Source organism: Streptomyces sp. NPDC127038, assembly GCF_042725875.1.
Lineage (GTDB): Bacteria > Actinomycetota > Actinomycetes > Streptomycetales > Streptomycetaceae > Streptomyces.
Genome location: NZ_JBHXDQ010000052.1, coordinates 1 through 56995 on the forward strand (window position 1 = coordinate 1; position 56995 = coordinate 56995).

Sequence of the window (56995 nt, forward strand, 5' to 3'; positions counted from 1 at the left end):
CCCCCTTCGTCGTACAACGGCGCGGACACCGTTCCCGTCGGCGGTGGTGCTGCCGACGGGAGGGAACGGCTACTTCGTGGTGCTCGGGTCGCGGCGCACCGACAGCAGTTCCTCGAGCTGTTCCTCGCGGGCCTGGGCGGCCACGAACAGGAGCTCGTCGCCCGCCTCCAGGGAGTCGTCCCGGGAAGGGGTCAGGACGCGGGTGCCGCGGATGATGGTCACCAGCGAGGTGTCCTCCGGCCAGGCGACGTCACCGACCGTGGTGCCGGCCAGGGCGGACTCCGGCGGCAGGGTCAGCTCGACGAGGTTGGCGTCGCCGTGGCTGAAGCGCAGCAGCCGCACCAGGTCGCCGACGCTCACGGCCTCCTCCACGAGCGCCGACATCAGGCGCGGGGTGGAGACGGCGACGTCCACGCCCCAGGACTCGTTGAACAGCCACTCGTTCTTCGGGTTGTTCACGCGGGCGACGACGCGCGGGACCCCGTACTCGGTCTTCGCGAGGAGCGAGACCACGAGGTTGACCTTGTCGTCACCGGTGGCCGCGATGACCACGTTGCAGCGCTGGAGCGCCGCCTCGTCCAGGGAGGTGATCTCACAGGCGTCGGCGAGCAGCCACTCCGCCTGGGGGACGCGCTCGACCGAGATGGCCGTCGGCGCCTTGTCGATCAGCAGGATCTCGTGGCCGTTCTCCAGCAGTTCGCCCGCGATCGAGCGGCCCACGGCACCGGCACCGGCAATGGCGACTCTCATCAGTGCCCCGCCCCTTCTTCAGGACCCTTGGCGAACGCCGCCTCGACCTTGTCCACCTCGTCGGTGCGCATCATCACGTGCACCAGGTCGCCCTCTTGCAGCACCGTCTGCGAGGTGGGCAGAACCGCCTCACCCAGCCGGGTGAGGAAGGCGACGCGTACGCCCGTCTCGTCCTGGAGGCGGCTGATCTTGTGGCCCACCCATGCGACGGAGGTGTGCACCTCGGCGAGCTGCACACCGCCCGTGGGGTCGCGCCACAGCGGCTCGGCGCCCGAGGGCAGCAGCCGGCGGAGCATCTGGTCGGCCGTCCAGCGGACGGTGGCGACGGTCGGGATGCCGAGTCGCTGGTAGACCTCGGCTCGGCGCGGGTCGTAGATGCGGGCGGCGACGTTCTCGATGCCGAACATCTCGCGGGCCACGCGGGCGGCGATGATGTTCGAGTTGTCACCGCTGGAGACCGCCGCGAACGCGCCGGCCTCCTCGATGCCCGCCTCGCGCAGGGTGTCCTGGTCGAAGCCGACTCCGGTGACACGGCGGCCGCCGAACCCGGAGCCCAGCCGCCTAAAGGCGGTGGGGTCCTGGTCGATCACGGCGACCGTGTGCCCCTGTTGCTCCAGGTTCTGGGCAAGAGCGGAACCCACTCTTCCGCAGCCCATGATGACGATGTGCACGACCGTCCTTCCGCATGAATGGTTACGGCTCAGGCTAAACAGGGTCTCAGACCGCCGCCCAAGCTACACACGCACGGTCGGCCGGGGGCATCGTTGCGCGGGTTCGCCTGTGCCTTTTTCGCGGAGCGTTCGGGGAACGGCGGTGAACGGCGCCCGGCGCGGGGGCGGCTCAGCGCCGTGTGATGCTGCGAACACTCGCGAGGGTCAGGATTCCGAGGCCGGCCAGGGTGACGGCCGCGCCGATGATCTCGGGGGTCAGGTGCATGGGTCCTCCAGGGCGGGCGGCGGGCGCGGTTTTGTCATATAGACACGCCGATCCCCGGGGCTGCGGAATCCGCAGCCGGAGCCCGCCCGGTTTTCACCCGGAGAGCAGATGACGGACCGAAGAGGGACCGCGGGTGGGCGACAGCCAGTTCGAACCCTTACGATTCCCTGTTGTGTCCAAACTGACCGACGTGCCCAAGCGGATCCTCATCGGGCGTGCACTGCGCAGCGACCGGCTGGGGGAAACGCTTCTGCCGAAGCGCATCGCCCTCCCCGTCTTCGCATCCGACCCGCTCTCCTCCGTGGCGTACGCGCCCGGAGAAGTACTGCTGGTTCTTTCCATCGCGGGCGTGTCGGCCTACCACTTCAGCCCCTGGATCGCGGTCGCGGTCGTCGTGCTGATGTTCACGGTGGTCGCCTCCTACCGCCAGAACGTGCACGCCTACCCGAGCGGCGGCGGCGACTACGAGGTCGCCACCACCAACCTCGGTCCGCGGGCCGGACTCACCGTCGCCAGCGCCCTGCTCGTCGACTACGTCCTCACCGTCGCCGTCTCCATCGCCTCCGGCATCGAGAACCTCGGTTCGGCGGTGCCCTTCGTGGTGGAGCACAAGGTCTTCTGCGCGGTGGCCGTCATCGTGCTGCTCACGCTGATGAACCTGCGCGGGGTCAAGGAGTCCGGAAAGCTCTTCGCGATCCCGACGTACGTGTTCGTCGCGGGCGTCTTCATCATGATCGCCTGGGGTGCGTTCCGCGGCCTCGTGCTCGGCGACACCATGCACGCGCCGACCGCCGACTACCACATCAAGGCCGAGCACCAGGGACTCGCGGGCTTCGCCCTCGTCTTCCTGCTGCTGCGCGCCTTCTCCTCCGGCTGTGCGGCGCTCACCGGCGTCGAGGCGATCTCCAACGGCGTCCCCGCGTTCCGCAAGCCGAAGTCGAAGAACGCCGCGACCACGCTGGCGGCCATGGGCCTGCTCGCCGTCACCATGTTCTGCGGCATCATCGCCCTGGCCATGAGCACCAAGGTCCGCATGGCGGAGAACCCCGCCACGGACCTGATCCACAACGGTGTGCCGATCGGCCCCGACTACGTCCAGAACCCGGTGATCTCCCAGGTCGCCGAGGCCGTGTTCGGCAAGGGCAGCTTCCTGTTCATCCTGCTGGCCGCCGCCACCGCCCTCGTCCTGTTCCTGGCCGCGAACACCGCGTACAACGGCTTCCCGCTGCTCGGCTCGATCCTCGCCCAGGACCGCTACCTGCCGCGCCAGCTCCACACCCGCGGCGACCGCCTCGCCTTCTCGAACGGCATCGTCCTCCTGGCCGGCGCCGCGAGCCTGCTCGTCATCATCTACGGGGCCGACTCGACCCGCCTGATCCAGCTCTACATCGTCGGCGTCTTCGTCTCCTTCACTCTCAGCCAGACCGGCATGGTCCGCCACTGGAACCGCCACCTCGCGAGCGAGACCGACCCGGCCAAGCGCACCCACATGATCCGCTCCCGCGCGATCAACGCCTTCGGTGCCTTCTTCACCGGCCTGGTCCTGGTCGTCGTCCTGGTCACCAAGTTCACCCACGGCGCCTGGGTCGCCCTGCTCGGCATGGTGATCTTCTACGCGACGATGACCGCGATCCGTAAGCACTACGACCGCGTCGCGGAAGAGCTCGCCGCGCCCGAGGGACCGACCGACGACAGCGTCCGCCCCTCACGCGTCCACTCCGTCGTCCTGGTCTCCAAGATCCACCGGCCGGCGCTGCGCGCCCTCGCCTACGCCAAGCTGCTGCGCTCCGACACCCTCGAAGCCCTCAGCGTCAACGTGGACCCGGCCGAGACCAAGACCCTGCGCGACGAGTGGGAGCGCCGCGGCATCGACGTACCGCTGAAGGTCCTCGACTCGCCCTACCGCGAGATCACCCGGCCGGTCATCGAGTACGTCAAGGGCCTGCGCAAGGAGTCGCCGCGCGACGCGGTCTCCGTGATCATCCCCGAGTACGTCGTCGGCCACTGGTACGAGCACCTGCTGCACAACCAGAGCGCCCTGCGCCTCAAGGGCCGCCTGCTGTTCACCCCGGGCGTCATGGTCACCTCCGTGCCGTACCAGCTCGAGTCGTCCGAGGCCGCCAAGCTGCGCGCCCGCAAGCGGCAGGACTGGAACGCCCCGGGCGCGGTGCGCCGCGGACCGGCCCACGAGCGGCCCAAGGAGCCCAGCGAGAAGAGCTGACGGGACGGGAGGCGCGCTCCGCGAGCGCGCCGACCCGACGGGGGGCGGGAAGCGGCGCCGTGAGCACGTAGACTGGACGGCTGTTGTCCGGCCGTGCAGTCCGGCCGTTTCCCCCCTCTCAACTGGAGTCACCCCACCATGCAGGCAGAACCGAAGAAGTCGCTGGTGGGGGACGAGTACGAGGTCGAGATCGGCCCCGTCGCGCACGGCGGGCACTGCATCGCCCGTACCGACGAGGGCCAGGTCCTCTTCGTCCGGCACGCCCTGCCCGGCGAGCGGGTCGTCGCCCGGGTGACCGAGGGCGAGGAGGGCGCGCGGTTCCTGCGCGCCGACGCCGTGCGGATCATCGACGCCTCCAAGGACCGCGTCGAGGCGCCCTGCCCGTACGCCGGCCCCGGCCGCTGCGGAGGCTGCGACTGGCAGCACGCCAAGCCCGGCGCCCAGCGCCGCCTCAAGGGCGAGGTCATCGCCGAGCAGCTGCTGCGCCTCGCGGGCCTCACCCCCGAGGAGGCCGGCTGGGACGGCACGGTGATGCCCGCCGAGGGCGACAAGCTGCCCGCGGGCGAGGTGCCGCAGTGGCGCACCCGCGTCCAGTACGCCGTCGACCCGGACGGCAACGCCGGACTGCGCCGCCACCGCTCGCACGAGGTCGAGCCCATCGAGCGCTGCATGATCGCCGCCCCGGGTGTCACCGAGCTCGGCATCGAGGAGCGCGACTGGTCCGGCATGGAGGCCGTCGAGGCGATCGCCGCGACCGGCTCCCAGGACCGCATGGTGATCCTGGAGCCCCGCCCCGGCGCCCGCCTCCCGCTGGTCGAGCTCGACAAGCCGGTCTCCGTGATGCGGGTCGCCGAACAGGACGGCGGCATCCACCGCGTCCACGGCCGCGCGTTCGTGCGCGAGCGCGCCGACGGCCGCACCCACCGGGTCGGCAGCGGCGGCTTCTGGCAGGTCCACCCGATGGCCGCCGACACCCTCGTCAAGGCGGTCATGCAGGGCCTGCTGCCCCGCAAGGGCGACATGGCCCTGGACCTCTACTGCGGCGTCGGTCTCTTCGCCGGCGCCCTCGCGGACCGCCTCGGCGACCAGGGCGCGGTCCTCGGCATCGAGTCCGGCAAGCGCGCGGTGGAGGACGCCCGCCACAACCTCGCCGGCTTCGACCGCGTCCGCATCGAACAGGGCAAGGTCGAGGCGGTCCTCCCGCGCACCGGCATCACCGAGGTCGACATCATCGTCCTCGACCCGCCCCGCGCGGGAGCCGGCAAGAAGACGGTCGAGCACCTGTCGTCCCTGGGCGCGCGAAAGATCGCCTACGTGGCCTGCGACCCGGCGGCCCTCGCCCGCGACCTGGCGTACTTCCGCGACGGCGGCTACAAGGTGCGGACCCTGCGGGCGTTCGACCTGTTCCCGATGACGCATCACGTGGAGTGCGTGGCGATTCTGGAGCCGCTGAAGAAGGACGCCTGACCTGCGGGTCCGCTCGTGCGGGTGAGGTGCGGGGCGGTGAGGTGCGGGCGTTGGGGGCGGTGCGGGCGACATCCCTGGGCTGGGACGACGACCGTGACGCCCGTCCGGCGAGCGACCGTCGGGGTGTGTGGCCATCGGGTCGGCGTGCCCGTCGGGTCGGCGTGCCCGTCGGGCTGGGGCCCCGCGGCGGGCCCGGGTGCCGGCCGGGTCGCCCGTGCGGTGGGAGAGCGGGCGGGGGCCGGCTCGTCCTGTGGCGCCGAACGGGGTGGCCCGCGCATCCTCGGGGCGTCGGTGATCGTTGGTGCGCTGTCCGCGTCGGCTCTCAAGCCCGGAGCTGCAGTGCCCGATCCCGCTCTGCCGTCACCTCCCCCTGAACTGCTCGCCGCGCGGGTGCAGGACCCGTACCCCTACTTCGCCTGGCTGCGCCGGTACGCGCCCGCTCACGCGGACCGCCGCCCGGGACGGCCGACGGTGTGGCAGATCTCCCGTTACGACGATGTCCGGGCGCTGCTGACCGACCGTCGGCTGAGCAAGGACCCCGGCCGGGTGCCCGGCTATGTCCCGGGCCCCGCCGGACTCAACCGGCACGTGGTCCATGCCGACCCCCCGGACCACACCCGGCTGCGTGCCCTGGTGAACGCGGCGTTCGTGCCCCGCCGGATCGCGCGACTGGAACCCGTGATCGCGGACACCGCGAACCGGCTGCTCGACGGGGTCGAGGAGCACGCCCACGTGGACGTGATCGCGGACTTCGCGGCTCCGCTGACGTTCCGGATGATCTGCACGATCCTCGGGGTCCCCCGGGAACTGGACGACCAGGCGACCCGCGACACCCTCATGGCGACCATCAGCCCCGCTCCGGGACGGGACCCGGCGCGGGTGGAGGGCGACCTGCACGTTCTGCTGGACACCCTGATCGCCCGCAAACGCAGCGGGGGCGCCGACAGCGCGGCGGACCTGCTGGGCGCGCTCGTGCGCGCCGGCGACGACAGCGGGGCGATGAGCGAGGCGGAACTGCGCTCCACCGCCTATCTGCTGCTCCTGGTCGGCCACGACACCAGCATGAACCTCATCGGCAACGGCATGCTGGCCCTGCTCCGCGACCCCGTCCAGGCCGCCCGGCTCACCGCACCGGGCGCCGGCCCCGGGACGGTGGCCACCGCGGTCGAGGAACTGCTGCGCTACGACTCCCCGGTGCGGGACGCGACCTTCCGGTGCGCCGCGGAGCCGATCGTGCTGCACGGGCGGCGGATCCGTGAGGGGGACATCGTCAGCCTCCTGATCGGCTCCGCCAACCGGGACGAGACCCGTTTCCCGGACGCGGACCGGCTCGACGTGACCCGGACGCCCAACGACCACCTCGCCTTCGGCCACGGCCCCCACTTCTGCATCGGCGCCGCCTTGGCCCGCCTCGAAGGCGCCATCGCCTTCCCCCTGCTGCTGCGGCGCCTGGGCGCCGTGCGGCTGGCGAAGCCCGCCGAGGAACTCGCCTGGCGGCCGGCCAGGGTCATGCGCGGCCTGACGGCACTGCCCGTCGTACGTGCCTGATCGCACTCCGTGGTGCGAGGCCAAGCGCCCGCACCCCCCCCCGTCATGCGCGGCCATGCGCCCGCACCGAGCGCGTCAGAGCACCGCCCCACCGACCAGGAGCATCTCGTTCAGCGGCTGCGCGTGCGGGCGGCGCCGTAGTCCTCGGCGGTGACGTGTTCGAGCCAGGTGGTCTCGGGGCGGTCGTCGTCGGGTCCTGTGCCCTCCCAGAGGGCGAGGTGCTGCATGAAGGTGTCCTCGGCGGCGCCGTGCCAGTGCTCCTCTCCCGGAGCGCAGGTCACGGTCTCGCCGGGGCGGGCCTCGTGGACGGTGCCGTCGCGGGTGCCGATCAGGGCGACGCCGGAGACGACGTGAAGGGTCTGGCCGACGGCATGGTGATGCCAGGCCGTGCGAGCGCCGGGCGCGAAGCGGACCATGTTGGCGCGCAGACGGGAGGGCTCCTGGCCGGCGTGGATCACGTCGAACCAGACCTCTCCGTGGAACCACTGCTCGGGGCCTTTGCCGGTGGGCTGCGGTTCGACGAATTCCACGGGTGCTCCTTGTGCTCGTTCGTACGGGTGCTGGGGGCCGGTCGGCGCTCCGGGACAGGGGGAGGCGGGGACCGGCGCGGGTGTTCAGGGCGTGGCGGGGGTGCGTGGGCCGGGAGTCCGCGGCGGGTCAGGGGCGGACGAGGACCTTGAGGGCTTCGCGGTCGTTCATGGCCCGGTATCCCTCGCCGATCTCCTCCAGGCCGAGAGTGCGGTCGAAGACCAGGCCGGGACGGATCGAGCCGTCGAGGATGTGCGGCATGAGTTCCTCGATGTAGGCGCGGGCGGGGGCGACACCGCCGGTGAGGGTGATGTTCCGCAGGAAGTCGCCGAATCCGAACGGCACCTCGGGGTACTGCGGTGCGCCGACCCTGCTGATCGTTCCGCCGTCGCGGACGACGCCGAAGCTCTGGACGAGGGCGTCCTTCAGGCCGACGCATTCGAGCACCCTGCGGGTGCCCTCGCCGCCGGTCAGCTCGCGGACCCGGGCGATGCCCTCCTCGCCGCGCTCGGCGACCACGTCGGTGGCGCCGAACGCGCGGCCGAGATCGGTTCGTGCCTCGTGGCGGCCCATGAGGACGATCCGCTCGGCGCCCAGCAGCCGGGCCGAGATCACGGCGGAAAGTCCGACCGCGCCGTCCCCGATGACGGTGACGGTGTCGCCGGAGCGGACACCGGCGGTGCGGGCGGCGTGGTAGCCGGTGCAGAGCACGTCGGACAGGGTCAACAGGTCCGGCAGCAGTTCGGAGTCCTCCTCGACCGGCACCTTCACCAGGGTCCCGTCCGCCCAGGGGACACGAGCGGCCTGCCCCTGGCCGCCGTCGACACCGTTCACGCCCCACTGGCCGCCGTGCGGGCAGGAGGTCTGGAGTCCCTCACGGCAGTACGCGCAGGTGTTGTCGGACCACACGAACGGGGCGACGACCACGTCTCCGGGCTTGAGGGTGCGTACCTCGGAACCGGTCTCCTCGACGACGCCGAGGAACTCGTGGCCCATGTGACGTGGGGTGTCGGTGGGCGCGAGGGACTTGTAGGGCCACAGGTCGCTGCCGCACACGCAGGACAGGACGATACGGACCACCGCGTCGATGGGCCGCTGGATCTTCGGGTCGGCGACGTCCTCGACGCGTACGTCCTCGGCCCCGTACATCAGGGTGGCTCGCATGGTCGGTGCTCCTCGCAGGGGGATCAGGGAGATGAGGGGGATCAGGGGGCTGGTGGGGATGGTGGGGGCGGACGTCGCCGGGGCCGGGGTGGGCTGCGGGCGTCTCAGGCCTCGGGGATGGTGCGGCCGAAGTCCGCGAGGGTGACCTTCTCCGGCTCGGGACCGCCGCGGCGGCCGGTCTCCAGGGCGTCGAGGGCCGCCAGCTCGTCCGCGGTCAGCTCGAAGTCGAAGACGTCGATGTTCTCGGCGATGCGGTGGCGCCTGGTCGACTTGGGGATCACCGAGCGGCCGTGCTGGAGGCCCCAGCGCAGCAGTACCTGGGCCGGGCTCTTGCCGTGCGCCTCGGCGACGCCGGTGACGACGGGGTCCTCCAGGACGCTCCTGCGGTGTTCGCCGTACCCCGGGTAGAAGGTGATGCCGCCGATCGGGGACCACGCCTGGTTGAGGATGCCGTGCTCGTCGTCGAAGTCGAGGACCGCGCGCTGCTGGAAGTAGGGGTGGATCTCCAGCTGGTTGACGGCGGGGACGACGCCGGTCGAGTCCAGCAGCGCGGTCAGGTGGCCGACCATGAAGTTGCTGACGCCGATGGCCCGTACCCTGCCGTCGGCCAGCAGCCGCTCCAGGGCGCGGTAGGCGGCGAGGGTCCTGTCGAACTCCGACGGGAGGGCCTGGTGCAGGATCAGCAGGTCGATCCGGTCCACGCCGAGCTTGGCGGCGCTCTTGTCGAAGCCGTGCAGGGTCTCGTCGTAGCCGTAGTCGCTGATCCAGATCTTCGTCTCGACGAAGATCTCGTCGCGGGGTACGGGGGAGCCGGCGATGGCCTGTCCGACCTCGCGCTCGTTGCCGTAGGCGGCGGCCGTGTCGAGGTGCCGGTAGCCGAGGTCCAGCGCGGCCGTGACGGCGGCCCGGGTCTCGTCCGGCGGGGTCTGGAAGACACCCAGTCCGAGCGCGGGCATCTCGACGCCGTTGTTGAGGGTGAGGGTGTGCATCGGGTGGGCCTTTCGGTACGGGGTTCCGGGGCGACGGGCACGATGAGGGTCACGACGGCCGGAACGTCCGGGGCCCGGGGCGCCGAGCGTTGGACCGCCGAGTGCCGGAGTGCCGAGCGCCGGAACGAGCAGGATCGCGGCCCCCGTCGTGGCCGGCCGGGGCTTCTGTCCTCCCAGACAACCGCGTCGCGGCGCCCGGGTGGGAGTCACTGCTCTTCCAGGTAATGGCAGTACCTCGCAGGCACCCGCCGACGGATCTACGGTGAGGGGACCGGCCCCGGAATCAGGACGATCAGGAGGATCCATCGTATGTCCGCCTTTGTTCCCACAGTGGAAGCTCCCGGGTCCGAGCATGGCCGACAGTGACAGGAAGGCCCTGGCCGCCGAGGTCCGCGAGTTCCTGAGCACGCGGCGGGCCCGGATCACGCCGCAGCAGGCGGGACTGCCCGTCTACGGAGGCAACCGCCGCGTCGCCGGGCTGCGCCGCGAGGAGGTCGCCCTGCTCGCCGGCGTGAGCGTGGACTACTACATCCGGCTGGAGCGCGGGAACCTGGCCGGCGCCTCGGACTCGGTGCTCGAAGCCCTCGCGCACGCGCTGCAGCTCGACGAGGCCGAACGCACCCACCTCTACGACCTGGCCCGCGCGGCGACACCGTCGGGACGGCGTGCCACGGTGACCGCGTCGCGGGTGCGGCCCACCATCCTGCGGCTGCTCGACTCGATGACCGAGGTGCCGGCCTACGTACGCAACGCCCGCTTCGACATCCTGGCCGCCAACGCGCTGGGACGCGCGCTGTACTCACCCGTCTTCGACTCGCCCCTGTTCGCCCGGCGCGGCCCGGTCAACACCGCCCGCTTCATGTTCCTCGACCCCGCCGGCCAGGAGTTCTGGACCGACTGGGACAAGGGCGCGAACGACTCGGTCGCCTTCCTCCGTACCGAGACGGGCCGGGCGCCCCACGACCGGGCGCTCACCGATCTGGTCGGCGAACTGACCACCAAGAGCGAGGAGTTCGCCCGCCGCTGGGCCCGTCACGACGTCAAGTTCCACCGCTCCGGCGTCAAGAAGCTGCGCCATCCGCTGGTCGGTGATCTCGCGTTGCCCTACGAGGCGATGGACCTGCCGGCCGACCCCGGGCTGCGCCTCAACTTCTACACACCCGAACCCGATTCGCGGGAACGGGAGGCCCTGGTCCTGCTCGCCGGCTGGGCCGGCACCGGCACGGTCGTCCCCGCCGCACACGACCTGCCCCCGTCCTGACCACCGCACCGACCGTCTCACGCCGGACCGAGGCCCGGCGGACCGCCACACGACCGAGGAGAACACCTTCATGCAGTACCGACCGCTTGGCCGCACCGGCGTCCAGGTCAGCCCGCTCTGCCTGGGCGCGATGATGTTCGGCCCCTGGGGCAACGAGGACGAGACCGACTCGGTCCGGATCATCCACCGCGCCCTCGACGCGGGCATCAACTTCGTCGACACCGCGGACGTGTACTCCGCGGGCGTCTCGGAGGAGATCGTGGGCAAGGCGCTGAAGGGCCGCCGCGACGACGTGTTCCTGGCGACCAAGTTCTTCATGCCGATGGACCAGGACGACCCCAACCAGCGCGGCGGCTCCCGGCGTTGGGTCATCCGCGAAGTCGAGAACTCCCTGCGCCGCCTGGGCACCGACCACATCGACCTCTACCAGGTCCACCGGCCGAGCCCGGACACGGACGTCGCCGAGACCCTCGGCGCCCTCTCCGACCTCGTGCACCAGGGCAAGATCCGCTACCTCGGGTCCTCGTCCTACTCAGGTTCCCAGATCGTCGAGGCCCAGTGGGTCTCTCGGGAGCGCCACCTCGAACGCTTCGTCACCGAGCAGCCGCCGTACTCGATCCTGGTCCGCGGCATCGAGGAGGACGTGCTCCCCACCGCGCGCCGCCACGGCATGGGCACCCTGACCTACAGCCCGCTCTCCGGCGGCTGGCTCTCCGGCCGTTACCGGAAGAGCGCCTTCGAGGGCCCCGCCTCGGCCGCCCGCCCGCGGGCCAGGTTCGACATGAGCACCCCGGCCAACCAGCGCAAGCTCGACGCGGTCGAACAACTCGCGGTCCTGGCCGAGAAGTCGAGCCTCACGCTCATCGAGCTGGCCGTCGCCTTCGTCGTCAACCACCCCGGCGTCACCTCGGCGATCATCGGCCCGCGCACCATGGAACAACTGGAGGCGTTCCTGCCCGCCGCCGAGGTCACGCTGTCGCCCGAAGTACTGGACGCCATCGACGAGATCGTCGCCCCCGGCGTCACGGTCAACCCGGTCGACAACAGCTACGGCGACTTCGAACTGAGCCCGGCCCGGCGGCGTCGCTGAGGCAGGGGGATCCGCGCCGTCCCCGGCCGGTCCGCCACCTGTGGCCCACTCCTGCCGACGTGGGACGCTCCCGCCGCGCAGCCAGGCACGACCCGGCCGGGTCTCTCATCGTGCGGCTCACTTCCCCTGCCCGGCTGTTCCGTCCCTCTTGGCGCCGCCGTTCCAGGCGTTCTCGAATGCGACGAGCGGATTGCCGCCCGAGGGTTAGTGGCTCATGGCTTCTCGGATGCCGGCTCAGTCGTGCGGGACTTCCTCGATCACGGTCTCCTTGAAGCGCCACGAACCCCGGTTGCCCATGGCCTCCGCACGGAGGCCCATCTCCCAGGCGATCCGCGCGGCCCGTTGCTGCGGCAGGTCGGGGTAGTCCTCGGGCTGGACCTTGACGTAACCACGGCGGTCGGCGGGGTACGTGCGGAGGGCTTCGCGGAGTTTCTCCTCCTGCTCCTCCCTCGTGGTGTGGTTGCCGGTGACGGCCTTGTACGCCTTGCGCATGCCGGCCGATGGCTTTCCACGGTCTCGCCGTCTCGCGGCGTCGGAGCCCCGCCAGGTCATCCAGCCGACGGCGCCGAGTGCGGCAAGCGCGAGTGCCCCCGATCCGAGCGACTCGCCCGTGGCATTCGCCTGGCCCGGTGTCTGCGGGCGGAGTTCGCCCAGGGGGTCCTCAAGCACGGTGACTTTCTGGCCGATGCCGTAGCGGTCGGACGGTGTCTTCATGGCCGGTCCCGGCACCTTGGTGCCGTCCTGATGTTCCAACGTGTAGTTGTAGTCGCGGTTCTTGCGCCCTTGGGCCGGGTCGAGCCATTTCTTCACGACGGTGGCCGTGACCTTCTCCCCGCGCTGCTGCAGCGTGAGATTGTCGCGTGCCATGGTGGCGACGTACACGGACATCAGCGAGGTGACCACGATGAACAAGGCCGCGTACGTGCTGGACTCCGTGGCGCCCAGCTTCCGGATCAGCAGGATGAGCAGCACGCCGTGCACGATCCACAGGGGCACCAACAGGGCAGGACCGAAGTCGTCCGCCAGGAGGAACAGCCCCGCGATCGCCGCGAGCACGTAGCAGCCGATGCCGACCGCGAGCGGGACGGGTAACACGTACGCCTCTTCCCGCGGCTCGTCATCGATAGCACCGCTCATGCCCGTTTCTCCGTTGCCAAGTTCATTCCACACCTCGTTGACCCTTGGAGAGGCGCTGCTGCTTTTGTGTCGCCCCCATGGCCTCTACGCGCCGGCCGACTGCTCCGCAGCGTTCGCGGACTTCGCGAACGGGATGATCTCGGTGCCCGCGCCGGGCTGACCGTCCTCGGTGAACCGGAGGCTTCGCAGCGGCGACGACCGATACGGCGAGCGAGCCCAAGGAGACCTCACCCTCGAAAGAGTGCAGGCAGTTGGCGGCGTACACCACTCCGCTGTCGCCGAGGAACCGCGAGATCCGCTGCAGTGCCCGCGCCATCTCCGTCAGCGGCTGTTCGTCCGTCCCGGCTCTCGAAGAGCCGTACGCGCAGCGGGCGTTGACCTCGGCGCAGGCTGCGTCGAAGTCCATCCCCAACGGCACTTCCTCGAACTCGGCGGGTACGGAGAAGTCGATCCGCATCACCGTCAGCGCCCTTCGCCGGGGTGGCGGGGGCCGGGCGGCGGGGGCCCGATCCGGCCGGCCCGCTGCTGGTCGTACAGATCCACCAGCCGCCGGTTCTTCTCGTACCAGCGCTTCATCCACCGGGGGATCAACGTGGCGATCGCCGCCAGAGGGACGGCGAAGACCACCAGCACGGCGAGCGCCGCGCCCGGCCGGTCACGCAGTACCCCCGCGACGACGAAGCACCCGAGGCTGAGCAGCGCGACGAAGAAGGCAAAACGCTTTGCGCCGTTCGTTTCGTAGGCGGTGACACCCCGGCGAGCCGAGGCCATCTCTTCGGCCGTGACGGGCCGGGTCGTGCCCGGCCGCGCGGCGGGAGCGTCCCACGTCGGCAGGAGTGGGCCTCCCGCGCGCAGCCGTTCCTGAGTCTGCTGAGCACGTTGCCGAGCCGGCGGGGAGTCGTTTCGGACGAAGACCAGCCGGATGGTGCTGTTGCTCGGCATCTCAGTCGCCTGGAGGTCGTAGCCGGACTCGAAGCCGATCGCCGTGATCCTGTCGGAGTGTCTGCCTTCGAGACCGCCGAGAAGGAACTCGGCCCGGCCTCGCCCGTCGAAGCGGGACAGTATCTCTGGGTCTTTCATCGTGCGGCTCGCTTCCCCTGCCTGGCTGCTCTGTCCTTCTCACTGCCGGTCTCTCAGGCGTTCTCGAACGCCACGAGCAGATCGCCGCCCGGCAGTGCGGCCTCGATGGTCTGCCGGTCGTTCTTGGGAGCGAAGTATCCCAGTGCGGTCGGGTCCGCGATGAAGGCGGCGACCGTGTCCACCAGGCCGAAGTTGGCGGCCGCGTCCGCGGCGCGGCTGGCGGCGACGACCCTCGAGACGCCCCTGAAGGCGCCGCCGAACGGCAGCACGCCCAGGGCGTCCTGGGCCAGTGTCCGGTTGGAGACCACGGAGTCGCCGAGGGCCGCGATGGAGTTGGCGTGCTCCGCGAGCCACTTGACGGCGTCGGCGACCACCGCGTCGACGGCCTGGGCGACGATCTCGTCGAGCCCGTTCAGCGCCTTGCCGATGTCGAGGAGGGCATCCCCCAGTCTGTGGAGCGGGCCGGGCTCGTTCGGTGCGATGTTCATCGCCTTGTCGAGGCGCCTCGCGACGGCTCGGCCGTCCACGTCGTAGTCGTCGGCGAGTTTGCGCGCCTGGGCCCGTATTCGATCGAGGTCCGACTCGGCCGTGCTCGCCGCCAACTCCGCCGCGGATCTGTCCTTCTCGGCCCTCTCCTGCTTGCGCGCCTCGGCGTCGTCCGCCGGCGGCAGGCCGAGCGGAGGTCGGGGCGGCAGCCCGGCGAGCTTCTTCTTCGCCGCGTGCAGTGCGTCCTGGGCGTCCTGCGCCTGCGTCTCCAGGACCTCCGCATCGCGCTGCCACTCCGGCATCGCGTCGGCCCAGTCCTTCAGTGCCGTCGCGGCCTTGCCGAACGACCTTTTCGCCTTGTCGACCTTGGGCAGGAAGTCGTCGTCGAACTGCTCCCGGAACGCTTCGGCGTGGCGGCCCTTCCAGTCCCCCTCGCCCGTGCCGTGCAGTACATCGGATATCTCGGTCAACGCCTTGGCGGTGCGCTGCACGATGCCCGCCACGTGCCCGGCCGCGTGGGGCTCACCCGGGCAGGGCACGAATCCCACCGCGGGGAAACAGTCTTTCAGCGGTGAGGTCTGCGTGGGAGAGGGCCAGGCGAACAGGTCGCTCACGCGCAGTTCTCCCGTGACTTCCGCAGCTCCGCCTCGAGCTTGTCATCGAGATGCTCGAATGCCCGCTTCATCGTGTCGAGCTCTTTGACCGCCGCACCGGAGAACTTCTTGATCTGCTTGATCCCGTACGACCACTCGTCACCGAAGTCTTCCCCCCGTGCAGTTGGTCTAGCGGTTGACGGACTGGATCTCCTGGACGTCCATGTCCTGGGTGGTCTCGAACGTGCCGTCCGGCAGGTCCCCCTTCGCGCCGCCGCTGCCCTGCCAGGAGATCCGCCAGGTGATGGACGCGCTCAGCCGGTAAGGCTTCCCGTCCGTGGCGCGCCGGTAGGTGATGCCGCACTGCGGGGCCTTGCCGGCGTCACCCTTGGCGTACGGGGTACCGATGGAGCCGTCGTCGTCGATCGTGCAGTCACCGGATGCGGGGTACGTCTCGGCGTCGCCCGTGCCCGGGTTCAGGTGGAGGGCGACCGGCTTCGCCGTCGTCTCCGCCCACACTCCCGCGGCCGCGAGTTCGGCGCGGACCTTGACCTCTTTGAAGGTGCCCCTGTCCAGCCACACCCAGGTCGGCAGGTTCACCGTGGACCTGGTGGCCGGCTTCGCCTCGATCTCCGTCTTCGGAACCTTGATCCTGTTGTAGGCGTAGGCGGCGAGAACGTCAGGGGTAGGGGCGTGCTTGTTGGCGGGGAGCGTCCTGGCGTTCTGCCAGAACAGGGTGTCCTCGCAGTCGTACGACGCGGGGTCGTCGGCCCTGTCTCGTAGCCGTCCCCGCTGCCGGACTCCGCCTTGCCCTTCTCGTAGTGGTCCACCATCAGGTCCTCGCCCCAACTGAGGGTCGGTGTGACGGGCACCAGGTCCGTGTCGGGGTTCTTCTTGAGGCGGTCCACCGCCGCCTTGAGCGCCTGCGGCGTGGCCACCGGTTCGTACCAGCAAGCCGGGGGCTTCCAGTTGGGGTCCACGGGAGCGAGGGCCTTGGGCGTGGTGCCTGAGGCGCCGCTGACCTGCGTGACCTTGATCTGGGTGGCGGTGGCTTTGGCATTCAGCGTGTTGCCGGATGCGCCGCCGGAAGGTGTCGAGGAAGGGGGCTTGTTGTCCTGATCCCCGATGGCGCCGTAAGCCGCTGTTGAGGAGAGGACCACCGCGTAGACCGACGTGGCCAGCAACGTGCACGTCTTGGCTGCGAAGCTCATCAGCCGCAGGCTCCCGGAACCACCGTCGAGGACGTGGTCTTCCAGACGCCTTGGGGGTTCTTGTCCAGTCGGTTGCGGTACTGGATCACGTTCTCGGGCTTGTCGGCGGTGGTGGTGATCTTCGCGGTCCTGCGGTTCTTCGTGGACGCCTTGCGTTCGTCGACGCAATAGAAGAGCACGCCCGAGCCGGTGTCGTTGATGTGGACCCGGGGGTCGAAGGCTCTGACGCTGCCGATCAGACTCTCGTCGTCGTCGACGAACTGCTTGATCCACTTGTGGGCTGTGGCCAAGGTCGCATCCGAGTTGTAGAACGCCACGGCGTCGGAATTCAGATCCCCCTCGATGACCGCGGCGTACTCCGACCTCAGTTCCTCCCGGCCGTCGTTCAGGATCGCCTGGAGCTTCGGATCGCTGTTCGTCCAGCCTTCGAAGTTCGCCTGGAACTCCTTGGAGAGCGTGATCTTCGGCCGCCCGGCGACGTCCTGCCCCGCCGGAGCGGAAGCGCTCGCGCTCGCTGAGGCCTTCTCTTGGCCGGCGTCCGCGCCCTTGATCTTGTCCGAGGACGATTCGTCGCCCCCTCCGGAGCCGCAGGCGGTCAGCAGCAGGGCCGTGGATGCGGTGAGCGCGACTACGACGAGCCGGGCAGGGCGGTTCACTTGGGACTCCTGTTGAGGTGGGGGTTGCGCGAGTAAACCAACGCTATCCGTGGGACATGCGGTGACACCACCTGAGATCCCGTCAGGAAGGGACAACAGGCTCTTGACGTATGGCGGTTTGGCCGTCCATGCCCACGCGTCCTGTGCCTGGTTGCCACGCTTCAGGTGGCCGACTGAGCTCCGGAGGGTGCGGGTCCCGCGACAGGGGCATCGGGGTCGTCGTCGCGGACTTACCCGATAGCAACCAGGACGGTGACGCGCGTGTCGGGGTCTCTGCGATCAAGGATGGGCGGGCCGCCGTCCGGGGCACACCCGGGGCGCGTGACGATCCTGACCTCCGGCGTGGAGGACGTCGCGAAGCTCACCGCTGAACATCCTCGGGTGGCGGCCGAAAAGGTCTGAACCGAGCGGTTGGAGTCCCTGATCGGTCGCCGGGCCGTGCACGTCGTTCGCGCGCCCCGAACGTGCCGTATACGCATCTCGGGCCACTCCACTGCACGGCCGATTTGGCCTCGGCTCTTGCCGGCCACCGCGGGAGCGCTGTGACGTTTTATTGACGTGATGTCAAAATGTGTTCTGTCGCTGTGAGTTGTCTCACCGGTAAAGGTGCCTGCCGGGTGCGGAGCGCCGTGAAGCGCCGCGTACCTTGGGCGGGCAGAACTCTCTCGGGGGTTTCCGCTGTGCGGAGATCTCCGGAATTCCCTGATTTCCCTGTCGAAGTGTCAATGGTTCCGGCGTACGGCCGGACATTGATTTCTTCCCATTCGCCCGGGAGTAGCGAAACACGTGAAGACGAAGAGAACGGCGGGCCGTGTGGTCCGGAGGCGGCTGGTCGGGTTAGCTGCTGCGGGTGCGCTGGCCGCGGGGGGTCTGGCCGTGCTGGTGCCGGCCGCCGCTCAGGCCGACAGTGCCGTGCGGGCGGGAACCGGCGCCGCGGCGGGGGCCGGTGCGCGGCAGCACGCGTTCGCCGTTGCCGCCGCCAAGTACCACGTACCCGTACGGGTGTTGCTGGCCCTGGCGTATCAGGAGTCGGCGTGGGACGCCCACTCCGGGCAGATGAGCACCAGCGGTGGCTACGGGCCGATGCATCTCACCGAGGTCACCCCCGCCATGCTGGCCGGCGGTCCGGCCGGGGCCGTGGGGCGGGCCGATCTCGCGGACCGGGCGGAGGATCCCGCCCTGCACACGCTGCGGGCCGCGGCGAAGCTCACCGGTCTGAGCCCTGCCGCACTGCGTGACGACCCCGCGGCGAACATCGCGGGCGGGGCCGCGCTGCTGGCGTCCTATCAGAAGGCCCTGTCCGGCGGCCGGTCCACGGACGCGGGACAGTGGTACGGGGCCGTGGCCCGCTACAGCGGCTCGGCGCAGAAGCGGAGCGCAGCCGCGTTCGCCGACCGCGTCTTCGCCACCGTCAGGTCCGGTGCCACGCGGGTGACGCAGGACGGTCAGCGGGTGTCGCTGGGCGCCGACGACAACGTACGTGTCGCGACGGGCCAGTTGAGCAAGCTCTCCCTCGCCGGGGTCGCGGCGACGACGGCGACCGAGTGCCCGCCGGAGGTGTCGTGCACCTTCGTGCCCGCGGCCTCGTCCAACGGCCAGGTCTCCAACCGTCCGGCCAACGGCATCAGGATCGACACGATCGTCATCCACGACACCGAGTCGTCGTACGACGCGGCCATCGCGACGTTCCAGAACGCGGGCGGCAGCTCCGCGCACTATGTGATGCGGTCCTCGGACGGCGCGGTCACGCAGATGGTGCCCACCAAGGACATCGCCTTCCACGCCGGGAACTACTCGACGAACCTGCACTCCATCGGCATCGAGCACGAGGGCTACGCCGCGCACGGGGGCACCTGGTACACCGAGGCGCAGTACGAGGCCACGGCGTCCCTGGTGCGGTATCTCTCCGACCGCTTCGGCATTCCGCTGGACCGTGAGCACATCATCGGCCACGACAACGTCGCCGGTCCCAGCTCCAGTCTCGTCTCCGGCATGCACTGGGACCCGGGTACGTCCTGGGACTGGGAGCACCTGATGAGCCTGCTCGGCGTTCCGGCGACGGGCGAGCACGGCGTCGGGCCGGTCGGGTCGGCGGTGACGATCACCCCCGGGTTCACCGACAACCAGCAGACCGTGCAGATCTGCCCCGGCGACGACCCCACCGGTGCCACCACGGCGTGCACCGAGCAGCAGCAGTCCTCCAACTTCGTGTTCCTGCGCACCGATCCCAGCGACACGGCCCCGCTCTTCGGCGACCAGGCCGTGCACAAGGGCGCGGCCGGCACCGACCGCATCAGCGACTGGGGATCCACCGCGCAGGCGGGGCAGCAGTTCGTGGTGGCCGGCGTCGACGGCGACTGGACCGCCATCTGGTACAGCGGCTCCATGGTGTGGTTCTACAACCCCGGCGGGGTCAACACCACGCCCGCGCACGACGTGACGCTGGTCTCCGCCGCGGGCACCACGCCGGTGGCGGTCTACGGTTCGAGCTACCCCGACCGGGCCGAGTACCCCGCGGGCCTCTCGCCCTCGACGCAGGCGCCGATCAGCTACTACACCGTCCCCGCCGGGCAGTCGTACGTCGCCACCCGGCCGCCCGCCCACACCGACGACTACTTCACCTCCGGAGCGGTCGTCACCGGCGCCAAGCAGATGTACACCATCCAGTACAACCACCGTGTCGCGCTGGTCTATTCGTCGGACGTGACGGCCGCCGCCGGCTGACGTCCCGCGGACCCGCTTGTGATGTTTGTCGTGCCCGGCGCCTCTTGAGGCGCCGGGCACGACACCGTCCGTCAGCGGCCGGAGCGTTCCTGCCGCGGCGGACCGGGCGGTACGGCGTCCTCCGGCGGTACGGTGCCGTCCCGCGGGGCGTCGTCCTCGGGCCCGGCCGGGGTCAGTGCCTGAGCCCGCTCCCGCTCCCGCATCCTGCGCCGGTGCCCGCCGTGGTCCGGGCGCCCCTTGTACCCCTTGGGCTGCCAGATGTTGCCGTGCCAGAGGCCGGGCGGAGCCCAGCGGGAGCAGGCCTGTTCGACGTCCGTGGTCACGTTGACCATCCGGGTGAGCTCGATGCGGTACCGCAGCCGCGGGAGGCCCTCTACCGGCGGGGTGGCGTCTCGTACGTAGCGCCACAGCAGGGGGTGATCGCGGTCGAGGTCCCCGTGAGGGAACAGTTCGAGCGTCGCGGTGCCGCCGACGACAGCGGCGTCACCGGTGGAGTGGACGCACACCCCGGCCAGCGAGTCCCAGGTCAGCAGCGTGTCCCCTGCGGAGCCGAACCACCACCACCCGGTGGCGTCGAAGACGAACCGGTCCTCCAGTTCGACCACCGCCGCGATCAGCATCAGGACGCCGAAGAGCGCGACGAGACCACCGCCGACGACGAGCGTCCACCGGGCCGCGGCACCGTCCACCAGCGCCGCACCGGTCAGTCCGGCGGCGGCGACGCCCAGCGAGACGGAGGCGACCACGACACAGGTCCTGGCCTCCCGCCGCCCGTACGGCACGGCGGTCGCGTCCTTTGACGGCCGCTCGGGCAAGCTCCCCCCGGTGCTCATGACAACCACTGTACCGACCGCCGCCCTACGGCGTCGGCTCTGCGCCGAGCTGCTGGGTCCGTTTTCGAGACCCTCGTATGCTGGGCTCGTGAGGCGGACATCATTTGCGGACTGGCCCTGTTCCATCGCACGCACGATGGACCTGCTGGGCGACTGGTGGACGCCCCTCGTGCTGCGCGAGGCGTTCTACGGGATCAAGCGCTTCGACGCGTTCCAGCAGGAGCTCGGCATCGCGCGCAACACCCTCACCGACCGGCTCCGCCGCCTGGTCGACGAGGGACTCATGGAGAAGCGGGCCTACCAGACGGACCCGGTGCGGTACGACTACGTGCTCACCGAGATGGGCCGGGACTTCTTCGGCGTGCTGGCCGCCATGAACAGCTGGGGCAACCGCTGGCTCAGCGGTGAGCAGGGACCGCCGGTCGTCTTCCACCACGACCGCTGCGGGCACGAGAGCGAGGCCGCGGTCGTGTGCGCCGACTGCGGCGAGCCGATGACGGCCGATGACACCCACCCGCGGCTCGGCCCCGGCTACCCGCCCCGCCTCGCCGAACGGCCGGACGTCCAGAGGCGTTTCACCGCCTGACCGCGGAACGGCTTCCGGTGGCCGGCGTCCTCTTCGGCTCTCGTTCCGGATCCTTTCGACTCTTCCTCCGGATCCTTTCGGCCTCCGCCCCCTTCGGGTCCGCCCCCCCCCCCCCCCCGCGGATTCCGCCGCCCTTCGGGTTCTTCCCGCTTCCGGCCTCCGTGCCAGGAGCGGTCTTCCTTGACACCACAGTCTATCTACGCAACTCTCAAGGTCAGGGCCCTGTGGAGGGTGAGCTTCCTGGGGACGAGAGGAAGGCCGGAGACTGATGGAGTGGACGGGCGCGCGCTACGCGGACCAGCCGACCGTCGAGGCACGGACACGGATCGACGCTCCACCGCGCCGGGTGTGGGACCTCGTCTCCGACATCCGGCTGATGCCCGACCTGAGCGGGGAGCTCCAGTCGGTCGAGTGGCTGGACGGGGTGACGGCGCCGGCTGTCGGCGCCCGCTTCCTGGGCCGCAGCAGGCACGAGTCGCTGGGGGAGTGGGAGACCACCTCGTACGTGGTGGAGTGCGAGCCCTGCCGGACGTTCGCCTGGGCCGTTGGGGACCCCGAACGGCCCAGCGCGCTCTGGCGGTTCGTTCTGGAGGAGGCCGAGGGGGCGGAGGGCGCCGGCGGCGGTACGGAGCTGACCCAGTGGATGCGGATGGGGCCGGGCCGTTCCGGGCTCTCGTTCGCGATCGACCGGATGCCGGATAAGGAACAGAAGATCGTGTTCGTACGGCTGCGGGAGTTCGAGCGGAGCATGACGGACACCCTCGCGGCGATCAGGAAGCTGGCCGAGAGCGCGGAAGGGGCGGAGGCGTGATGCGTACCTCCACGACGATCGAGGCGTCGTCCGGCGACTGGCGGGAGACCGTCGACTTCGTGGTCGAGGCCGAGAAGCTCGGGATGGACATCTGCTGGGTCGCCGAGGCCTGGGGTTCCGAAGCCCCTTCTCCGCTGGGCTACTTGGCGGCACGGACCGACCGGATGCTGCTCGGCTCCGGGATCATCCAGCTCGGGACCCGCACCCCGGCCGCCATCGCCCGTGCCGCGATCACGCTCTCCAACATCTCCGGCGGGCGCTTCCTCCTCGGCCTCGGGCCGTCCGGGCCCCAGGTGATCGAGGGGTTGCACGGGGTGCCGTTCGCGCGCCCGCTGTCCCGGATGCGGGAAACCGTGGAGATCGTCCGGCGGGCCGTCGCCGGGGACAAACTCTCGTACGAGGGGAGGGAGTTCACGATCCCGCTGCCGGGCGGTGAGGCGCGGCCGATGCGGATGTCCATCCGTGCCGAGCACGAGCTGCCCGTCTATCTCGCCACGCTCTCGCCGAAGATGCTGCACCTGACGGGCGAGGTCGCCGACGGCTGGCTGGGCACCAGCTTCGTGCCCGAGGGCGCCAAGGAGGCGTACTTCGACCATCTGGACGCGGGCCTCGCGGCGGCGGGCCGTGTCCGCTCCGACCTCGACGTCTGCCAGGGCGCCGAGGTGGCGTTCGCGGAGGACGAGGACGCGCTGCGCGCCATGGTCGCCGGCCGCAAGAAGGAACTCGCCTTCAGCCTCGGCGGGATGGGCTCCGCCACGACCAACTTCTACAACGCGGCCTACAGCAGGCAGGGTTGGGCGGAGATCGCCGCCGAGATCCACGAGCGCTGGCAGGCAGGGGACCGGGACGGCGCCGCCGGGCTCGTGACCGACGAGATGGTTCTCGGCACCACCCTGATCGGCACCGAGGACATGGTCCGCGCACGGCTTCGTGTCTGGCGCGCGGCGGGGGTCGACACCGTCCGGTTCTATCCGGCCGGCGGGACCCTCGACGAGCGGCTCACGACGCTGGGGCGCGCGCTGGATCTGGTGGCGGAGGAGAACCGGGCGAACGCCGCACGGGCCGCGGAAGCCCGGTGACCATCGAGTAGCTCCCGTCGGGTGGCTCCCGTCGGGTGGCTCGGATCGAGCAGCTCCCGTCGAGTGACTCCCCTGGAGCCGACCGGGTGCGCCCCGACCCGACGGCAGTCGGCCGTCACCCGGTCGGCGGAACCCCCGTGGCGGGCGGGGGAACGGCGGCGGACGCTCGAACTCCCCGGTGCTTCCGGCGCGGGGGCGGCCTGCGGCCGACAGCGCAGCGAGGTGGTCGAACATGAGCCAGGATTCTCCGAAGCCCCCGGGCCCCCCGCCCGGCGGCGGCACGGGATCCCAGCCCAGCGGCGGAGACATGCCGCTGTGGGGAGACCAGTGGTCCGGAGCGGGTCCCGCCGCGGGCGGCATGGGGCCGCCGCCCACCGGCAGCAGCGGCTGGGCGGCCGGCGGAGTCACCTTCGCGGGTGTCCTCATGCTGGTCAACGGCGGCCTCAACATCCTCCAGGGCATCTCCGCGATAGCCAAGGACGACGTCTACGCGCGCGTGAACGACTACGTCTACCGCATCAACCTCACCGGCTGGGGCTGGATCCTGCTGATCCTCGGCGCCGTCGCCGCCGTCACCGGCTGGGGGATCCTCAAGGACGCCAAGTGGGCCCGGGTCACCGGCATCGTGCTGGCCTCGCTGAGCATGCTCTTCCAGTTCATGTTCCTGCCGTACGCGCCGATCTGGTCGGTCATCCTGCTGGCCATCGACGTCTTCGTCATCTGGGCCCTGGCCACGTACCGGCCCGACGCCCCGCACTCGCGCTGACATGTCCCTCCCCGCGGCGCCTCGCCGGGCGAGGCGCCGCGGAGAAGGGCCGTCCCAGTGCCGGAGCACCCCATGAAGCGGACCGAGCGGAACGAGACAGGCCATGGATGACGTGACCGACCGGACGCGAGCGGGTCTGCCCGCGCGCGGTGCCGCGGGCACCGGCGACGCTCCGGAGACGACGTGAGCACCGGAGACCCGAGCGGCGCCGCGAACGGCCGCGGCGCGGGCGCCCCCGACGCACACGAGATCGCCGAACTGCGGGCCAGGGTCGCCGAACTGGAGCAGCGCGCGCCGAGACGCGAGCACCATCGCGTCCGGTCGTCGTTCGCGGTCGTCCTGGTCCTCCTCGCGGCCCTGCTCACCCCGCTGAGCGCCGTCGCGGCCTGGTCGAGCGATCTGATCGGGAACACCGACCGGTACGTCTCCACGATGCAGCCGCTCGCCTCCGACCCCGACGTCCAGAACGCCGTCGCCAACCGGGTGACCGACGCGGTGATGCAGCACGTCGACGTGCAGACGCTGCTGGAGTCCGTCGCCCCCGCCGACCGGCCGCGGCTGACCAAGGCCCTGGGGCCGCTCAGCGGTCCGATCACCAGCGGCCTCACCGACTTCGTGCACACCGTGGCGCTCAAGTTCGTCAGCAGCAAGGCGTTCGCCACCCTGTGGACCGAGCTCAACCGCAAGGCGCACGCCGCCGTCGACAAGGCGCTGACGGGCAAGGGCGGCGGAGCGGTGAAGCTCACCAACGACGCCGTCGTCATCGACCTCGCCCCCGTCATCGACCAGGTCAAGACGTCCCTCGTCGACCGGGGACTCGGTGTCGCCGCCAAGATCCCGCAGGTGCACACCGACTTCACCGTGATGACCTCCGACTCCATCGGCAAGGCCAAGAGGCTCTACCGGCTCCTCGAACTGGTCGGGTTCTGGCTGCCGGTCCTGACCCTGCTGCTGGCGGCCGGCGGTGTGCTGCTCGCCGTCCGCAGACGCCGTGCCCTGGTCACCGCGGCACTCCTGGTCGCGGCCGGTGCCGCCGTCCTCGGCATCGCCCTGTGGATCTTCCGGGCGGTCTATCTCGACGGTCTCCCGGCGAACGTCTCCCAGCCGGCCGCCGCGTCGGTCTTCGACACGCTGGTGCGCTATCTGCGGACCTCGGTACGTCTGGTCATCACCCTCGGCATCATCGTGGCGCTTGCGGCGTGGCTGACCGGCAGCGGCCGGGCGGCCCGGCGGGTCAACGCCGCCTGGACCGGCGGTATCGGTGCCGTGCGGACGGCGACCGGGGTGGAACTCGGCGCGGTCGGAGCGTGGGTGCACCGGGTCAAGACGTGGCTCAACTGGACCGTGGTCGTGGTCGCCGCCGTCATCCTGCTGGTCTGGAACTACCCCACGGCCGTCGTCACCGTCTGGATCGCCGTACTGGCCCTGGTGGCGCTGGCGGTGGTCGAGTTCCTCGACGACGACGGCACCCCGCATCTGGCCGGCCCCGGCCCCGGCGAGGGACCGGCCGCGGGGGCCGCGGCGAAGAGCCCGGCCTGACCGGCAGAGCACGGTTCCGGCGCCCCGAGCCGTGCCCTCCGGCGTCCTCAGTGTCCTTCGGCGTCCTCCGGCATCCGTCGGCGGGCGCCGGAGCGGTGTGCGGGGAAAAACCGACTGACAGATCGTCGGCCCGGGGTTACTGTCGCCCCGATGACGACTTCCACCTCCATCAGATCGGAGGCCCCGTCCGCGCAAGGTGAGTGCTGATGCTCACTTCGACCGCGTACGAGGATTCCTCCCTCTCCTTCTGGCCGCGCGTGCGTGAATTCGCCGTGCCGCCCACCATGATCGAGACCGCGACGTTCCGCCGCCTGCGCGGTGACTGGGCGGGGGCGTGTGCCGCCGCCGGCGTCGACCTCGACTTCGATCTGCGCTCGACGGCCCGCGCGTACGGCCGCGAACTCGTCTCCAGGGTCCGCCGCGATCTACGGCATCTGGCTCCCGACCTGCTGCGCTGGCACATGCCGAGAGTCGCCCCCGACGGTCTGCTGCGTCCCGGCCTCACCATCACCCTGGCCCGCTACGCGGGCGCGGGACGCGACGGCGTACGTCCCGTGCATCTCGTGGCCCGTACTCCGCCCGCCTGGGCGGACGGCGGCCAGCGGATCAGCCTCGCTCTCTGGGACGCGGCTTCCGGCGGCTTCCCCGACCGGTTCTCCGCAGGCCGGTTCTCCCCGGGCGCGTTCCCGCCCGACGCCGGGGTCCGCCGCCATCCGCATCCACGTCCCAGCCGGCGCTACCGGCTGGACCTGCACCGGCACCTGTGGGACACCCGCAGAACCGGTGAACTGCGGGTCCGTTCCGGGGCCGACCTGCCGACGGGCGACGCCGCTCGGGGGAGCGCGGATCCACCGGGTCCGGTGCCCGCGGGGCTAGGCTGCGCGGTCGCCCGGTGGGCGGACGAGGCGGCGATCCTGCTGCGCGACGAGGGGCGTACGGCCGGCACGGTCACCGTGCGGCTCGGGACCCGCAGACGGCTGTTCCTGGAGCTGGTGGCGGCCGCGGAAGGCGAGGGGCCGCTCTCTCTGCGGATCACCGCCACGCCGCCCGCCGACGGGACCGGCGGCGGTCCCGCCGTGCCGGTCCTGCCCGACGCCGCGACCTGGGTGCTGCCCGACCTGGCGCTGATCCGCGCCGGAGCCGTCGAGACCGGGCGGCTGCACCCGCTGGTCGCCTCGGCGCTGGCACCGGACCGGGCGTCGGCGCTGGCACCGGACCGGGCGTCGGCAACGGCACAGGACCGGATGTCGGCGGCCCCGGCCATGGTGTCAGCGGCGGCCCCGGGCACGCACCCGGCCGTGGCCGACCCGCACGCGGACCCGGCCGGAGCGGCGCGGCTCGTGGAATGCCGGGGAGCCGTGCACCGGATCGGCCTGGTCGACGGGGTGCTCGCGCCGCTCGACCACGATCCGGCCGAGATCCGCCGGGAAGAGCTGCTGGTCGCCCTGACCGGCACACCGCTTCCCTGTCTCAGGGCGATCGACGAGGCGCACCGGCGGCCGCACTGTCTCGTGGGCGTCCGCGAACGGCTGCGCCACGGTGACACCGCCGGTGCGCTGGCCGTCGTCGAGGGGCTGCTGGGTCCCGACGCGGTGCTGCGACAAGGCGCGCTGCGGGACGAGCTCCGGGCCGCCGCGCTGCGGCGCGTCTCCTACGGACTGTTCCGGTCCGGTCTGACCGGTCCCGGTCCCGCCACCCTGCTCGCCCCGGGGCCTGCGCGACCCCGCGGCCACCGCTCCCACCCGCGTGACACGACCGGCCGCTGACCCCGCTCGCCCCTGACCGAGGGCCGACGGCCGCTGAACCCGGCCGAGGGGCAAAGGAGCAACGGCCACCGCCCGTCGACGGCCGCTCAACCCCGCCTGCCCCCTCGCAAGCTCACCCCCACCCCCTCCCAAGCTCAACCCCATCTCCCCGCAAGCCAGTTGACCGCCCCCGGGCCAAGTCCCGTACACACACAGCCCCTTCGCGAATCCAAAGGTGATCAGACATGCCCACGAACCACCCCCTCGCCGACCAACTGGACATCGCCGACGCCCTGTCGGCGCTGCTGCGCGACTCCGCCACCGAACCGCGCCCCGACCCTCAACTGGAGGCGCTGACCCTCGCCGTCGCGGCCGATCTGCCCGTCCTGCTCTGGGGCGAACCGGGGATCGGCAAGACCGCCGCCCTGACCCAGCTCGCCGAGACCCTGGAGCTGCCGCTGACCACGGTGATCGCCAGCGTCCACGAGCCCTCCGACTTCTCGGGGCTGCCCGTCCTCGGCGACGACCCCGCGGAGCAGGGCGTACCCATGGCCCCGCCGGACTGGGCCGTGCGGCTCGTGCGCGCCGGCCGCGGGCTGCTGTTCCTGGACGAACTGTCCACCGCACCCCCGGCGGTCCAGGCCGCGCTGCTCCGCCTCGTCCTGGAGCGGCGCATCGGAGCCCTCCGACTCCCGCCCGGCGTACGTATCGTGGCCGCCGCCAACCCCCGCTCCTCGGCCGCCGACGGCTGGGAACTGAGCCCGCCGCTGGCCAACCGGTTCGTCCATCTCCAGTGGGTCCACGACCACGAGGTCGTCGTCCGCGGACTGGGCGGCACCTGGCCCCGCGCGACCCTGCCGCGGCTCGATCCGCACAAGCTCCCGGAAGCCGTGGACTTCGCCCGCCGCGCGGTGTGCGGACTGCTCGCCGCCCGCCCCGGACTCGTCCACCGGCTGCCGAGCGGCGAGACCCGCCGGGGCGGTGCCTGGCCCTCGCCCAGGAGCTGGGAGACGACCCTGAGGCTCATCGCCTTCGCGCATGCCGCCGGATCCTCACGGGACGTGCTCTCCCTGCTGGTCAGGGGCACCGTGGGCGACGGTCCGGGGCTGGAACTGCTGGCGAGCGTGGACCGGATGGACCTGCCCGACCCCGAGACCCTGCTCGCCGACCCGGAGGGCGCCGTCCTGCCCGAGCGGGGTGATCTGCGCCAGGCCGTTCTCGACGGCGTGGTGGCCGCGGTCCGTACACGGCCCGCCAAGGACCGCTGGGACGCGGCCTGGGCACTGCTCGTACGGGCGCTGGACACCGGCGCCCCCGACCTGGTCGTCGTGCCCGCGACCACGCTCGCGACGCTGCGCCAGGAGGACTGGGACATCCCCGCGTCCATCGAGCGGCTGTCCGGAGCGGTGGCCCTGTCCCGGCGCGCGGACGACGCCGCGGCCCGCGTCGCCGTCGCCGCCGGAGCACGCCGATGACGGCCGTCGCGCCCAGGACCCTGGAGCTGGACCTGGACAAGCTGTTCGCGGCCCGCCTGCACGCGGCGCGGGCCCGGCCCTACCTGGCGACGGCCCTGTTCGCCCTGCACACCGTCGAGTCCCGCTGGGTGCCGACGATGGCCGTCGACCGGCACTGGCGCTGTTACGTCTCGCCCGGGTTCGTGGACCGCATGCCGGTCGAGGACCTGGCCGCGGTCTGGGTGCACGAGGTCTCTCACCTGCTGCGCGACCATCACGGCCGCAGCGAGCGGTTCGCCCGCGAACACGGGCTCACCGGTGCGGCCGAGCGGCTGCGGATGAACATCGCCGCCGACTGCGAGATCAACGACGACGCGTTCGGCGAGGGGCTCGTCAGGCCCGAGGGCGCCGTCACACCCGAGTTCCTGAGCCTGCCGTCCGGCGAGCTCATGGAGGACTACCTCCGCCAGTTCCGGCTCGGGCCGCTCACCCAGAGCCTGGCCTGGCTGGACTGCGGCAGCGGCGCCGACGGACGCGAACGGGACTGGGACCTCGGGCCGGACGGGGCGCACGGCCTCAGCGAGCAGGAACGCGACGCGGTCCGGTTCCGGGTCGCGCAGGGGATCAGGGCCCGCCCCGGAAGGAACCCCGCGCAATGGGAGCGATGGGCGGAGGAGGCCTTCCAACAGCCGCAGCCGTGGCGGGAGTTGCTGGGGGCCGCGGTCCGCTCCGCGGCCTCCGCGCCCGGGGTGGGGGAGGACTACACGTACGGCCGCCCGTCGCGACGCTCCGCCTCCGTGCCCGGGGTCGTCCTGCCGAGCCTGCGCCGCAGACCGCCACGGGTCTCGGTGGTCATCGACACCTCGGGGTCGGTCAGCGACGCGGAGCTGGGCAGCGCCCTCCTGGAGGTCGCGGCGATCTCCCGGGCGGTCGGCGGCCGACGGGACCTGGTCACCGTGGTCCCGTGCGACGCGGCGGCACGGATCGCGCACCCGCTGTGCCGGGCCGAGGGCATTCCGCTCCTCGGCGGCGGTGGCACCGACCTGCGGTCCGGGTTCACCAAGGCGCTACGGGCACGGCCCCGCCCGGACGTCGTCGTGGTCCTCACCGACGGCCAGACCCCCTGGCCGGCGGAGCGCCCGCCGTGCCGGACGGTGGTGGGCCTGTTCCCCCGCGGCCGGTCGGACGCCTCGTGGGACGAGGACGACCCCGAGTACGTCCCCGACGAACCGCCGGCCTGGGCGCGTGTCGTCGAGATCGGGTAGGGCCTGTCCGACGAGCAGGAGCCGCCGCCCCCTACACGCTGTATCCGCCGTCCACCCCGAGCGCCTGGCCGGTGATGAAACCCGCGCGGTCCGAGGCCAGGAACGCCACGGCCTCGGCGACGTCCAGGGCGCTGCCGAAACGGCGCAGCGGGGTGTTGCGGCGGGTGATCTCCAGCGCCCTGTCGTCGAGTTCGCCGGAACCGATCAGACGGGCGGCGGTCCCGTCGGTCAGCATGCCGGGGGCGACGCAGTTGACCCGGACGCCGTAGCGGCCCTCCTCGGCGGCGAGGGCGCGGGCGACCGCCTCGACCGCCCCCTTCGGTCCCGCCGAGAGGCCGTCGCGCACCGGGAACCTCCGGGTCGCCACGGTGGTGACGGCGACGACGGCGCCCCGGCTCTCGCGCAGCAGCGGCAGCGCGGGATGCACCAGGGCGAAGAACCCTCCCGCGTCCGCGTCGAGCTGGGTCCTGAACGCGCCCGGGGTGACCCCGCTCAAGTGCGTCATCGGCACGTGCGGGCCCGCCGCGTGGACGAGGGTGTGCAGTCCGCCGAGCTCGGCGGCCGTCCCCGACACGGCGGCGGCCACGGCCCGCTCCTCGCCGAGGTCCAGCCGCAGCGCCCGTATCAGGCGGCCCTCGTCCGCGAACTCCGCCGTCAGCCCGGCGGCGAGCGCCTCGGCGGCCTCCCGGCTGGAGCGATACGTGAACACCACGTCACTGCCCCGCTCGGCGAGGATCCGCACGATCGCGGCGCCGATGCCCCCGGTGCCGCCCGACACGAACGCGACACCGTTGCGGTGCGAGAAGTCCGGCGCTTGCGACATCGACATCACTGTCCCTGGGACTCGGCGACGCTGCTTCACGGCCTCGCGGGCCGGGCGTGGATCCGGCGCGGATCCGGCATGGAGCCGGCGCGGATCCGGACGGTGCGCACGCGCGCCCGGCCGGGCGACGGGACATTCCAGCACGCGCCGCCGCCCGGGGAACAGGCGTGTGCACCGATTCACCGCCCGAGGAACAGGCGTATGCACCGATTCACCACCGCCCGGGGAACGGGCGTGTGAACGCGATCCACCGCCCGGGGCGGGCGCGGGACCGTGAATCCTCAGGGCTGGGTCAGCGGCAGGTGGAGGTCCGTGCTCGACATCGTCATCGGCGTCGCCGAGACCGCGCGCAGCCGCATCCGCGTCCCGGCCTTGGGGAGCGTGAACCCCCCGTCGGGGGGCCGGAGTTCGTAGCGTCCGAAGGCGTGGCCGGCCAGGGTGGACGGGCCGGAGGCCACCGTCCAGTAGCGGCTCATGCCCTGGCCCGTGGTCACGGTGAAATGCGGGCTCAGGGCCGCGTCGCCGAGATTGGTCACGCCGACCGTGAGTGCGGTCACGGAGTGGGCGGCGCGGCGGGCCTCGGTGACCTGCATGCGCAGCGGCGGGGACCCGGTGGCCCCCAGCGTCACGGCCGCCGCCGACGGGGCCAGCAGCAGGACGACCGCGGCCATGAGGGCCCCGCGCCGGTGCGTGCCGCGCAGGAAGGCCGGGCGGGGCTGCCACGCGGTCCGGAAGGACTCCCAGGGCGCGGTGATGGCCGCTGCCACCCACAGGGGCGTCATCAGCAGGTAGTAGCCGTCCTGAGAACGGGTCGCCACGTAGAACGCGCACCAGGGCAGTACCGTCGCCGCCGGCCCCAGCCGCCGTACGAACAGCACGAACAGGGCCAGCAGGGCCGCCGCCAGGAGCAGGCTCGCGTGCGCGTACCAGGCCAGCCGGTCGCTGCCGTCGGTGAAGTACAGCGAGATGTCGACCAGGCCCTGTCCGTGGATGTCGGCGTCCTGGGTGAGGGGCAGGGCGATCCCGGAGAACCAGGAGTGCGGCTCGCTCACGATGAAGTACGAGTTGATCAGCAGCCAGGTGGCGGCTGCGATGCCGGCGATCCGGCCGACCGCGATCGCCGCCGCCCGCGCGCCGAGGTCGCCGCGGCGCAGCGCGTACACCCCGGCCAGCAGGAACGGGGTGAGGAACCAGGGGAGCTGCTGTGCCGCGCAGGCGGCCCCGAGGCAGACGGCCCGCGCGATGTCGGCCCGTCCGCCGCGGCCCATCCGCGGCCATCCGACCACCACGGGGATGAGCAGGGCGCAGGCGAGGATCGCCGGATAGCCGAGCCGCGCGTACGTCGGCAGCAGGCCGAGGCCGAGGCAGGTCAGCGTCGCGGCGGAGCGCCACGGCACCGGCAGCATCCGCCACATGACGACCGTGCCCGTGATGAGGGCCCCGGTGCCGACCATCGTGGCGGGCGTCGAACCGTGCCCGACCCACAGCAGCGGCGCGGTGAGCATCAGCGCGAGCGGTGGATAGCCGTACGTGAAGTCGTAGCCGCCGTTCATCGTCGCGGTGAGGGCGACGCCGTGGTCGAAGAGCCAGGGCCACGGGCGGTCGTAGACCTGGTGGCCGGCGGCGAACTCGTGGGCCGCCTGGGTGGTGAGGACCGACTCGTCGCTGCCCTGGTGGTTCATGATCAGCCCGCACACGACCAGGGTCAGCGCGGTCAGCAGGACGACGAGGTCGAGCCGGGCCAGTGAGCGGCCCCGGCGCACCACGAGGGTCAGGACGCCCGTCGCCAGGATCGAGGCGTAGCAGAGCGAGACGACGGCGGCGACGATGAGCCGGTGGCTGGCGGCCTGCGCCCACAGCGGGCGCGTACCGATGAACAGGCTGATGTCGGCCAGGAGGGTGAGGACGCGGTGCCACTGGGCGGGCGCCTCGTCCGGGTTCCAGCGCGTGACCGGCCCGCCGGACGAGACCGTCGAGGGGGCCTGGCGGCGCGTCGGCGCCGGCTTGATTTCTGCCGAGTACACGGCCTCATACGCTAATTCCAGCCGGTGAGCGGCGCGCGACGGGACGTGAAGAGTCCGGTGTGAGGCGAGTAAGAGCACGCCCGTGGGCCGGTGGCCTCAGGCGTTGGACAGCGAGACCTCGGTGGACTTGATCAGGGCGACGACCTCGGAACCCGTGTCGAGGCCCAGGTCGGAGACCGCGTCCCGGGTGATCGCGGAGGTCAGTTCGCCGCCCGCGACCCGGACCTTGACGCTGGCCATGGCACCGCCGGTCGTGACCGCGGTGACCGTGCCCGGCAGCTGGTTGCGGATGCTCAGTCCCTCCACCGGCCCGGTCGCCAGGGAGACCTCTGTGGACTTGACCAGGGCCCGCACGGCGGAGCCCGACGCGAGGCCGAGCTCCTGTACGGCCTCCCGGGTGACGGCCGCGGTGATCTCCTGTCCGGCGTCGAGCCGGATCTTGACCGTCGCCATCACCTCACCGGGGGTGACCGAGGTGACGGTGCCGGGGAGCTGGTTGCGGATGCTCAGGCTCATTCGGAGGCCTCGATTGCTGGGCGGAGGGAGGGTTAGGGACGTATATGCGTAGCTTGCCGCACGCGGCGGATCCGGGTCCGGTTCGCGGACCGTGTCGCTGTTGGGCCGAACGGGTGACCATGCGTAAGAATTGCCCGGTGCAGACAACGAGTGCGAGCCAGGACGGGGTGGACCGATGAGCGGCCACGACGTCACCGACGAACAGTGGGAAGGGCTCGCCCAGGTCGTTCCGTTGCGAGGCCGGGACGCCTGGCCGTCGGCCGTGCGGCACCGGTCGATACCCGAGGCCGAGACGGAGACGCGGCGCCGCTTCGTGGTCCTGCGGGTCAACGTCTTCGCGGACGCCCGCGACGTCGCGGAGACGCTCATGTCGGGCATCCCGGTGCTCCTCGACCTGACCGGCGCGGAGACCGAGGTCGCCAAGCGGGTCCTGGACTTCAGTACGGGCGTGGTCTTCGGCCTGGCGAGCGGGATGCACCGGGTCGACCGGAACGTGTTCCTGCTGACGCCTCCGGGGACCGAGGTGCGCGGCCTGATGGAGGGGGTCGGCGTTCCCGGCCTCTGACGGTCCCTGGCCTCGACCGGGTACGGCCGGCCCTGGTCGGGGCGGTCCCTGGCGTCGACCGGGGGCGGTGCCTGCCCCTGACCGGGCGTGGCCCCTGTCCCTGATCGCGGGTGGCCCTGGCCTCGACCGGGCGCGACCGCTGTCCCTGATCGGGGTGGCCCCTGGCGTCGACCGGGCGCGGTCCCTGGCCGCCACCGGGCGCGGCCCCCGTCCCCGGCCGCCCGCTCCGTCCCTCGATCGTAGGAAGGTCCCCCGGGCGTAACGGTTCGCCTCGTTTCGGCGGCCTACCGTCCGCATATGACTCTGACCTCTGCGGAAGCCCCCACGGCGGTGGTGGCGCGCCCGGTCCGTCCCGGCGTCACCGAGCTGCGGCTCGCCGCCTTCGCCGCGCACCGCCGCGTCCGGTTCCCGCTCGGACCGCTCACCCTCGTCGCCGGCCCCAGCGGCAGTGGCAAGACGGCCGCCCTGCGGGCCTACGAGGCACTGGCGCGGCTCGGTGCCGGGGAAGCGCTCCGGGAGGTGTTCCCCGACCCGGTCGCCTGTGTGCCCGAGCGGTCCAGGGCCGACGCCCAGCACCGCCGCGGTTTCCGGATCGGCTGCACGGTCGACGGACCCGAGGGCCCGGTCCGGCTCGACGTCGCCGTCCAGGCCGAGCCCGAACTGCGCGTCGTGGGCGAGCGGTTGTCGGCCGGCGGGCGGACCCTGCTGGAGACGGCGCTGCGCGACCCGGGCCGCCCCTGCGTCCAGGCGGCCTGGCACACGGGCGGCACGTCCTCGGTGACCCGGGTCCCGCTCCCCGACGACCGCCTCGGCACCGCGCTGCTGCCCCTCCGCGTCGCGGGCCGCACCGCCGGAGAGCGTCAAGTCCTGGCCGCCGCCGAGCAGATGGTCCTCGCCCTGCGGTCCGTGTACGTCTGCGACCCGGACCCGGACTCCATGCGCGCGCCCGTCCCGCTCGGCTCCGGACGCCTGCTGCGCGGCTGCGGCAACCTCGCCGAGGTCCTGTGGCGTACGAGGTCGGAGTGCGGCCGGCGCTACGCCCACCTGGTCGCCGCCGTCGAGGCCGGATGCGCGGGCCCGGTCACGGACGTCCTGGCCGAGGTGCTCGGCGACGGCACCGTCCGCGCCCTCCTCGACCGGGGCGACGGCGCCCGTACGCCGCTCGGGCTGCTCGGCGACGGCGAGTTGAGGTATCTCGCGCTCGCCCTGGTGCTGCTCACCGGGCCGGGTGTCCTGGAGGTCGACCCTGCGGGCGAGGTGCCGGCCGCGTTCCAGTCGCTGACGGTCCTGGCCGACGGCTTCGACCGGGCTCTGGACACCCGGCAGGCCGGAGAGCTGACGCGGCTGGCGGCGCGCATGTGCGAGCGGGGCCACATCAGGCTGCTCGGCACGGTCGTCGACGGGAGGCAGGCCTCCGCGACCGCCGGGGCCACGGTCGTGGACCTGAGGCCACCGGGCCGGGGGTGATACACCTGACGGCGTGAGTGAACTTGATGTGGCGACCCTTCAGCGCAGACTGGCCGAGTTCGCGGCCGTACGGAACTGGCAGCCGTACCACACCCCCAAGAACCTGGTGGCCGCCCTGAGCGTGGAGGCGTCCGAACTCCTGGAGATCTTCCAGTGGTTGACGCCGGAGGAGTCGGCCCGCGTGATGGGTGACGCGGACACCGCGCACCGCGTCACCGACGAGGTCGCGGACGTGCTCGCGTATCTGCTCCAGTTCTGCGAGGTGCTGGGGATCGACCCGCTCGCGGCGCTCGACGCGAAGATCGACCGCAACGAGCGGAGGTTCCCGGCCCCGGGCAACTCCTGACGGGGCCGTCCCGCCCCGCGTCCACGAACCCCTGACCGGGCGGCCGCTCCGCCCGCGCGAAACGGAATCCCATACTCTCCGTAGTTGTCGTGGCGGTCCGATGCGATTCCGTGTCCACAGATTTCGGGCTTCCTCTGGCTTTCTGTCTCAAGGACCCTCACTCTGGGTAGTGAACAAGGGAGTTCGACTGTACGCGCGAGAGCGCGTCGGACAGACGGGGGCAGCGCATGGAAGCGGTGCGGCTCATCGTGGCGAGCAGACGTGCCCTGGCGGAGAGCGGTGAGACTGCGGAGGTGATGGCGGAGGCGTGGCAGGCGCATTCCCTGGCCCAGGCGATCGGCAGCCGCTTCGCGGTCTCCGGTCCCCCCGAACTCCGGGGCGAGGCCCTGGGGTTGACCGAGCTGGCGGGCCGCGGCTGCGGTGTGCTCGGCGATCACGCCCTCGATGTCGGCGCGTTACGGGCCGCCCGGCTCACGGAGCTGGGCGACGCGCGCGAGTCGCTGCTCTGCCTCGGCGCACTCCTCGCCGAGGTCGGCATAGCCCTGGTCGGCATCGCCTGCGCGGCGGACGACGAGGGAAGGTACTGGCAGTGCATGGAGGCGATCGACGCGGCGGACGAGTCGCGGGACCGCGTCCTGGAGATGCTCAGACGTCTCGCGGTACGGGACGAGAAACGCGTGGTGGAACCGGACTCGGCCGCGGGCTAGAGCGCCCCTGACGCCGCCGGGCGGACGCGAACTGTCGGACAGGCCTTGGACGGCCCGCGACGCCCGACCGGTCCCGGGCCCGGTCCCGGCCGCGGTGAGGAACCCGACCGGAACCGCCCGTGAGGCGTGACCCGGGTCGCCCGGGACGTTCTGGCGCCCGGTCGGAGGCCCTTGTGGGGCGTGGGCGCCGGGGCCGGGGTGCTGTGCGGGAGGGGGTCAGCCGAGCTGGGGTGCCACCTCGGAGGCGATCAGGTCCAGATGGTCGAGGTCGTTCAGGTCCAGCATCTGGAGATACATCCGCTGCGAACCGACCGCCTGGTACCGGGCGATCTGCTCGACGACCTCCGCCGGGGACCCCGCGAGCCCGTTCGCCTTCAGTTCGTCGACATCGCGCCCGATGGCGTCCGCCCGTCGCCGCACCTCGCCGTCGGTCCGGCCGACGCACGCCACGAGCGCGTTGGAGTACACGAGTTCCTCCGGCTCGCGCCCCGCCTGTTCCAGTGCGGCCCGGACCCGGCCGAACTGCCGCTCCGAGTCGGGGACCGAGGCGAAGGGGATGTTGAACTCACTGGCATAGCGGGCCGCGAGGGCGGGGGTCCGCCTGGCTCCGTGACCGCCGATCAGCACGGGCACCTTCGACTGCGCGGGCTTGGGCAGCGCGGGCGAGTCCTTGAGCTGGTAGTACGTCCCGTCGAAGGTGAAGCGTTCGCCGACAGGCGTGCCCCACAGCCCGGTGACGACGGCGAGCTGCTCCTCCAGCCGGCCGAACTTCTCCTTCGGGAACGGAATGCCGTACGCCGTGTGCTCGGCCTCGTACCACCCGGCCCCCAGGCCGAGTTCGACACGGCCGCCGGACATCTGGTCGACCTGGGCGACCTGGATGGCCAGCACGCCGGGGAGGCGAAAGGTTCCGGCGGTCATCAGGGTGCCCAGGCGGATACGGCTCGTCTCGCGGGCGATGCCGGCCAGGGTGATCCAGGCGTCGGTGGGGCCGGGGAGCCCGTCGACGGAACCCATGTGCACATAGTGATCAGAGCGGAAGAAGGCTCCGTAATGGAGGTCTTCGGCGGCCTTGGCGACGCGGAGCAGCGTGTCGTAGGTCGCGCCTTGCTGCGGTTCTGTGAAGACTCGAAGATCCATGTATCCATCATGCACCGGTCACAACTGGCGTCCCCCGTCGAACCGCTGGCACGCCGTCGCCCGTCGGGAAACATCTCCGCCCGTGACGGCCGGGACGGCCCGAAGGTATGGATCGGCCGCCGCTACTGCTGCCCGGCGAGCTGGGGGTACAGGTCGCTCAGCTCGCCCGAGAGGCCGGCCTTGACCTGGCGGGTGAGCGCGTCGGCGAGGACCTCGTGGGCGTCCGCCTCGATGCCGTCGAGCGCCTGCGCCGCGACGCTGTGGGCGGTGACCTTGGGGACGTCGAGGCTCGCGGTCAGATCCGTGTCGACGTAGCCGACGTGCAGTCCGGTGACCCGGATGCCGCGCGGCCGCAGTTCCAGGCGCAGCGCGTTGCTCTGGGACCACAGGGCGGCCTTGGCGGCGCTGTAGCCGTCGGCGCCGGGGACCGTGACCCACGACAGCACCGAGTGGACGGTGAGGATGTGCCCGCCGCCGTTGCGCTCCATGACCGGGACGAAGGCGCGGGTGGTGAGGAGCGGGCCGAAGAAGTTGATGTCGAACTCCCGCCGCACGTCCTCGACGGGGGAGTCAAGGAACGAGGTCGGGGCGGTCGCGCCCGCGTTGTTGACCAGCACGGTGACGTCCTGGGCCCGCGCCGCCGCGGCCGCGACCGAGGCGGGGTCGGTGACCTCCAGGGCGAGGGGTACCGCGTCGGGGTGGCCGACGGTCCGCGGGTCGCGGGCGGTCGCGTAGACCTTCCGGGCGCCACGCTCGTACAGGGCGTCCACGAAGGCCTTGCCGATACCGCGGCTGCCACCCGTCACGAGTGCCACCGCGCCTTCGATGCTGGTCATGAGCTTCTCCTCTTCAGGGCCGCCGGGAATCGGGAGGGCGGGGCGGTGGCGGCGCGGCCGGCCGGGCCGTGCGCCGCACCGCCCATATCGTAAACCGATCGGTTTTCTGTGCTCACCCGCACTGTAAACCGATCGGTTTCCGCGAGGCAAACGGAGAACGTAAGCTGGGCCCATGACACAGGTGACCTCGACCGCGACCGCCGGTTCACCGACCCGCGACCGGCTGCTCGACGCCGCGGCCGAGCTCTTCTACCGCGAGGGCGTCGGCGTCGGCGTCGAGGCGCTGTGCCGGGTGGCCGGAGTGTCCAAGCGCTCGATGTACCAGCTGTTCGACAGCAAGGACGGCGTCCTTGCGGCCAGCCTGGAGCGCAGCGCGCCCGCCTATCTGGCGTTCCTGCTGCCCCCCGACGACGGCCGGCCGCCGCGTGACCGCGTTCTGCACGTCTTCGAGCGCCTGGAGGAGATGGCCGCCCGGCCGGACTTCCGCGGCTGTCCCCTCGTGGCCGTGACCGCCGAGCTGAAGGCGCCGGATCACCCCGCGAGCGTGGTGGCCCGCCGCGGCAAGGACGAACTGACCGCGTTCTTCCGGCGGGAGGCGGAGCGCGGCGGAGCCGGGGACCCCGAGCTGCTCGCGCGCCAGCTGACCGTCGCCTTCGACGGATCGGGCGTACGGGCCGTGATGCAGGGCCGGGGCCTGGACGGCCTCGCCCTCGCGACCGCCACCGCCCTGCTCACCGCCGCGGGCGTCGAGAGCGAAGACACCACGACGCCCGAAGAACGGGAAGCGGAAGCCTCCGACTGACGTCCGCCCGGCCCCACGGCCGTCCACCGTCCGGCCGGGCCACCGTCCGGCCGACGCGCCACCGTCGCACGGCCGCCCCCCCCGGGTGAACCGGCCGACCCCGGGCAGCGCGCGGCCGACCCGCGGTGCCCCCTCGGCCGCCCCGGCCGGCCTCGGCATCTCCCGGCCGCCCCCTGTCGCCCCTCCCGGCCGGCCCCCGCCGCCTCCAGCTGAACCTCTCGGCCGCCCCGGTCGACCCCCGGCCGGTCCCCGGGACGCCCCTCGCCCAGGGCCCCGTCGGCGTCCCTAGCGCCAGGTGAAAAACCGCGGGTCCACCTGGGGTGTTCGCTGTACGTTGTGGGGGCGCGCCGAGGGCTGGCGTCGCCCCTGCGGTCGGCCGCGGCGCGGCGTGGCCACGGCCACGGGGGCCGTGGCGGAGCCGGGAGCGGCGACGGCCGGGGCGCGCTCGCCCATGCCGTGGCCCCTCGGCGTCCGGCCCCGGCGCACCGCGCACCGGCCGGGCGGCCCACAGGATCCCCACGGCTCAGAAGACGTATCGAGGCAGACACACCGTGTTCCTGACGATCAGTACCACCGGTACCCCGGAGCGACCCGCGACCGACCTCGGCTTCCTGCTGCACAAGCATCCCGATCACGCGCAGCGGTTCTCGACGTCGTACGGGACGGCGCACGTCCTTTACCCCGAGGCGACCGCCGAGCGGTGCACGGCCGCACTGCTCCTGGAGATCGACCCGGTGGCGCTGGTCAGGCGCGGCAAGGGCAAGGGACGCGGGGGAGCCCCCGACGCGGCCCTCGCCCAGTACGTCAACGACCGCCCGTACGCGGCGTCCTCACTGCTGGCCGTCGCCATCGGCGCCGTCTTCTCCAGCGCGATGAAGGGCCAGTGCGCGGCACGGCCCGAGCTGCCGGCAGAGGGCCGACCGCTGCGCGTCGAGGTGCCCGCGCTGCCCGCGAGCGGCGGCGCCGGTGTCGTCCGCGCCCTGTTCGAGCCGCTGGGCTGGACGGTGACGGCCGAGCCCGTGCCGCTCGACGAGCGCTTCCCGGAGTGGGGCGACTCCCGCTACGTACGCCTGGAACTGGAAGCGGACGGGCTGACGCTCGCCGAGGCCCTGCGCCACCTCTATGTGCTGCTCCCCGTCCTCGACGACTCCAAGCACTACTGGGTGTCGTCGGACGAGGTCGACAAGCTGCTGCGGGCGGGCGAGGGCTGGCTGCCGGGGCACCCGGAGCAGAAGCTGATCGCCGACCGCTACCTCTCCCGGCGCTCGTCGCTGACCCGGGAGGCCATGGAGCGGCTCGAACTCGCGCGGCTGGCCGAGACCGACGACATCGCCGTCGAACAGCTCGACAACGCCGTCGACGAGACCACCGACACCGAGGAGAAGCCGGTACCGCTCGCCGTGCTGCGCCGGGACGCGATCCTGGCCGCTCTGCACGCGTCCGGCGCGAGCCGCGTCCTCGATCTCGGCTGCGGTCAGGGCCAGTTGGTGCAGGCCATGCTCAAGGACACCCGCTTCACCGAGATCGTCGGGGTCGACGTGTCCATACGGGCGCTCACCGTCGCCTCGCGCCGCCTCAAGCTCGACCGCATGGGCGAGCGGCAGGCCGCCCGCGTCCAGCTCCTCCAGGGCTCGCTCGCCTACACCGACCGCCGTCTGAAGGGGTACGACGCCGCCGTGCTCAGCGAGGTGATCGAGCACCTCGACCTGCCCCGGCTGCCCGCCCTGGAGTACGCGGTGTTCGGCTCCGCCCGCCCGCGGACCGTCCTCGTGACGACCCCGAACGTCGAGTACAACGTCCGCTGGGAGACCCTGCCGGCCGGACACTCCCGGCACGGCGACCACCGCTTCGAGTGGACCCGCGAGGAGTTCCGGGCCTGGGCCCGCAAGGTCGCCGAACGGCACGGCTACGACGTGGAGTTCACCCCCGTCGGCCTCGACGACCCCGAGGTCGGCCCGCCCACCCAGATGGCCGTCTTCACCCTGGCCACCGGCACCACCGCCACCCCGAACGCGAAGGAGGAGAAGGCCGCATGAGCGAGCGACACGACCAGGGGCGCGTCCTGCCCGTCACCGACCTCTCCCTCGTGGTGCTGATCGGCGCCTCGGGCTCCGGCAAGTCGACGTTCGCCCGGCGGCACTTCAAGCCGACGGAGGTCATCTCCAGCGACTTCTGCCGGGGGCTGGTCGCCGACGACGAGAACGACCAGAGCGCCAGCGGCGACGCCTTCGACGTCCTGCACTACATCGCGGGCAAGCGCCTCGCGGCCGGACGCCGGACCGTCGTCGACGCCACCAGCGTCCAGCAGGAGAGCCGCCGCCAGCTGATCGAACTGGCCCGCAGGCACGACGTGCTGCCGATCGCCGTCGTCCTCGACGTGCCCGAGGAGGTCTGCGCCGAGCGCAACGCGGCGCGCACCGACCGGGCCGGGATGCCGCGCCGCGTGATCCAGCGGCACATCCGTGAACTCCGGCGCTCGCTGCGTTCCTTGGAACGCGAGGGCTTCCGCAAGGTGCACGTCCTGCGCGGCGTGGACGACGTCGAGAACGCCTCGGTCGTCACCGAGAAGCGGTTCAACGACCTCACCCACCTCACCGGGCCGTTCGACATCGTCGGCGACATCCACGGCTGCGCCTCCGAGCTGGAGACGCTGCTCGGCAAGCTCGGCTACGTCGACGGCGTGCACCCCGAGGGCCGTACGGCCGTCTTCGTGGGCGACCTCGTCGACCGCGGCCCCGACTCGCCCGGCGTGCTGCGCCGCGTGATGTCCATGGTCGGTTCCGGCAACGCCCTGTGCGTGCCCGGCAACCACGAGAACAAGCTCGGCCGCTACCTCAAGGGCCGCCAGGTCCAGCACACCCACGGACTCGCCGAGACCATCGAGCAGATGGACCGGGAGAGCGAGGAATTCCGCGCCACGGTACGGGAGTTCGTCGACGGGCTGGTCAGCCACTACGTCCTCGACGGCGGGCGCCTGGTCGTCTGCCACGCCGGCCTGCCCGAGAAGTACCACGGCCGCACCTCGGGCCGGGTGCGCTCGCACGCGCTGTACGGCGACACCACCGGGGAGACCGACGAGTTCGGGCTGCCCGTGCGCTACCCGTGGGCGGAGGACTACCGGGGCCGGGCCGCGGTCGTCTACGGCCACACCCCGGTCCCCAACGCCACCTGGCTCAACAACACCATCTGCCTGGACACCGGCGCCGTGTTCGGCGGCAAGCTGAGCGCCCTGCGCTGGCCGGAGCGCGAGCTCGTCGACGTACCCGCCGAACGGGTCTGGTACGAGCCGGCCAAGCCGCTGGCCACCGAGGCGCCGGGCGGTCACGAGGGGCGTCCGCTGGACCTCGCGGACGTGCACGGCCGCAGGGCCGTCGAGACCCGGTACGCGGGACGGGTGGCCGTCCGCGAGGAGAACGCGGCGGCCGCGCTGGAGGTCATGAGCCGCTTCGCGGTGGACCCCCGGCTGCTGCCGTATCTGCCCCCGACCATGGCCCCCACGGCCACCTCGCACGTCGAAGGCCACCTGGAACACCCCGCCGAGGCCTTCGCCCAGTACCGGGAGGACGGGGTCGCCCGGGTCGTGTGCGAGGAGAAGCACATGGGGTCGCGCGCGGTGGCCCTGGTCTGCCGTGACGCGGACGCGGCGCGTGAGCGGTTCGGCGTCGACGGCCCCACCGGGTCGCTGTACACCCGTACCGGCCGCCCCTTCTTCGCCGACGCCGCCGTCACCGAGGAGATCCTCGGCAGGGTGCGCGCAGCGGCGACCGAGGCCGGGCTGTGGGAGGAGCTGGACACCGACTGGCTGCTGCTGGACGCGGAGTTGATGCCGTGGTCGCTGAAGGCGTCCGGGCTGCTGCGCAGTCAGTACGCCGCTGTCGGCGCCGCGTCCGGGGCGGTCTTCCCCGGTGTGCTGACCGCCCTCGAAGGGGCGGCGGCGCGGGGACTCGACGTCGCCGAGCTGCTGACACGCCAGCGTGAACGGGCCGCGGACGCACAGGCGTTCACCGAGGCGTACCGGCGCTACTGCTGGACCACGGACGGCCTCGAAGGGGTGCGTCTCGCGCCGTTCCAGATCCTGGCCGTCCAGGGCCGGAGCCTCGCCGGGCTGCCGCACGACGAGCAACTCGCCCTGATCGACCGGCTCGTGGAGAACGACGGGAGCGGGCTGCTGCACACCACCCGGCGGCTGTTCGTCGACACCGGCGACCCGGAGTCGGTGCGGGCCGGGATCGACTGGTGGCTGGAGATGACCGGCCGCGGCGGCGAGGGCATGGTGGTGAAGCCGGTCGGCGCGGTGGTGCGGGACGCTCAGGGGCGGCTCGTGCAGCCCGGCATCAAGTGCCGGGGCCGCGAGTACCTGCGGATCATCTACGGTCCGGAGTACACCCGTCCGGAGAACCTCGCCCGTCTGCGCGGCCGCTTCCTGAACCACAAGCGGTCCCTGGCCATCCGCGAGTACGCCCTCGGCCTCGAAGCCCTGGACCGCCTGGCGGAGGGCGAACCCCTCTGGCGCGTCCACGAGGCCGTCTTCGGAGTCCTCTCCCTGGAATCCGAACCGGTGGACCCCCGCCTGTAAGGCCCAAACCCCGGTGGGGGCCCCGTCAGGGGCGCGAGGAACCGCGCGCCAAGCCCCCACCGGGCAGGCACCCGATTCCGGGACCCGGGCGGGGGCCCCGTGAGGGGCGCGAGGAACTGCGCGCCAAGCCCTCACCGGGCAGGCAGCCGAATCCGGGACCCGGGCGGAGGCCCCGTGAGGGGCGCGAGGAACTGCGCGCCAAGCCCCCACCGGGCCCGCAGCCGATCCGCCCCACCGGGGCACACCCACCCCACCCCGGCCAGGGAGATTCCGGTCAGGGCCCAGGGGCCAGAAATCTCAGCCGACGAGGCGAAGTCGAACCCCGGCCACCCCCACCCGCACGGTCTGCCCCCAGACAAGCTCCACCGCATCCCCCTCCATCCCGTCCCCGAACACGATCAGCCGGTCCGACTCCACGGTCAGGGACAGCCGCCCGTCCCCGGCGAGCTCGCCTGCCACCAGCGAGGTCCCGGTGGCAGGCGAGGGCCAGGCCTCGCGGACGAACCAGAGCAGACGCGCGTCCGTGGGCCCCGGCAACGGCAGCCGCTCGCCCCGTTCCTGCCAGACCGACCGGATCCAGCCGGTGGCCCCGGTCCCGGTCCCCACGAGCACCCCGGAGGACGCCTGGGGCTCGACGGCACCCCCGTACTCGTCGAGCCCCAGCCGGTAGCGGGCCGTCTGATGGCCCGCGGCCCCCAGGTAGATCTCGTTGAGCGCGACCAGCCGCTGCGTGTCGTCGGCGACCGCCTCGACCATGGTCAGCTCGTCGGCGCTGCCGACCCGCGCGGAGGCGAGCAGCGCGCCCGCGTCGGCCGCCCGGTGCCGCACCAGGACGCCCGGGTTGCGCCCGGGGTCGGCGTCGATCCCCACCACCGGCTGACCGTCGAGGTACTTGGCGACGTTCGCGACCAGCCCGTCCTGCCCGACCACGACCACCACGTCCTCCGGCGCGAACAGGAAGCGGTCCAGGTCGGCGCGCTCGACGCGTGCCTGACGCCAGGTCAGCGGGATCGCCGACACGACCGCGGCGAGCGCCTCACGGGCGCGCCGGTGCCGCTCGTGCACCTCGGCGATGTCCCGGCCGCGCGAGGACAGGTAGAACGCGGCCTGCCCGTGCGTGCCGTGCCGGGCGGTCAACTCCTCGTACTCGGTGGTCCGGTGGACGAGCACGACCCGGGGCGCGAGGCTCACGCCGATTCCCCGGCGGCCCCGTTGCCCAGCCTGGCCAGCAGCCCGGTGAGGACGTCGGGCGAGACGGTGAGGTTCTCGATCCGCGGCAGGTTCTCCGCCAGCCGGCTGCCGGTCAGCGCGTGCAGTGTGGCGGTGTCGACCTCGCCGTGGACCCGCAGCCAGGCCGCCTGTGCCTCGGCCCGTGCCGCCCCGACCTCGCGCTCCGCCTGCGCCTCGGCCCCCGCGAGCCGCACCTTGCGTGTGGCCTCGGCCTCGGCGAGCCGCAGCGACCGGGTGGCCTCCGCCTCGGCCAGCCGGACCGTACGGGCCGCCTCCGCCCCGGCGCGCACCGCGTCCGCCGCCGCGAGCTCCTCGGCCTCGCGGCGCGCGTTCGTGCCCTGCTGCTCGACCAACTGCTCCTCGCGGCGGGCGAGTTCGATCCGGCTGGCGAGTTCGTTCTCGGCGATGGCGCGCTCCCGCTCGACGGCGACCGCCCGGCGTTCGTAGGTGGCCTTGTCCGCGTCCTGCTGGATCTGCTCCCGGGCGGGGGTGCGCAGCGCCCGCTCCACCTCGGGTTCGGGCCGCAGCGCGACGACCCGTACCGCGACGACCTCGATGCCGGTCGAGGGCAGCCGGGGCTCGCCCGCGAGGCCGTCCGCGATCCGCTCCCGTACCGCCGCGACGCCGTCGACCAGGGCGGACGCCAGCGACGTACGGGCCAGTACGGCGAGCGCGTGCTGCTGTGCCGTCTCGGTCAGCAGCGAGCCGAGCTGTTCCAGCGGGGTGCCGCGCCAGGCGCCGGAGTCGGGGTCTATGGAGAAGTCGATGCGGGAGGCCGCGACGGCGGGGTCGCTGATCCGGTAGGTGACGGTGGCCTGCACCGCGACGTCCTGGAAGTCGGACGTGCGGGCGTGGAAGGTCATCGCCAGCTCGCGGTCGTCGACCGGGATCTCGGAGAGCGAAGCGGACAGCGAGCGGTACCAGAAGCTGAGTCCGGGCCCGTCGTGGACCAGCTCTCCCGACCTGTGGTGCCGGACGTGCGCGGTGGGCGCCCCGCGCAGATGGCGCCAGCCGAGGCGTCGCGTGATGTCGGCCATGAGTACCCCCTGGATGCCGGGCGGTCCCGGCGGTCCCGCTCGTTCATTGTCGTCATCGAGACGATAATGAAGAAGCCGCTTATCGTCAAGGGGACGAAATGAAAGGCGTGCGACCCTGGGCGATCCACGGGTGAACACGCGTCCGGATGGTCAGGATGGAGGCATGGGATTCCATGTCGACTCCGAGGCCGGGCGGCTGCGCCGCGTCATCCTGCACCGGCCCGATCTCGAGCTCAAAAGGCTCACCCCCAGCAACAAGGACGCGCTCCTCTTCGACGACGTGCTGTGGGTGCGCCGGGCGCGCGCGGAACATGACGGGTTCGCCGACGTGCTGCGCGACCGTGGGGTCACCGTCCATCTCTTCGGCGACCTGCTCGCCGAGGCCATGGCGATCGGGCCTGCCAGGTCGCTCGTCCTGGACCGGGTCTTCGACGAGAAGGAGTACGGGCCGCTCGCCACCGACCATCTCCGCGCCGCCTTCGAGGCCATGCCCGCGCAGGAGCTGGCGTCCGTGCTCGTCGGCGGCATGACCAAGCGCGAGTTCCTGGACGCGTACGCGGAACCCACCTCGGTGCGCTTCCATGTCATGGACCTCGACGACTTCCTCCTGCGGCCGCTGCCCAACCACCTCTTCACCCGTGACACCTCCGCCTGGATCTACGACGGCGTCTCCATCAACGCCATGCGCTGGCCGGCCCGGCAGCGCGAGACCGTGCACTTCGAGGCGATCTACCGGCACCACCCGCTGTTCCGCGAGGAGGGCTTCAACCTCTGGTCGGAGGGGCAGGCGGACTACCCCTCCACCATCGAGGGCGGGGACGTCCTCGTCATCGGCAACGGCGCCGTGCTCATCGGGATGAGCGAGCGGACGACGCCCCAGGCCGTGGAGATGCTCGCGCACAAGCTGTTCGCGGCCGGCTCCGCCCGCACCATCGTGGCGCTCGACATGCCCAAGCGGCGGGCCCTGATGCACCTCGACACCGTGATGACGATGGTCGACGGCGACATCTTCACCCAGTACGCCGGGCTCGGCATGCTCCGCTCGTACACGATCGAGCCGGGTGCGGGGGACAAGGAACTGAAGGTCACCGACCATCCGCCGGAGCACATGCACCGCGCCATCGCCGCCGCGCTCGGCCTCAACGAGATCCGGGTCCTGACCGCCACGCAGGACGTCCACGCGGCCGAGCGGGAGCAGTGGGACGACGGCTGCAACGTCCTCGCCGTCGAACCGGGCGTCGTCGTCGCCTACGAGCGCAACTCCACCACCAACACCCATCTGCGCAAGCAGGGCATCGAGGTGATCGAGATCCCGGGCAGTGAACTGGGCCGGGGGAGGGGCGGCCCCCGCTGCATGAGCTGTCCCGTCGAGCGGGACCCCGTCTAGGGGGTCCGTGCGGGCCGAGGGGCGGGACCGTCGAGCGGGACCCCGTCGAGGGGCCGGTGCGGGTGGAGAGGCGGAGTCTTGGAGCGGAGTCGAACGCCCGGCCGCATAGAAATGCCGAGTGTCGTATAGAATTCCAGACGTCCGGTCCCGTCCTCGTCCCCGTCATCCCTGGAGCGCCCCCATGGCGACAGTCCCGACCGCCCTCGCCGGCCGTCACTTCCTCAAGGAGCTGGACTTCACGGAGGAGGAGTTCCTCGGCCTGGTGGAGCTGGCCGCCGAGCTCAAGGCGGCCAAGAGGGCCGGGGCCGAGACGCGGTACCTGCACGGCAGGAACATCGCGCTGATCTTCGAGAAGACCTCGACGCGCACCCGCTGCGCCTTCGAGGTCGCGGCCGCCGACCAGGGCGCCTCGACGACGTACCTGGACCCGGCCGGCTCGCAGATCGGCCACAAGGAGTCGGTGAAGGACACCGCCCGTGTCCTCGGCCGCATGTTCGACGCCATCGAGTACCGCGGCGACAGCCAGGACGCGGTGGAGGAGCTGGCCGCCCACGCCGGAGTGCCCGTCTACAACGGCCTCACCGACGACTGGCACCCCACCCAGATGCTGGCCGACGTCCTCACGATGACCGAGCACTGCCCCCGGCCGGCAGGGGAGATCGCCTTCGCCTATCTGGGTGACGCCCGTTTCAACATGGGCAACTCGTACCTGATCACCGGCGCGCTGCTCGGCATGGACGTGCGGATCGTGGCTCCGCGGGCCTACTGGCCGGCCGACGAGATCGTCGCCACGGCCCGCGAGCTCGCCGCGAAGAGCGGCGGCACCGTCACCCTCACCGAGCACGTGGGCGACGGCGTGCGGGGCGCCGACTTCGTGGCCACCGACGTCTGGGTCTCCATGGGGGAGCCCAAGGAGGTGTGGGCCGAGCGCATCGGCGCCCTCGTCCCGTACGCCGTGACCATGGACGTGCTGCGGGCCACCGGGAACCCGGACGTCAAGTTCCTGCACTGCCTGCCGGCCTTCCACGACCTCGGCACCCGGGTCGGGCGTGAGCTGTACGAGGCGTACGGCCTGGAGTCGCTCGAGGTCACCGACGAGGTCTTCGAGTCGGCGCACTCCGTCGTGTTCGACCAGGCCGAGAACCGGCTGCACACGATCAAGGCGATCATGGTCGCCACCCTGGGCCGCGCGCCGCTGTCGAACGCCCTCTAGAGCACGGGCCGGCGCTGGGCGGGGATCACCGGCAGCCGGAACCACACCGCCTTGCCCGAGTCGGTGGGGCGGTGCCCGCACGCCGAACTGAGGGCGCGCAGCAGCAGCAGGCCGCGCCCGTGCTCCTGCCAGGGATCCGGTTCGCCGGGCGGGTGCGGAAGGGCGAGATCGGCGGGCGGCGCGGGGTCCGGGTCGTGGACCTCGACCCGGCAGCCGGTCGGCATCAGCTCCACGACCAGCTCTATCGGACCGTCGCCCGCGGTGTGCTCGACGGCGTTGGCGACCAGCTCCGCGGTCAGCAGCTCGGCGGTGTCGGTGTCGGCCGCGTGCTCCCGGTCCGCGAAGGCCCTGCGGACCAGGGCGCGGGCCACCGGCACGGCCGCGAAGGTGTGCGGCAGCGCGATGCGCCAGAAGGCGGGTGCTGGGGTGTCGTGCAAGTCGGGTCCGTTCGTGGAGCAGGCTGTCCTGCTTACAACCTTAGGAATGGTACGGCCAGGTCGGGGAAACGCGCGCGGTGGGCTTTCTCGGGACATCGTCCGATGTGTTCCGGGACGGACGGGGCCTCCTTTCGGGACGTTCGGTCCGATACGGGCTGTGTACCCGGACGAACGGCCCTCCTCCCGCGCTCGCTCCCGCCGTTACGGGCCTGTCGACGATCCGTGACGCGGTGACGGACCGATCGCCCGGCCGGCCGCCCGCGCCCGGCGCCACGATCCCTCTATCGCGCACTCGTGACGACGGTCACGAACAGGTGATAAATTGACGGGACAGCCGTACAGCGTCGCCCCCGCCCTAGGAGGCCGCCCGTCATGAGTCCCTTCACCGGCTCCGCCCGCCGCACCGCCGACTGGGAGCATCTGAGGTACGAGCTCACCGACGGCGTCGCCACGGTCACCCTGGCCCGCCCCGAGAAGCTCAACGCACTCACCTTCGGCGCCTACGCCGACCTGCGCGACCTGCTCGCCGAGCTGTCCCGGGAGCGGACCGTGCGCGCCCTGGTGCTCGCGGGCGAGGGCCGCGGATTCTGCTCCGGCGGCGACGTCGACGAGATCATCGGCGCGACCTTGTCCATGGACACCGCGCAGCTCCTCGACTTCAACCGGATGACCGGGCAGGTCGTCAGGGCCGTACGGGAGTGCCCCTTCCCGGTGATCGCCGCGGTGCACGGGGTGGCGGCGGGCGCGGGAGCCGTGCTGGCGCTGGCCGCCGACTTCCGGGTGGCCGACCCCAGCGCCCGCTTCGCCTTCCTCTTCACCCGGGTCGGACTGTCCGGCGGCGACATGGGCGCGGCCTATCTGCTGCCCCGCGTGGTCGGGCTCGGCCACGCCACCCGGCTGCTGATGCTCGGCGAGCCGGTGCGGGCGCCCGAGGCCGAGCGCATCGGGCTGATCAGCGAGCTCACCGACGAGGGGCACGCCGACGAGGGCGCCCAGGCGCTGGCCCGCCGCCTCGCCGACGGCCCGGCGCTCGCGTACGCCCAGACCAAGGCGCTGCTCACCGCCGAACTCGACATGCCGCTCGCGGCCGCCGTCGAACTGGACGCGGCGACCCAGGCCCTGCTCATGAACGGCGAGGACTACGGCGAGTTCCACGCGGCCTTCACGGAGAAGCGGGCCCCGAAGTGGCGGGGGAGGTGAGCCCGCGATGCCGGTGAGCGGACGCGCGAGGCGGGTCGCGGTGATCGGCGGGGGCCCCGGCGGACTGTACGCCGCGGCACTCCTCAAACGCCTGGACCCGGACCGGGAGATCACCGTCTGGGAGCGCAACGCGCCCGACGACACCTTCGGCTTCGGGGTCGTCCTCTCCGACGAGACCCTGGGCGGCATCGAGCACGCCGACCCGGTCGTGTACGCGGCGCTCCAGGCCGAGTTCGTCCGCTGGGACGACATCGACATCGTGCACCGCGGGGTACGGCACAGTTCCGGCGGCCACGGCTTCGCCGCGCTCGGACGGCGCCGCCTCCTGGAGATCCTGCACGAACGCTGCCGCTCGCTCGGCGTCGACCTGCGCTTCACGGCCGAGGCCCCGCCCGTGGACGAACTGATGGCGTCCCACGACCTCGTCGTCGCCGCCGACGGCGTCCACAGCCTCACGCGCGCGTCCCACGCGGAGGTGTTCCGGCCCTCCGTCGAGGAGCACCGCTGCCGCTACATCTGGCTCGCCGCCGACTTCGCCTTCGACGCCTTCCGCTTCGAGATCGCCGAGACCGAACACGGCGTGATGCAGCTCCACGGTTATCCCTACGCGGCCGACGCCTCCACCGTCATCATCGAGATGCGCGAAGAGGTCTGGCGGGCCTCGGGGTTCGCGGACCTTGGCGAGGAGGAGTCCGTCGAGCGGTGCGGCAAGATCTTCACCGACGCGCTCGGCGGACGTCCGCTGCGCGCCAACAAGTCCGCGTGGACGACCTTCCGGACGATCGTCAACGACCGCTGGTCGCACGGCAATCTGGTCCTCCTCGGCGACGCGGCGCACACCGCCCACTTCTCCATCGGCTCCGGCACCAAGCTCGCCGTCGAGGACGCCCTCGCCCTGGCCGCCTGCCTGGAGGAACAGCCCTCGCTGGAACAGGCGTTGACGGCCTACGAGGAGGAGCGGCGCCCGGTCGTCGCCTCCACCCAGCGGGCCGCCCGCGCCAGCCTCGACTGGTTCGAGAACCTGGACCGCTATCTCGGCCAGCCCACCCGGCAGTTCGCGTTCAACCTCCTCACCCGCAGCCGCCGCGTCACCCACGACAACCTGCGGCTGCGCGATCCGCGCTTCGTGGCCGCGGTCGAACGGGAGTTCCGCTGCCCGCCCGGCACCCCGCCGATGTTCACCCCCTTCCGGCTGCGCGGGCTGACCCTGCGCAACCGGGTCGTCGTCTCACCGATGGACATGTACTCGGCCGTGGACGGCGTCCCCGGAGACTTCCATCTCGTGCACCTGGGCGCCCGGGCCCTCGGCGGCGCCGGACTGGTGATGACCGAGATGGTGTGCGTCAGCGCCGAGGGGCGCATCACGCCCGGCTGCGCCGGCCTGTACACCGCGCGCCAGGCCGAGGCCTGGCGCCGGATCGTGGATTTCACCCACCGTCAGGCTCCCGGCGGCGCGATCGGGCTCCAGCTCGGCCACGCCGGCCGCAAGGGCTCCACCCGGCTGATGTGGGAGGGCATCGACGAACCCCTCCCGGACGGCAACTGGCCCCTCGTGGCCGCCTCCCCGCTCCCGTACAAGCCGGGCAGCCAGACCCCCCGCGAGCTCTCGCGCGCCCAGCTCACCGATCTGCGCGAGCAGTTCACCGCGGCCGCCTGCCGCGGGGCCCGCTGCGGCTTCGACCTCCTCGAACTGCACTGCGCCCACGGCTATCTGCTCTCCGGCTTCCTGTCCCCGCTGACCAACCGGCGCACCGACGCGTACGGCGGCTCCCTGGAGAAGCGGCTGCGCTTCCCCCTCGAAGTCTTCGACGCGGTACGGGCGGTGTGGCCGGCGGAACGCCCCATGACCGTCCGCATCTCCGCCACCGACTGGGCCGAGGGCGGCACCACCGGCGACGACGCGGTGGCCATCGCCCGGGCCTTCGCCGCGCACGGCGCAGACGCAGTGGACGTGTCGACAGGGCAGGTGGTCGCCGACGAACGCCCCGAGTACGGCCGCTCCTACCAGACGCCCTACGCGGACCGGATCCGCCACGAGACCGGGCTCCCGGTGATCGCCGTCGGCGCCATCTCCTCCTGGGACGACGTCAACTCCCTGATCCTGGCCGGGCGTACGGACCTGTGCGCGCTCGCCAGGCCCCATCTGTACGACCCGAACTGGACGCTGCACGCCGCCGCCGAACAGGGGTACGAGGGGCCGGGTGCCGACTGGCCGGCGCCCTACCGCGCGGGCAGCAGGCGCCCCCAGACCGGCCGCACCGACGCCCCCAAACCCCGTCTCACCCTGGGTTCGTGACGGTGTCCCGGTGCCCCGGCCACGGGGGCACGCCGGCGAACCCGGCGCCCGCGTCCCGCAGTCGTTCGTGCAGGGCCCGGAACACGGCGGCCGAACGGGCGCCGGGCCAGTCCCCGGGAAGCAGCGCCGCGGGCAACCCCGGGTCGGTGTACGGGAGATGGCGCCAGGAGTCGAGCGCGAGCAGATAGTCGCGGTAGGCCTCCTCCGGCGGGGTGTCCGTCCGCTCCTCCCAGCCGCGCAGCACGGGCGCGTGCCGGCCGAGGAACGCCTCGTGCTCCTTGGCGATCGAGGTCAGGTCCCACCAGCGCCCGACCGCGTCCGCCGTGGCCGCGTACCCCAGGTGCTCCCCTCGGAACAGCTCCACGTACCCGTCGAGCCGCAGCCGTTCCAGGGTGTGCCGGGTCTCCTCGTACAGCCGTGCCGGGGCGATCCACACCCCGGGGGCCGCCGTGCCGAAGCCGAGACCGGCCAGCCGCGAGCGCAGGACGTGCCGCTTCTGCCGTTCCGACTCGGGCACCGAGAAGACGGCGAGCACCCAGCCGCCGTCCTCGGGGGGCGTCGTCGCGTACACCCTGCGGTCGCCGTCGTCGAGCAACTGCCGTGCGTCCGGGGACAGCGCGTACCCCGCGGAGCCCGCCGCGGTGCGCGCGGGCTCCAGCAGCCCGCGGCGCTTGAGCCGGGACACCGACGAGCGCACCGAGGGCGCGTCCACGCCGACCGCGGCGAGGAGCCGGATCAGCTCGGCCACCGGCACCGGGCCGGGGGCGAAACGGCCGTAGGCGCCGTAGAAGGTGACGATGAGGGACCGGGGGGCGTGGTGCTCTGACACGTTGATCACTCTAGTGGGCCAAGATCACTTGGGGCCGCCGCTTGCGGGCGGTCCGCCCTCGGGAGCGGAGTCCGCGGACCCGGGCGCCGGGGTCGGGGAAGGGGCCGGGGAAGGGGCCGGCGCCGAGGTCGGCGAAGGGGCCGGCGATGGAGCCGTACCGCTGCCGGCCGGATCGCCGGAACGGTTCTCCTCGCGCAGTCTGAACCGCTGGAGCTTTCCGGTCGCGGTCCGCGGCAGCGCGTCCAGGAAGACGATCTCGCGAGGGCATTTGTACGGTGCCAGCTCGGACTTGAGGAAGGCGCGCAGCGCGTCGGCGTCCCGGTGGGCGCCCTCCCTGAGCACGGTGTAGGCGACCACGACCTGCCCGCGCGCCTCGTCGGACCGCCCGACCACGGCCGTCTCCACCACGTCGGGGTGCCGCAGCAGCGCGTCCTCGACCTCGGGACCCGCGATGTTGTACCCCGCCGAGATGATCATGTCGTCGGCCCGGGCGACATAGCGGAAGTAGCCGTCGGAGTCGCGCACGTAGGTGTCACCGGTGATGTTCCAGCCGTCGCGCACGTACTCCCGCTGCCGGGGGTCGGCGAGATAGCGGCAGCCGACCGGACCCCGCACGGCCAGCAGGCCGGGCTCGCCGTCCGGCACCGGCGTACCGTCCGCGTCGACCACCCGGGCCTGCCAGCCCGGCACCGGCACCCCCGTCGTACCGGGGCGGATGTCCCCGTCGGCGGCGGAGATGAAGATGTGCAGCAGCTCGGTGGCGCCGATGCCGTTGATGATGCCGAGCCCGGTGCGTTCGCTCCAGTCCCGCCAGGTCGCGGCGGGCAGGTTCTCCCCGGCGGACACGCAGCGCCGCAGCGACCCGATGTCGGGCCCGTCCGTCTCCGCGAGCTCCGCGAGCATCGCCCGGTAGGCGGTCGGCGCCGTGAACAGCACGGAGACCCGGTGCTCGGCGATCGCCGGCAACAGCTGCTTGGGGCCCGCCTGTTCGAGCAGCAGCGAGCAGGCCCCGGCGCGCAGCGGGAAGACCACGAGACCGCCGAGCCCGAACGTGAAACCGAGCGGCGGACTGCCCGCGAAGACGTCGTCCTCGCGCGGCCGCAGCACATGCTCCGAGAACGTGTCCGCGATCGCCAGCACGTCCCGGTGGAAGTGCGTACAGCCCTTGGGCCGGCCGGTGGTGCCCGAGGTGAACGCGATCAGCGCCACGTCGTCGGCGGCCGTGTCCACCGCCTCGAAGGGCTCGTCGGGGGCGCCGGTGATCCGCAGGAGCAGATCGTCGGGCGCGTCACCGCCGTACGTCGTCACCCGCAGCCCCGGGACCTCCGCCTTGACCAGGTCGTCGACCGAGCGGACGTCGCACAGCGCGTGCGACACCCGGGCGATCCCGCACATCGTGCTCAGCTCGTGCGACCGCTGCTGCGCCAGCACGGTGACGGCGACCGCGCCCGCCTTCAGCACCGCCAGCCAGCAGGCCGCGAGCCACGGTGTGGTCGGACCGCGCAGCAGGACCCGGTTGCCCGGGACCACGCCCAGCTCGCCGGTCAGCACATGGGCGATCCGGTCGACCCGGGCGCGCAGCTGTCCGTAGGTCCAGGGCGCCCCCGACGGCGTACGGAACACAGGGCGCCCGGGGTCGGTGTCCGCGAGGAGCTCGGCGGCGCAGTTGAGCCGGACGGGGTAGCGCAGCCCCGGCAGGTCGAAGCGGAGCTCGGGCCACTGTTCGGGGGGCGGCAGATGGTCGCGCGCGAAGGTGTCGACGTGGGCCGAGCGTGCCGGCCCCGGGGTGGCTTCGGGATCCAGGGGATCCACAAGGTCCATGGCGTCTCGCCCCCTTGCCTTGATGGGCTGCCTCGATGGCCGTCGTTGGACGTCGTGCAGGACGTCTGGTGGGCGTCGTGGGGCTCGCACCAGAAGCGTATCGTGTTGGTGACGACAGTCAACGGTTCGCGATAACGTGGGTGGCGTCCGATGGGGAGAGGGGACGGGCAATGACCGCATTCTCGCTCGATCCGGGGCAGACCGCCTGGTGTGCCGAGCTGCGCGCGCTCGCCGCGGAACAGCTGCGCCCCGTGGCCGACAAGGGCGAGCCCGGCCGGGTGAACCGGCCGCTCGTCGCCGCGCTCGGCCGGCTCGGCCTGCTCGCCCGGCTGTTCTCCTCCGGCGCCCTCGACCTCTGTCTGATGCGCGAGTCGCTCGCCCAGGTCTGCACCGAGGCCGAGACCGCCCTGGCCCTCCAGGGGCTCGGCGCCCATCCCGTCCACGCGTACGGCACCGCGGCCCAGCGCGCCCGCTGGCTGCCCCGGGTAACCGACGGCGACGCCGTGGCGGCCTTCGCGCTGAGCGAGCCCGGCGCCGGCTCGGACGCCGCCGCCCTGGCGCTGCGGGCGGACGACGACGGGGCCGGGGGCTGGCGGCTCACCGGCGAGAAGTGCTGGATCTCCAACGCCCCCGAGGCCGACCTCTACACCGTCTTCGCCCGCACCGCGCCCGGCGCCGGAGCCCGCGGTGTCACCGCCTTCCTCGTCCCCGCGGACCGCCCGGGACTCACCGGCACCCCGATCGACATGCTCTCCCCGCACCCCATCGGCGCCCTCGCCTTCGACGCCGTACCCGTCACGCGGGACGACGTCCTCGGCGAGACCGGCCACGGGTTCCGGGTCGCGATGGGCACCCTCAACCTGTTCCGGCCGAGCGTGGGCGCCTTCGCCGTCGGCATGGCGCAGGCCGCGCTGGACGCCACCCTCGAACACACGGCGGGGCGCGAGGCGTTCGGCGGCCCGCTGAAGGACCTCCAGACCGTGTCCCACCAGGTCGCCGAGATGGCGCTGCGCACCGAGGCGGCCCGGCTGATGGTGTACGCGGCCGCGACGGCGTACGACCAGGGGGCGGAGGACGTGCCCCGGCGGGCGGCGATGGCGAAACTCCTCGCGACCGAGACGGCCCAGTACGTCGTGGACGCGGCCGTCCAGCTGCACGGCGCCCGCGCCCTGCGCCGGGGCCATCTCCTCGAACACCTCTACCGCGAGGTGCGCGCGCCGCGCATCTACGAGGGGGCGAGCGAGGTCCAACGGGCCATCATCGCCAAGGAGTTGTACCGAACGGCCGGGCTTCCGGAGGGAAGCGCGTCCCGGTGACCGGAGGAATCGGCGTCCCGGTGACCCGCGGGCGTCCGGAAGAAGGGGCGTCCCGGTGACCTCCGGGCGTCCGGAAGGAAAGGTGTCCAGGTGACCGCCGAGCGCGTCAACCCGCCCGAACTCTCCCCGGCGACCGGGTTCTCCCACGCCGTCGTCGCCACCGGCTCCCGGGTCGTCTTCCTGGCCGGGCAGACCGCGCTGGACGGCGACGGCAAGGTGGTGGGGGAGACCCTGCCCCAGCAGTTCGAGAGGGCACTGGCCAATCTGCTGACCGCGCTGCGCGCGGCGGGCGGCACTCCCGCGGACCTCGCCCGGGTCACGGTCTACGCCACGGACGTCGCCGACTACCGTGCCCACGCCGCCGAACTGGGCAATGTCTGGCGCCGGTTGGCGGGCCGCGAGTACCCGGCGATGGCCGTCGTCGGCGCGGTGCGCCTGTGGGACGAACAGGCGCTGGTCGAACTCGACGGCTTCGCGGTGCTCACCTAGGGCCTGTCTGACGATTCCC

At 72.2% G+C, this 56995-nt stretch carries 48 protein-coding genes and 1 pseudogene; 27 read left to right on the plus strand and 22 right to left on the minus strand.

Going from position 1 to position 56995, the window contains the following annotated elements:
* Positions 1-69: 69 nt before the first annotated feature.
* Entirely contained in the window at positions 70-750 is a 681-nt protein-coding gene (locus ACFWI4_RS29320) for a potassium channel family protein (RefSeq protein WP_385403149.1), read from the minus strand.
* Positions 750-1421 (minus strand): potassium channel family protein, encoded by a 672-nt coding sequence (locus tag ACFWI4_RS29325; RefSeq protein WP_385403146.1) that lies wholly within the window; start codon positions 1419-1421, stop codon positions 750-752. Before ACFWI4_RS29325 ends, ACFWI4_RS29320 begins: the two co-directional genes overlap by 1 nt.
* Before the next feature lie 437 nt (positions 1422-1858).
* Here ACFWI4_RS29325 and ACFWI4_RS29330 point away from each other — a divergent pair, with 437 nt between their 5' ends.
* The 3 genes from ACFWI4_RS29330 to ACFWI4_RS29340 all read left to right on the plus strand — a co-directional run bounded on the left by ACFWI4_RS29330 (position 1859) and on the right by ACFWI4_RS29340 (position 6922).
* Positions 1859-3907, plus strand: a complete 2049-nt coding sequence (locus ACFWI4_RS29330) for an APC family permease (RefSeq protein ID WP_387202146.1) — start codon at positions 1859-1861, stop codon at positions 3905-3907.
* 138 nt (positions 3908-4045) lie between these two features.
* Positions 4046-5374 (plus strand): class I SAM-dependent RNA methyltransferase, encoded by a 1329-nt coding sequence (locus tag ACFWI4_RS29335; RefSeq protein ID WP_387202149.1) that lies wholly within the window; start codon positions 4046-4048, stop codon positions 5372-5374.
* A 339-nt stretch (positions 5375-5713) separates the two neighbouring features.
* Positions 5714-6922 carry a cytochrome P450 gene (locus ACFWI4_RS29340; protein ID WP_387202152.1) on the plus strand — a complete coding sequence of 403 codons (1209 nt, stop codon included), beginning with the start codon at positions 5714-5716 and terminating at the stop codon, positions 6920-6922.
* Between the two features lie 110 nt (positions 6923-7032).
* On the opposite strand, the gene ACFWI4_RS29345 is transcribed toward ACFWI4_RS29340, so the two are convergent.
* The 3 genes from ACFWI4_RS29345 to ACFWI4_RS29355 form a co-directional block, all read right to left on the minus strand.
* Complete coding sequence (locus ACFWI4_RS29345) at positions 7033-7452, minus strand: cupin domain-containing protein (protein ID WP_387202155.1); 420 nt, start codon at positions 7450-7452, stop codon at positions 7033-7035.
* Between the two features lie 127 nt (positions 7453-7579).
* Positions 7580-8614, minus strand: coding sequence for a zinc-dependent alcohol dehydrogenase family protein (locus ACFWI4_RS29350; protein WP_387202158.1), 1035 nt, complete (start codon positions 8612-8614; stop codon positions 7580-7582).
* 104 nt (positions 8615-8718) lie between these two features.
* Positions 8719-9603: an aldo/keto reductase gene (locus ACFWI4_RS29355; protein WP_387202161.1), complete on the minus strand. Its 885-nt coding sequence runs from the start codon at positions 9601-9603 to the stop codon at positions 8719-8721.
* Positions 9604-9955: 352 nt separating this feature from the next.
* On the opposite strand from ACFWI4_RS29355, the gene ACFWI4_RS29360 reads away from it, so the two are divergent.
* A complete protein-coding gene (locus ACFWI4_RS29360; RefSeq protein ID WP_387202164.1) occupies positions 9956-10864 on the plus strand; it encodes a helix-turn-helix domain-containing protein in 909 nt (302 codons plus the stop codon).
* A gap of 70 nt (positions 10865-10934) precedes the next feature.
* Positions 10935-11954, plus strand: a complete 1020-nt coding sequence (locus ACFWI4_RS29365) for an aldo/keto reductase (RefSeq protein WP_387202167.1) — start codon at positions 10935-10937, stop codon at positions 11952-11954.
* A gap of 234 nt (positions 11955-12188) precedes the next feature.
* On the opposite strand, the gene ACFWI4_RS29370 is transcribed toward ACFWI4_RS29365, so the two are convergent.
* From ACFWI4_RS29370 to ACFWI4_RS29395, 6 genes and pseudogenes are all read right to left on the minus strand, one after another.
* Positions 12189-13091 (minus strand): hypothetical protein, encoded by a 903-nt coding sequence (locus tag ACFWI4_RS29370; RefSeq protein ID WP_387202170.1) that lies wholly within the window; start codon positions 13089-13091, stop codon positions 12189-12191.
* Positions 13092-13113: 22 nt separating this feature from the next.
* A complete protein-coding gene (locus ACFWI4_RS29375; RefSeq protein ID WP_387202173.1) occupies positions 13114-13548 on the minus strand; it encodes a hypothetical protein in 435 nt (144 codons plus the stop codon).
* Between the two features lie 5 nt (positions 13549-13553).
* Entirely contained in the window at positions 13554-14171 is a 618-nt protein-coding gene (locus tag ACFWI4_RS29380; protein ID WP_387202176.1) for a hypothetical protein, read from the minus strand.
* A gap of 53 nt (positions 14172-14224) precedes the next feature.
* On the minus strand, positions 14225-15271 hold the full coding sequence (locus ACFWI4_RS29385) for a hypothetical protein (protein WP_387202179.1): 1047 nt from the start codon (positions 15269-15271) through the stop codon (positions 14225-14227).
* 168 nt (positions 15272-15439) lie between these two features.
* Positions 15440-16461: pseudogene (locus tag ACFWI4_RS29390) on the minus strand (hypothetical protein).
* Complete coding sequence (locus tag ACFWI4_RS29395; RefSeq protein ID WP_387202182.1) at positions 16461-17117, minus strand: hypothetical protein; 657 nt, start codon at positions 17115-17117, stop codon at positions 16461-16463. Before ACFWI4_RS29395 ends, ACFWI4_RS29390 begins: the two are co-directional and overlap by 1 nt.
* A gap of 870 nt (positions 17118-17987) precedes the next feature.
* On the opposite strand from ACFWI4_RS29395, the gene ACFWI4_RS29400 reads away from it, so the two are divergent.
* On the plus strand, positions 17988-19841 hold the full coding sequence (locus ACFWI4_RS29400; RefSeq protein WP_387202289.1) for an N-acetylmuramoyl-L-alanine amidase: 1854 nt from the start codon (positions 17988-17990) through the stop codon (positions 19839-19841).
* Positions 19842-19912: 71 nt separating this feature from the next.
* Here the strand turns inward: ACFWI4_RS29400 and ACFWI4_RS29405 are convergent, their stop codons facing one another.
* Positions 19913-20674 carry a hypothetical protein gene (locus tag ACFWI4_RS29405; protein ID WP_387202185.1) on the minus strand — a complete coding sequence of 254 codons (762 nt, stop codon included), beginning with the start codon at positions 20672-20674 and terminating at the stop codon, positions 19913-19915.
* Positions 20675-20762: 88 nt separating this feature from the next.
* Here ACFWI4_RS29405 and ACFWI4_RS29410 point away from each other — a divergent pair, with 88 nt between their 5' ends.
* The 8 genes from ACFWI4_RS29410 to ACFWI4_RS29445 all read left to right on the plus strand — a co-directional run bounded on the left by ACFWI4_RS29410 (position 20763) and on the right by ACFWI4_RS29445 (position 29919).
* Complete coding sequence (locus ACFWI4_RS29410; RefSeq protein WP_387202188.1) at positions 20763-21260, plus strand: winged helix-turn-helix transcriptional regulator; 498 nt, start codon at positions 20763-20765, stop codon at positions 21258-21260.
* Positions 21261-21528: 268 nt separating this feature from the next.
* On the plus strand, positions 21529-22071 hold the full coding sequence (locus ACFWI4_RS29415) for an SRPBCC family protein (RefSeq protein ID WP_387202191.1): 543 nt from the start codon (positions 21529-21531) through the stop codon (positions 22069-22071).
* On the plus strand, positions 22071-23150 hold the full coding sequence (locus ACFWI4_RS29420) for an LLM class flavin-dependent oxidoreductase (RefSeq protein ID WP_387202195.1): 1080 nt from the start codon (positions 22071-22073) through the stop codon (positions 23148-23150). Before ACFWI4_RS29415 ends, ACFWI4_RS29420 begins: the two co-directional genes overlap by 1 nt.
* A gap of 232 nt (positions 23151-23382) precedes the next feature.
* Positions 23383-23916: a hypothetical protein gene (locus tag ACFWI4_RS29425; RefSeq protein WP_387202198.1), complete on the plus strand. Its 534-nt coding sequence runs from the start codon at positions 23383-23385 to the stop codon at positions 23914-23916.
* Between the two features lie 183 nt (positions 23917-24099).
* Complete coding sequence (locus tag ACFWI4_RS29430) at positions 24100-25455, plus strand: hypothetical protein (RefSeq protein ID WP_387202201.1); 1356 nt, start codon at positions 24100-24102, stop codon at positions 25453-25455.
* Between the two features lie 206 nt (positions 25456-25661).
* On the plus strand, positions 25662-27221 hold the full coding sequence (locus ACFWI4_RS29435) for a hypothetical protein (RefSeq protein ID WP_387202204.1): 1560 nt from the start codon (positions 25662-25664) through the stop codon (positions 27219-27221).
* A gap of 224 nt (positions 27222-27445) precedes the next feature.
* The gene (locus ACFWI4_RS29440; protein WP_387202207.1) at positions 27446-28675 is read left to right on the plus strand and encodes an AAA family ATPase; all 1230 of its coding nucleotides are present in this window, start codon (positions 27446-27448) and stop codon (positions 28673-28675) included.
* Complete coding sequence (locus ACFWI4_RS29445; RefSeq protein ID WP_387202210.1) at positions 28672-29919, plus strand: VWA-like domain-containing protein; 1248 nt, start codon at positions 28672-28674, stop codon at positions 29917-29919. Before ACFWI4_RS29440 ends, ACFWI4_RS29445 begins: the two co-directional genes overlap by 4 nt.
* Before the next feature lie 31 nt (positions 29920-29950).
* Here ACFWI4_RS29445 and ACFWI4_RS29450 read toward each other — a convergent pair whose 3' ends face one another.
* The 3 genes from ACFWI4_RS29450 to ACFWI4_RS29460 form a co-directional block, all read right to left on the minus strand.
* Positions 29951-30742 carry an SDR family NAD(P)-dependent oxidoreductase gene (locus tag ACFWI4_RS29450; RefSeq protein WP_387202213.1) on the minus strand — a complete coding sequence of 264 codons (792 nt, stop codon included), beginning with the start codon at positions 30740-30742 and terminating at the stop codon, positions 29951-29953.
* A gap of 281 nt (positions 30743-31023) precedes the next feature.
* Positions 31024-32766 carry a hypothetical protein gene (locus tag ACFWI4_RS29455; protein ID WP_387202216.1) on the minus strand — a complete coding sequence of 581 codons (1743 nt, stop codon included), beginning with the start codon at positions 32764-32766 and terminating at the stop codon, positions 31024-31026.
* Positions 32767-32862: 96 nt separating this feature from the next.
* A complete protein-coding gene (locus tag ACFWI4_RS29460; RefSeq protein WP_387202219.1) occupies positions 32863-33282 on the minus strand; it encodes a molybdopterin-binding protein in 420 nt (139 codons plus the stop codon).
* Positions 33283-33457: 175 nt separating this feature from the next.
* On the opposite strand from ACFWI4_RS29460, the gene ACFWI4_RS29465 reads away from it, so the two are divergent.
* The 4 genes from ACFWI4_RS29465 (at position 33458) to ACFWI4_RS29480 (ending at position 36367) form a co-directional block, all read left to right on the plus strand.
* Positions 33458-33847 carry a cell division protein SepF gene (locus ACFWI4_RS29465; RefSeq protein ID WP_387202222.1) on the plus strand — a complete coding sequence of 130 codons (390 nt, stop codon included), beginning with the start codon at positions 33458-33460 and terminating at the stop codon, positions 33845-33847.
* Positions 33848-34144: 297 nt separating this feature from the next.
* Positions 34145-35314: an AAA family ATPase gene (locus tag ACFWI4_RS29470; protein WP_387202225.1), complete on the plus strand. Its 1170-nt coding sequence runs from the start codon at positions 34145-34147 to the stop codon at positions 35312-35314.
* 13 nt (positions 35315-35327) lie between these two features.
* Positions 35328-35660 (plus strand): nucleotide pyrophosphohydrolase, encoded by a 333-nt coding sequence (locus tag ACFWI4_RS29475; protein WP_387202228.1) that lies wholly within the window; start codon positions 35328-35330, stop codon positions 35658-35660.
* A 227-nt stretch (positions 35661-35887) separates the two neighbouring features.
* Positions 35888-36367: a DUF6099 family protein gene (locus ACFWI4_RS29480; protein WP_385403067.1), complete on the plus strand. Its 480-nt coding sequence runs from the start codon at positions 35888-35890 to the stop codon at positions 36365-36367.
* Between the two features lie 216 nt (positions 36368-36583).
* Here ACFWI4_RS29480 and ACFWI4_RS29485 read toward each other — a convergent pair whose 3' ends face one another.
* Complete coding sequence (locus ACFWI4_RS29485; protein ID WP_387202231.1) at positions 36584-37507, minus strand: LLM class F420-dependent oxidoreductase; 924 nt, start codon at positions 37505-37507, stop codon at positions 36584-36586.
* Between the two features lie 122 nt (positions 37508-37629).
* Positions 37630-38343: an SDR family oxidoreductase gene (locus ACFWI4_RS29490; RefSeq protein ID WP_387202234.1), complete on the minus strand. Its 714-nt coding sequence runs from the start codon at positions 38341-38343 to the stop codon at positions 37630-37632.
* 172 nt (positions 38344-38515) lie between these two features.
* Here ACFWI4_RS29490 and ACFWI4_RS29495 point away from each other — a divergent pair, with 172 nt between their 5' ends.
* From ACFWI4_RS29495 to ACFWI4_RS29505, 3 genes are all read left to right on the plus strand, one after another.
* Entirely contained in the window at positions 38516-39145 is a 630-nt protein-coding gene (locus ACFWI4_RS29495; RefSeq protein ID WP_387202237.1) for a TetR/AcrR family transcriptional regulator, read from the plus strand.
* A 551-nt stretch (positions 39146-39696) separates the two neighbouring features.
* Entirely contained in the window at positions 39697-41181 is a 1485-nt protein-coding gene (locus ACFWI4_RS29500; RefSeq protein WP_387202240.1) for a 3' terminal RNA ribose 2'-O-methyltransferase Hen1, read from the plus strand.
* A complete protein-coding gene (locus tag ACFWI4_RS29505; RefSeq protein ID WP_387202243.1) occupies positions 41178-43721 on the plus strand; it encodes a polynucleotide kinase-phosphatase in 2544 nt (847 codons plus the stop codon). The genes ACFWI4_RS29500 and ACFWI4_RS29505 overlap by 4 nt, the downstream gene beginning before the upstream one ends.
* Positions 43722-44018: 297 nt before the next feature.
* Here the strand turns inward: ACFWI4_RS29505 and ACFWI4_RS29510 are convergent, their stop codons facing one another.
* Together ACFWI4_RS29510 and ACFWI4_RS29515 are read right to left on the minus strand one after the other, a co-directional pair.
* A complete protein-coding gene (locus tag ACFWI4_RS29510) occupies positions 44019-44912 on the minus strand; it encodes a hypothetical protein (RefSeq protein ID WP_387202245.1) in 894 nt (297 codons plus the stop codon).
* Positions 44909-45988: an SPFH domain-containing protein gene (locus tag ACFWI4_RS29515; protein WP_385403049.1), complete on the minus strand. Its 1080-nt coding sequence runs from the start codon at positions 45986-45988 to the stop codon at positions 44909-44911. The genes ACFWI4_RS29510 and ACFWI4_RS29515 overlap by 4 nt, the downstream gene beginning before the upstream one ends.
* 163 nt (positions 45989-46151) lie before the next feature.
* Here ACFWI4_RS29515 and ACFWI4_RS29520 point away from each other — a divergent pair, with 163 nt between their 5' ends.
* Together ACFWI4_RS29520 and argF are read left to right on the plus strand one after the other, a co-directional pair.
* A complete protein-coding gene (locus tag ACFWI4_RS29520; protein WP_387202248.1) occupies positions 46152-47375 on the plus strand; it encodes an arginine deiminase in 1224 nt (407 codons plus the stop codon).
* A 181-nt stretch (positions 47376-47556) separates the two neighbouring features.
* Entirely contained in the window at positions 47557-48588 is a 1032-nt protein-coding gene (argF, locus tag ACFWI4_RS29525; protein WP_387202251.1) for an ornithine carbamoyltransferase, read from the plus strand.
* Here argF and ACFWI4_RS29530 read toward each other — a convergent pair.
* Positions 48585-49025, minus strand: a complete 441-nt coding sequence (locus ACFWI4_RS29530) for an ATP-binding protein (RefSeq protein ID WP_385403042.1) — start codon at positions 49023-49025, stop codon at positions 48585-48587. The two genes, argF and ACFWI4_RS29530, sit on opposite strands and share 4 nt — an antisense overlap.
* A gap of 372 nt (positions 49026-49397) precedes the next feature.
* Between ACFWI4_RS29530 and ACFWI4_RS29535 the strand changes: the two genes are divergently transcribed.
* Together ACFWI4_RS29535 and ACFWI4_RS29540 are read left to right on the plus strand one after the other, a co-directional pair.
* Positions 49398-50225: an enoyl-CoA hydratase family protein gene (locus ACFWI4_RS29535; RefSeq protein ID WP_387202255.1), complete on the plus strand. Its 828-nt coding sequence runs from the start codon at positions 49398-49400 to the stop codon at positions 50223-50225.
* Positions 50226-50232: 7 nt separating this feature from the next.
* Positions 50233-52521 (plus strand): bifunctional salicylyl-CoA 5-hydroxylase/oxidoreductase, encoded by a 2289-nt coding sequence (locus tag ACFWI4_RS29540; RefSeq protein WP_387202258.1) that lies wholly within the window; start codon positions 50233-50235, stop codon positions 52519-52521.
* Here the strand turns inward: ACFWI4_RS29540 and ACFWI4_RS29545 are convergent.
* The gene (locus tag ACFWI4_RS29545) at positions 52505-53359 is read right to left on the minus strand and encodes a PaaX family transcriptional regulator C-terminal domain-containing protein (protein WP_387202261.1); all 855 of its coding nucleotides are present in this window, start codon (positions 53357-53359) and stop codon (positions 52505-52507) included. The two genes, ACFWI4_RS29540 and ACFWI4_RS29545, sit on opposite strands and share 17 nt — an antisense overlap.
* 15 nt (positions 53360-53374) lie before the next feature.
* Positions 53375-55171: an AMP-binding protein gene (locus ACFWI4_RS29550; RefSeq protein ID WP_387202264.1), complete on the minus strand. Its 1797-nt coding sequence runs from the start codon at positions 55169-55171 to the stop codon at positions 53375-53377.
* A 170-nt stretch (positions 55172-55341) separates the two neighbouring features.
* Here ACFWI4_RS29550 and ACFWI4_RS29555 point away from each other — a divergent pair, with 170 nt between their 5' ends.
* Entirely contained in the window at positions 55342-56487 is a 1146-nt protein-coding gene (locus tag ACFWI4_RS29555) for an acyl-CoA dehydrogenase family protein (RefSeq protein WP_387202267.1), read from the plus strand.
* A 90-nt stretch (positions 56488-56577) separates the two neighbouring features.
* Positions 56578-56976 carry a RidA family protein gene (locus ACFWI4_RS29560; protein WP_385403027.1) on the plus strand — a complete coding sequence of 133 codons (399 nt, stop codon included), beginning with the start codon at positions 56578-56580 and terminating at the stop codon, positions 56974-56976.
* Positions 56977-56995 lie beyond the last annotated feature (19 nt).

Excerpts from the sequence above, each read along its gene's own strand:
- ACFWI4_RS29320 (WP_385403149.1), bottom strand. The coding sequence starts at position 750 with ATGAGAGTCGCCATTGCCGGTGCCGGTGCCGTGGGCCGCTCGATCGCG.
- ACFWI4_RS29335 (WP_387202149.1), top strand. The coding sequence starts at position 4,046 with ATGCAGGCAGAACCGAAGAAGTCGCTGGTGGGGGACGAGTACGAGGTC.
- ACFWI4_RS29350 (WP_387202158.1), bottom strand. The coding sequence starts at position 8,614 with ATGCGAGCCACCCTGATGTACGGGGCCGAGGACGTACGCGTCGAGGAC.
- ACFWI4_RS29355 (WP_387202161.1), bottom strand. The coding sequence starts at position 9,603 with ATGCACACCCTCACCCTCAACAACGGCGTCGAGATGCCCGCGCTCGGA.
- ACFWI4_RS29360 (WP_387202164.1), top strand. The coding sequence starts at position 9,956 with ATGGCCGACAGTGACAGGAAGGCCCTGGCCGCCGAGGTCCGCGAGTTC.
- ACFWI4_RS29365 (WP_387202167.1), top strand. The coding sequence starts at position 10,935 with ATGCAGTACCGACCGCTTGGCCGCACCGGCGTCCAGGTCAGCCCGCTC.
- ACFWI4_RS29370 (WP_387202170.1), bottom strand. The coding sequence starts at position 13,091 with ATGAGCGGTGCTATCGATGACGAGCCGCGGGAAGAGGCGTACGTGTTA.
- ACFWI4_RS29375 (WP_387202173.1), bottom strand. The coding sequence starts at position 13,548 with ATGCGGATCGACTTCTCCGTACCCGCCGAGTTCGAGGAAGTGCCGTTG.
- ACFWI4_RS29380 (WP_387202176.1), bottom strand. The coding sequence starts at position 14,171 with ATGAAAGACCCAGAGATACTGTCCCGCTTCGACGGGCGAGGCCGGGCC.
- ACFWI4_RS29405 (WP_387202185.1), bottom strand. The coding sequence starts at position 20,674 with ATGAGCACCGGGGGGAGCTTGCCCGAGCGGCCGTCAAAGGACGCGACC.
- ACFWI4_RS29415 (WP_387202191.1), top strand. The coding sequence starts at position 21,529 with ATGGAGTGGACGGGCGCGCGCTACGCGGACCAGCCGACCGTCGAGGCA.
- ACFWI4_RS29420 (WP_387202195.1), top strand. The coding sequence starts at position 22,071 with ATGCGTACCTCCACGACGATCGAGGCGTCGTCCGGCGACTGGCGGGAG.
- ACFWI4_RS29425 (WP_387202198.1), top strand. The coding sequence starts at position 23,383 with ATGAGCCAGGATTCTCCGAAGCCCCCGGGCCCCCCGCCCGGCGGCGGC.
- ACFWI4_RS29435 (WP_387202204.1), top strand. The coding sequence starts at position 25,662 with ATGCTCACTTCGACCGCGTACGAGGATTCCTCCCTCTCCTTCTGGCCG.
- ACFWI4_RS29440 (WP_387202207.1), top strand. The coding sequence starts at position 27,446 with ATGCCCACGAACCACCCCCTCGCCGACCAACTGGACATCGCCGACGCC.
- ACFWI4_RS29445 (WP_387202210.1), top strand. The coding sequence starts at position 28,672 with ATGACGGCCGTCGCGCCCAGGACCCTGGAGCTGGACCTGGACAAGCTG.
- ACFWI4_RS29450 (WP_387202213.1), bottom strand. The coding sequence starts at position 30,742 with ATGTCGCAAGCGCCGGACTTCTCGCACCGCAACGGTGTCGCGTTCGTG.
- ACFWI4_RS29460 (WP_387202219.1), bottom strand. The coding sequence starts at position 33,282 with ATGAGCCTGAGCATCCGCAACCAGCTCCCCGGCACCGTCACCTCGGTC.
- ACFWI4_RS29465 (WP_387202222.1), top strand. The coding sequence starts at position 33,458 with ATGAGCGGCCACGACGTCACCGACGAACAGTGGGAAGGGCTCGCCCAG.
- ACFWI4_RS29470 (WP_387202225.1), top strand. The coding sequence starts at position 34,145 with ATGACTCTGACCTCTGCGGAAGCCCCCACGGCGGTGGTGGCGCGCCCG.
- ACFWI4_RS29480 (WP_385403067.1), top strand. The coding sequence starts at position 35,888 with ATGGAAGCGGTGCGGCTCATCGTGGCGAGCAGACGTGCCCTGGCGGAG.
- ACFWI4_RS29485 (WP_387202231.1), bottom strand. The coding sequence starts at position 37,507 with ATGGATCTTCGAGTCTTCACAGAACCGCAGCAAGGCGCGACCTACGAC.
- ACFWI4_RS29490 (WP_387202234.1), bottom strand. The coding sequence starts at position 38,343 with ATGACCAGCATCGAAGGCGCGGTGGCACTCGTGACGGGTGGCAGCCGC.
- ACFWI4_RS29495 (WP_387202237.1), top strand. The coding sequence starts at position 38,516 with ATGACACAGGTGACCTCGACCGCGACCGCCGGTTCACCGACCCGCGAC.
- ACFWI4_RS29505 (WP_387202243.1), top strand. The coding sequence starts at position 41,178 with ATGAGCGAGCGACACGACCAGGGGCGCGTCCTGCCCGTCACCGACCTC.
- ACFWI4_RS29515 (WP_385403049.1), bottom strand. The coding sequence starts at position 45,988 with ATGGCCGACATCACGCGACGCCTCGGCTGGCGCCATCTGCGCGGGGCG.
- ACFWI4_RS29520 (WP_387202248.1), top strand. The coding sequence starts at position 46,152 with ATGGGATTCCATGTCGACTCCGAGGCCGGGCGGCTGCGCCGCGTCATC.
- argF (WP_387202251.1), top strand. The coding sequence starts at position 47,557 with ATGGCGACAGTCCCGACCGCCCTCGCCGGCCGTCACTTCCTCAAGGAG.
- ACFWI4_RS29535 (WP_387202255.1), top strand. The coding sequence starts at position 49,398 with ATGAGTCCCTTCACCGGCTCCGCCCGCCGCACCGCCGACTGGGAGCAT.
- ACFWI4_RS29540 (WP_387202258.1), top strand. The coding sequence starts at position 50,233 with ATGCCGGTGAGCGGACGCGCGAGGCGGGTCGCGGTGATCGGCGGGGGC.
- ACFWI4_RS29550 (WP_387202264.1), bottom strand. The coding sequence starts at position 55,171 with ATGGACCTTGTGGATCCCCTGGATCCCGAAGCCACCCCGGGGCCGGCA.
- ACFWI4_RS29555 (WP_387202267.1), top strand. The coding sequence starts at position 55,342 with ATGACCGCATTCTCGCTCGATCCGGGGCAGACCGCCTGGTGTGCCGAG.